At 68.1% G+C, this 42,333-nt stretch carries 35 protein-coding genes, 1 other RNA gene and 1 pseudogene; 22 read left to right on the forward strand and 15 right to left on the reverse strand.

Annotation, left to right across the window (positions count from 1 at the left end; translation table 11 throughout):
- The 4 genes from VD972_RS31190 to pgeF form a co-directional block, all read right to left on the reverse strand.
- Positions 1-399: DNA-processing protein DprA (locus tag VD972_RS31190; RefSeq protein WP_324992426.1), on the reverse strand; the 399-nt coding region annotated here is incomplete at its 3' end.
- A gap of 138 nt (positions 400-537) precedes the next feature.
- A complete protein-coding gene (locus tag VD972_RS31195) occupies positions 538-1,755 on the reverse strand; it encodes a LysM domain-containing protein (RefSeq protein ID WP_324992427.1) in 1,218 nt (405 codons plus the stop codon).
- A gap of 22 nt (positions 1,756-1,777) precedes the next feature.
- Positions 1,778-2,614 (reverse strand): tetratricopeptide repeat protein, encoded by an 837-nt coding sequence (locus VD972_RS31200; protein WP_324992428.1) that lies wholly within the window; start codon positions 2,612-2,614, stop codon positions 1,778-1,780.
- Between the two features lie 60 nt (positions 2,615-2,674).
- Positions 2,675-3,436, reverse strand: a complete 762-nt coding sequence (pgeF, locus tag VD972_RS31205) for a peptidoglycan editing factor PgeF (RefSeq protein ID WP_324992458.1) — start codon at positions 3,434-3,436, stop codon at positions 2,675-2,677.
- A gap of 170 nt (positions 3,437-3,606) precedes the next feature.
- Between pgeF and VD972_RS31210 the strand changes: the two genes are divergently transcribed.
- Positions 3,607-5,535, forward strand: a complete 1,929-nt coding sequence (locus VD972_RS31210) for a diguanylate cyclase (RefSeq protein WP_324992429.1) — start codon at positions 3,607-3,609, stop codon at positions 5,533-5,535.
- Positions 5,536-5,548: 13 nt separating this feature from the next.
- Here VD972_RS31210 and VD972_RS31215 read toward each other — a convergent pair whose 3' ends face one another.
- From VD972_RS31215 to VD972_RS31230, 4 genes are all read right to left on the reverse strand, one after another.
- The gene (locus VD972_RS31215) at positions 5,549-6,145 is read right to left on the reverse strand and encodes an SGNH/GDSL hydrolase family protein (protein ID WP_324992430.1); all 597 of its coding nucleotides are present in this window, start codon (positions 6,143-6,145) and stop codon (positions 5,549-5,551) included.
- 22 nt (positions 6,146-6,167) lie between these two features.
- Positions 6,168-7,610 carry a Do family serine endopeptidase gene (locus VD972_RS31220; protein WP_324992431.1) on the reverse strand — a complete coding sequence of 481 codons (1,443 nt, stop codon included), beginning with the start codon at positions 7,608-7,610 and terminating at the stop codon, positions 6,168-6,170.
- Between the two features lie 157 nt (positions 7,611-7,767).
- Positions 7,768-9,357, reverse strand: coding sequence for a glycoside hydrolase family 57 protein (locus VD972_RS31225; protein WP_324992432.1), 1,590 nt, complete (start codon positions 9,355-9,357; stop codon positions 7,768-7,770).
- A 12-nt stretch (positions 9,358-9,369) separates the two neighbouring features.
- The gene (locus VD972_RS31230) at positions 9,370-10,860 is read right to left on the reverse strand and encodes a DUF4912 domain-containing protein (RefSeq protein WP_324992433.1); all 1,491 of its coding nucleotides are present in this window, start codon (positions 10,858-10,860) and stop codon (positions 9,370-9,372) included.
- Between the two features lie 223 nt (positions 10,861-11,083).
- Here VD972_RS31230 and VD972_RS31235 point away from each other — a divergent pair, with 223 nt between their 5' ends.
- Both VD972_RS31235 and VD972_RS31240 read left to right on the forward strand, forming a co-directional pair.
- The gene (locus VD972_RS31235) at positions 11,084-13,744 is read left to right on the forward strand and encodes a glycosyltransferase family 4 protein (RefSeq protein WP_414654160.1); all 2,661 of its coding nucleotides are present in this window, start codon (positions 11,084-11,086) and stop codon (positions 13,742-13,744) included.
- Positions 13,745-13,852: 108 nt separating this feature from the next.
- Complete coding sequence (locus VD972_RS31240; protein WP_324992435.1) at positions 13,853-17,938, forward strand: response regulator; 4,086 nt, start codon at positions 13,853-13,855, stop codon at positions 17,936-17,938.
- 40 nt (positions 17,939-17,978) lie between these two features.
- Here VD972_RS31240 and VD972_RS31245 read toward each other — a convergent pair whose 3' ends face one another.
- Positions 17,979-18,197, reverse strand: a complete 219-nt coding sequence (locus tag VD972_RS31245; RefSeq protein WP_324992436.1) for a hypothetical protein — start codon at positions 18,195-18,197, stop codon at positions 17,979-17,981.
- A 191-nt stretch (positions 18,198-18,388) separates the two neighbouring features.
- On the opposite strand from VD972_RS31245, the gene VD972_RS31250 reads away from it, so the two are divergent.
- From VD972_RS31250 to VD972_RS31280, 7 genes are all read left to right on the forward strand, one after another.
- On the forward strand, positions 18,389-19,330 hold the full coding sequence (locus tag VD972_RS31250) for a MoxR family ATPase (RefSeq protein WP_324992437.1): 942 nt from the start codon (positions 18,389-18,391) through the stop codon (positions 19,328-19,330).
- Positions 19,331-19,416: 86 nt separating this feature from the next.
- Positions 19,417-20,364: a branched-chain amino acid transaminase gene (locus VD972_RS31255; protein WP_324992438.1), complete on the forward strand. Its 948-nt coding sequence runs from the start codon at positions 19,417-19,419 to the stop codon at positions 20,362-20,364.
- Between the two features lie 42 nt (positions 20,365-20,406).
- Complete coding sequence (locus VD972_RS31260; RefSeq protein ID WP_324992439.1) at positions 20,407-21,741, forward strand: ATP-binding protein; 1,335 nt, start codon at positions 20,407-20,409, stop codon at positions 21,739-21,741.
- A 123-nt stretch (positions 21,742-21,864) separates the two neighbouring features.
- The gene (locus VD972_RS31265) at positions 21,865-22,698 is read left to right on the forward strand and encodes a Fic family protein (protein WP_324992440.1); all 834 of its coding nucleotides are present in this window, start codon (positions 21,865-21,867) and stop codon (positions 22,696-22,698) included.
- Positions 22,699-22,705: 7 nt separating this feature from the next.
- Positions 22,706-23,539, forward strand: a complete 834-nt coding sequence (locus VD972_RS31270; protein WP_324992441.1) for a deoxyribonuclease IV — start codon at positions 22,706-22,708, stop codon at positions 23,537-23,539.
- A 13-nt stretch (positions 23,540-23,552) separates the two neighbouring features.
- The gene (locus VD972_RS31275) at positions 23,553-24,668 is read left to right on the forward strand and encodes a DHH family phosphoesterase (RefSeq protein WP_324992442.1); all 1,116 of its coding nucleotides are present in this window, start codon (positions 23,553-23,555) and stop codon (positions 24,666-24,668) included.
- Positions 24,665-25,822, forward strand: a complete 1,158-nt coding sequence (locus tag VD972_RS31280) for a cysteine desulfurase family protein (protein WP_324992443.1) — start codon at positions 24,665-24,667, stop codon at positions 25,820-25,822. Before VD972_RS31275 ends, VD972_RS31280 begins: the two co-directional genes overlap by 4 nt.
- A 48-nt stretch (positions 25,823-25,870) precedes the next feature.
- On the opposite strand, the gene VD972_RS31285 is transcribed toward VD972_RS31280, so the two are convergent.
- Together VD972_RS31285 and VD972_RS31290 are read right to left on the reverse strand one after the other, a co-directional pair.
- Complete coding sequence (locus tag VD972_RS31285) at positions 25,871-26,806, reverse strand: serine/threonine-protein kinase (protein WP_324992444.1); 936 nt, start codon at positions 26,804-26,806, stop codon at positions 25,871-25,873.
- Entirely contained in the window at positions 26,803-27,684 is an 882-nt protein-coding gene (locus VD972_RS31290; protein ID WP_324992445.1) for a tetratricopeptide repeat protein, read from the reverse strand. Before VD972_RS31290 ends, VD972_RS31285 begins: the two co-directional genes overlap by 4 nt.
- 197 nt (positions 27,685-27,881) lie before the next feature.
- Here VD972_RS31290 and ssrS point away from each other — a divergent pair.
- The 6 genes from ssrS to VD972_RS31320 all read left to right on the forward strand — a co-directional run bounded on the left by ssrS (position 27,882) and on the right by VD972_RS31320 (position 34,318).
- Positions 27,882-28,075: non-coding RNA, 6S RNA (gene ssrS, locus VD972_RS31295), on the forward strand.
- 20 nt (positions 28,076-28,095) lie between these two features.
- The gene (locus tag VD972_RS31300) at positions 28,096-28,719 is read left to right on the forward strand and encodes a 5-formyltetrahydrofolate cyclo-ligase (RefSeq protein WP_324992446.1); all 624 of its coding nucleotides are present in this window, start codon (positions 28,096-28,098) and stop codon (positions 28,717-28,719) included.
- A complete protein-coding gene (locus VD972_RS31305) occupies positions 28,716-29,507 on the forward strand; it encodes a TIGR00282 family metallophosphoesterase (protein ID WP_324992447.1) in 792 nt (263 codons plus the stop codon). Before VD972_RS31300 ends, VD972_RS31305 begins: the two co-directional genes overlap by 4 nt.
- 51 nt (positions 29,508-29,558) lie before the next feature.
- On the forward strand, positions 29,559-30,821 hold the full coding sequence (gene tyrS, locus VD972_RS31310) for a tyrosine--tRNA ligase (RefSeq protein ID WP_324992448.1): 1,263 nt from the start codon (positions 29,559-29,561) through the stop codon (positions 30,819-30,821).
- A 47-nt stretch (positions 30,822-30,868) separates the two neighbouring features.
- Positions 30,869-33,169 (forward strand): M28 family peptidase, encoded by a 2,301-nt coding sequence (locus VD972_RS31315; protein ID WP_324992449.1) that lies wholly within the window; start codon positions 30,869-30,871, stop codon positions 33,167-33,169.
- A 111-nt stretch (positions 33,170-33,280) separates the two neighbouring features.
- Positions 33,281-34,318, forward strand: coding sequence for a hypothetical protein (locus VD972_RS31320; protein ID WP_324992450.1), 1,038 nt, complete (start codon positions 33,281-33,283; stop codon positions 34,316-34,318).
- Positions 34,319-34,357: 39 nt separating this feature from the next.
- Here the strand turns inward: VD972_RS31320 and VD972_RS31325 are convergent, their stop codons facing one another.
- On the reverse strand, positions 34,358-34,987 hold the full coding sequence (locus tag VD972_RS31325; protein WP_324992451.1) for an RlmE family RNA methyltransferase: 630 nt from the start codon (positions 34,985-34,987) through the stop codon (positions 34,358-34,360).
- A 75-nt stretch (positions 34,988-35,062) separates the two neighbouring features.
- On the opposite strand from VD972_RS31325, the gene VD972_RS31330 reads away from it, so the two are divergent.
- The 3 genes from VD972_RS31330 to VD972_RS31340 all read left to right on the forward strand — a co-directional run bounded on the left by VD972_RS31330 (position 35,063) and on the right by VD972_RS31340 (position 36,745).
- Positions 35,063-35,485: a hypothetical protein gene (locus tag VD972_RS31330; protein ID WP_324992452.1), complete on the forward strand. Its 423-nt coding sequence runs from the start codon at positions 35,063-35,065 to the stop codon at positions 35,483-35,485.
- A 56-nt stretch (positions 35,486-35,541) separates the two neighbouring features.
- On the forward strand, positions 35,542-35,829 hold the full coding sequence (locus VD972_RS31335; protein ID WP_324992453.1) for a hypothetical protein: 288 nt from the start codon (positions 35,542-35,544) through the stop codon (positions 35,827-35,829).
- Positions 35,830-35,920: 91 nt separating this feature from the next.
- A complete protein-coding gene (locus VD972_RS31340) occupies positions 35,921-36,745 on the forward strand; it encodes a phytanoyl-CoA dioxygenase family protein (protein ID WP_324992459.1) in 825 nt (274 codons plus the stop codon).
- Here the strand turns inward: VD972_RS31340 and VD972_RS31345 are convergent.
- From VD972_RS31345 to VD972_RS31355, 3 genes are all read right to left on the reverse strand, one after another.
- Positions 36,732-37,673, reverse strand: a complete 942-nt coding sequence (locus tag VD972_RS31345; RefSeq protein ID WP_324992454.1) for a methyltransferase domain-containing protein — start codon at positions 37,671-37,673, stop codon at positions 36,732-36,734. The genes VD972_RS31340 and VD972_RS31345 overlap by 14 nt on opposite strands.
- 38 nt (positions 37,674-37,711) lie before the next feature.
- Entirely contained in the window at positions 37,712-38,260 is a 549-nt protein-coding gene (locus tag VD972_RS31350; protein ID WP_324992455.1) for a Uma2 family endonuclease, read from the reverse strand.
- 543 nt (positions 38,261-38,803) lie between these two features.
- On the reverse strand, positions 38,804-40,282 hold the full coding sequence (locus tag VD972_RS31355; protein ID WP_324992456.1) for a serine/threonine-protein kinase: 1,479 nt from the start codon (positions 40,280-40,282) through the stop codon (positions 38,804-38,806).
- A 160-nt stretch (positions 40,283-40,442) separates the two neighbouring features.
- On the opposite strand from VD972_RS31355, the gene VD972_RS31360 reads away from it, so the two are divergent.
- The 3 genes and pseudogenes from VD972_RS31360 to VD972_RS31365 form a co-directional block, all read left to right on the forward strand.
- Positions 40,443-41,321, forward strand: a complete 879-nt coding sequence (locus VD972_RS31360; RefSeq protein WP_324992457.1) for a hypothetical protein — start codon at positions 40,443-40,445, stop codon at positions 41,319-41,321.
- Positions 41,322-41,442: 121 nt separating this feature from the next.
- Entirely contained in the window at positions 41,443-41,781 is a 339-nt protein-coding gene (locus VD972_RS45595) for a pentapeptide repeat-containing protein (RefSeq protein WP_414654161.1), read from the forward strand.
- Positions 41,782-41,965: 184 nt separating this feature from the next.
- Positions 41,966-42,333 (forward strand): annotated as a pseudogene (locus tag VD972_RS31365) (RCC1 domain-containing protein); the annotation flags it as partial.

Genomic DNA, 42,333 nt, shown 5'->3' on the forward strand with positions numbered 1-42,333 from the left:
CGGGTGGCGGCTGCCCACCATGGCCACGCGGCGCCGGGGCGGCCCCACGTGCCCCTTGTAGAAGAGGAGGGGCGGCGCGTCGGGGGTGGCCGCCAGGCGCTCGGGGAACGCGCGCTCACCCGCGAAAGCCACCTCCATGCCCACCGCGTTGCACTGCTTTAGGAGCCGCTCCACCAGGGGCGCCAGCGCCTCCACCTGTGCCAGGCGGCGGCGAACGGGCGCGGACACAGGCACGTCGGCCAGCCACTCCCTCACGGGGCTGCTCAGCAGGCGAGCCAGCGAGCCTCCAGCGAACACACGCAGGGCCTCCAGTGTCCGCGGCCCCAGGCCAGGAACTGCCCACAGGGCCAGCGTGGCGCTCTGCTCAGGTGTCAGTGAGTGTGTGAATATGTCCGCCATACCCATCCCCCCCGTCCGGTTCCCACCTATATAGATGATGGGCCCGACGGAAAGGGGCGCGACACATAAACACCGGACTGGCAGCGGTCAAGCAGCCAATCCCTCCGCACTCGGGCGAAGTGCGTGTTTCCTGCGAGATCAGCGGCTGGCGGTAGGAGCACCGCCTACACGCATCTCGACGCGATCGCCGGGGATGATCTCCCGCAGGGAGTTGGTGAGGAGGCAGTTGGAGGTGCGCTCCTTCACCTCGCTGACGAGGCACGTGCCGATGATCTCGTCCGGCAGGGCGGCCTGGGTCTTCTCATCCTGCTTCTCCAGCAGCTTCTTGTTCGGGTTGTCCCGGCGCATGACGGCGAAGGTGTTGCCCACCGCGACGCCGTCGCTGCTCCCCTTGTCGACCACCAGGAAGTGGTGCTCGGCGGTGACGGAGAGGAACGGCAGCATGGCCGTGATGATGTAGCCCTTGAGCGCCTTGGTGTTGGGCTTGACGGCGACACGATCCGTCAGCCGCTCCCCGTAGGGGCCCACCAGATCCCCGCGCGTGATGCCATCCCAGGACTCGGAGACCTGCGCAGTGACGAACTTGTCCCCCACGCTCAGCACTCGCACGGTGCCGAGCAGGTTCGTGAGGTAGCCCACCTTCTGGTTCGTGATGGGGTGCTTGATCTCCTGATCCGTGCGGAAGACCAGGTAGCGATCGCCCACCTTCGCGTCGATCTTGCGCTTGAAGCGCAGGTAGACCGTCTCCGGGTAGCTGAGCATCTCCGCATCGGAGAAGGAGCTGTCGATCCGGCCCGCCTCGTCCACCTCCTTGGCGGTGACGAAGCCCCGCGTGGCCACCAGCGTGGCGCCGTTGGCTTGGTAGCCGATCTTTCCGCTCGTCGACACCAGGTTCTCGCCGTTGACGGGGCCCAGCTCCGTGGCGGCCTCGAGCTCACCCGCCTCCGCCACCATCTCCGTGGGCCCGGTGCCCGTCTCCACGCGAGACGGAACCTCTTCGCCCGCGGGGAAGAAGCGCACCTGGTTGCCCGGGTAGATCCAGTGCGGGTTGGCGATCTGCGGGTTGTAGGACCAGACCTTGGGCCAGTACCACGGGGTGCCCAGGTACTGCTGCGACAGATCCCACAGCGTGTCGCCTCGGACGACGGTGTGCACCTCGCCGGGCGCCGCCTCGCGGGCGTTCTCGGACCCGGGCACCTTCACACCGCCGGGCGCGCCCTCGTCGGCGACGTCCGCGCCCTCGGTCTCACTGCCCTCGGCTTCCTCCTCCTGCTCCTGCGCCTCCTGGGCGCGCGCCGACCAGGCCGGCGCGAGGGAGACGGCCACGAGGAATGCTGTCAGGATCCTGGAGCGCATCGGGCAACTTCCTTTCAGACTTCTAGTGCGGCAGGGACGCCAACCGCTGCTCCGCTTGTGTCGCGGCAGCCGTCCCTGGGAACTGGGTAATGACGCGGGTATAGAGCGCGCGAGCGTCCTCCCGCTGGTTGAGCTTCAGCCGGCACTCGGCAAGCCGGAGCATGCCGTCCAGCACGGCATCCCCGGCGGGGTAGGTCTCGATGAGGCGCTCGAACACGAGCGCGGCGCCCGCATGATCGTTCAGGCCGACCATGCCCAGCCCCGCGAAGTACAGCGCGTTGTCCGCGCGGGGGTGGCGAGGGTTCTGCTCCGCGAAGGACTGCAGCTTCACCACGCCGGGCTCCACGTTTCCGGTGCGCAGCGCGGCCACCGCCTGCTCGAACTCCGCGTCGAGCACGGCCGTGTTCACAGGCGAGGGCGCGCTGACGGGCTCGGAGGGCTCGGGCGAGGAGCTGACGAACAGCTCCACCTGCTCGGCTTCCGGCTCCACCACGGCCACCTTCGTCGGCAGCGACGGCGCGGGCTCGGCCTTGGGCTTGAGCTTCACCACCGTCAGATCGGGCACCTCGACGTGCGAGGCGGAGGAGGAGGGGGCGGCCTGGGAGGCCGGAGTCTTCGCGGGCGCCTGGGGAGAGGAAGCGGCCGGAGCCTGAGAGGGCCGGGCCCGGATCACGGCGGAGCTGCGCTCGATGCGCTCGAGCCGCTCTCCCAGGCGCGCCTGCTGCTCGCGCATGGCACGAAGCTCCGCCCTCAGCGCGGCCATGTCCGCCTGGGAGGCAGAGTCATGAGCGCACGCAGCAAGCGCGCACAGCGGCACGACGGCGAGCAACCGCCGGAAGATGGGAAGACGCTCCAGCACGGGTATCCACCACTGAGGATAGAGAGCGGCTTCCAAGACGGTCAAGAAAACGGCCTGCTCTCAGAAGCGATGGAGCACGAAATTGATGTGACGCCCAGTGCGACCCGAGTCACGCCTGTGCGAGAAGAAACGCCCGGAGTCACAGGAGGTACAGTCCTGTAGGACGTCCATGTGGGCGACCTTCACGCCCACACGCCGCAGCGTCAGCACCACCGCGCGGGACAGATCCAGGCGGAACTCGTCTCCCCGGGCCACCACCACGTCGGACCCGAAGCGCGTGGCGAAGTGCTTCGCCATCTCCTCGGAGACGACGTAGCAGCACTGCTGAATGGCCGGGCCCACGGCTGCCAGCAGCCTCTCCGGACGAGAGCCCCGCGCGACCAGCGCCTCCACCGCGCGCGCGGCGATGTCCGCATCCGTGCCGCGCCAGCCCGAGTGCACCGCCGCCACCCGCTTGCCCTCCGGATCCACCAGCAGCACCGGCACACAGTCCGCCGTCGAGACGCCCACCCACTCTCCCGGCTGCTCGGTGAAGAGGGCATCCGCATCGCCCAGCTGCGGCCGCAGCGTGGGCGTGTTCTGCCCGCCCGCGGCCTGCAGCACCCGATCCCCGTGCACCTGCTTCACCGTGTGCAGCGCCCCGAGCGGCGCTCCCACGGCTGTGGCCAGCCGCCGGTAGTTCTCTTCGACGCGCTCGCGCACGTCTCCGACAGTGAAGCCCAGGTTGAGCGAGGCCAGGCGCCCCTCGGAGACGCCTCCCGAGCGAGTGGCAAAGCCATGAGGGACAGGAAGCAATGCGGAGGTGATGAACAACGAGCCCATGACCCGCACAGGGTACCCCACCCTTCCCATGAGGACACTGTCCTCCAAGCTGACCCCACCAGCGCGGGAAAATTCTTCCTGGAACGTTTGACAGTCCTCAGTCGTCCGCCGGACAATTCCAACCCTGTAGGTCCGCTGGAGTTGCAGCCAGCGCCCCACCTCCTGAGATCATGGCCCTGGGTCCTCACACCGTCGGCAGGAAGCTCCTCTGGAGCATTGCCTTGCCAGGCCTCGTCGTCGCACTGCTCGGCGCCGGCTACTTCTGGAAAGAGACGCGGCGCGCCGTGCAGGACGCCGCCCACCGCGAAGCGTTGGCCCTGGCGGAGTTCGTCGACTCCACCTTCTCGCTCCCCCAGGCGGATCGCACACATCCGCACAGCGCAGTGGCCGAGGTGCTCGCGTCGGATACACGCCTGTTGCGGTCTGTAGCAGAGCTACGGGTGCTGACGCCCGATGGGCGCATCCGCTGGTCGCGGCAGCGCAGTGAGGAGGGCACGCTGCACCCGGACAGCTCGCGGCTGACGGCGCTCACCCCGGAGACGGCGCGCTCAGCGCGAGAGGGCACGGAGGTGGTGCGCCCGCTGGGCGGCGCGGACTGTGCCGACTGCCACACCGGCGACAACGCCCAGCACCTGGGGGTGCTCCAGGTCCGCCTGTCCGAGCCGCTGCTGAGCCGCCAGCTCTCGGGAGTCTTCCAGGGGGCGACCGTGGCGACGCTGGTGTTCGGCGTCATGCTGGCGCTGGCCACGGCGCTCGCCCTCCACTTCTTCTTCAGCCGGCCGCTGCGGCGGTTGACGGGCATCATGCGGCGCGCGGAGGAGGGAGATCTGTTGGTGCGCGCGGAGACGCGGGGCACGGATGAGATCTCCCGGCTGGGCTCGGCCTTCAACCAGATGCTGGCGCGGCTCACGTCGATGAAGGCGGAGGAGATCGACACCCACCGGGATCTGGCGCTCGCCAACGAGAAGCTGGCCCTCAAGGAGAAGCTGGAGGAGCGCATCACGGAGCTGTCGCTCCTCTTCGACGTCGCCCACTCGCTCAACTCCACGCTGGAGCTCAGCGAGCTGCTCGAGCGCATCACCCGGCTGGTGGTGGAGCGGCTGAGGATCCCCAACTTCTCCATCATGCTGCGCACCGCGGAGGGGCTGCTGGAGATCCGGAGCGCCTGGCCACAGCACCGGGGCAGCGAGGGGCTCACCTTCGGCATCGGCGAGGGCGCCTGTGGCCGCGCCGCGGAGACGCTGCGGGCGGTGTACCTGCCGGACGTGTCGGATCGCTCCAGCATCTTCGCCAAGCGCAACCTGGTGGGTGGCACGGATCATGGCTCGCTGCTGGCGGTGCCCATGGTGCACATGGACACGCTGCTGGGGGTGATGAACTTCCAGCGCCCGGAGGTGGCCGGCTTCTCTCCGGAGGAGTTGGAGCTGCTCATGGCGGTGGCGGATCAGGCGGCCACGGCGGTGAAGAACGCCCGGCTGCACGCGGAGACGGTGCTGCTCACCATGACGGATCCGCTCACCGGCGTGCCCAACCGCCGGCACCTCTTCAGCCGGCTGGACTCCGAGCTGGCGCGCGCCGAGCGCTACGGCACCCCGCTGTCCATCCTCATGATCGACGTGGACCACTTCAAGCGGCTCAACGATGCGGAGGGCCACCGCGCCGGAGACGAGTCCCTGCGCAAGGTGTGTGACGTGCTGCGCACCCGCGTGCGCAAGGTGGACACCCTGGCACGCTACGGCGGCGAGGAGTTCATGGTGCTGCTGCCTCAGACGGCCAAGGAGGGGGCGGTCGAGGTCGGCGAGAAGCTGCGGCGCGCGGTGCTGGAGACGGCGGGCTTGGCCTCCTCCAGCCAGCCCACCGGGCACATCACCATCTCCATTGGCGTGGCCAGCTTCCCGCTGGACGCGACCGAGCAGGAGACGCTGGTGGACTGCGTGGACGCGGCGCTCTACGCCAGCAAGCGCGGGGGCCGCAACAAGGTGTCGGCGTACGAGCCCGGGATGGAGATCCACCCAGGCCGGGAGCGAGGGCCACACGCCAGCCGCCCCGCCGCGGACGGCTCGCGCCCCCTGCCCCCCGCGGGCGTGGCTAAGGCCTGAGGGCCGCTCGGGCTCAGCGGCGCTCCACCAGCGGCCTCACCGTGGGCAGCATGAGATCCGCCCACTGCTCGTAGCCGGCATCCGAGGGGTGGAAGCCGTCGAAGGAGAAGAAGTCAGGCCGCTGAGGGATGAACTCGCGGCTGGCCGAGTAGAGATCCACCACGTGCATGCCGTGCGTGCGTGCCACGGCGGAGATGGCCTCGTTGAAGGGCTCGATGCGGCCCTCGTAGAGGTGGCTGGGGACCATGCGCGCCACGGGCGCGAGCGCCATGTCTGGCACGTTGACGGCCACCAGAGAGGCCCCCGTGGGCTTCAGCCGCCGGACAATCCGGTCGAGCTCATCGCGGAAGTCCTCCAGCGAGGTGCCGCGCCACAAGTCGTTGGTGCCGATGCCGAGCGTCACCAGCGTGGGCTGCGTGGCCACGGCCCGCTTGAGCTGGGAGGTGAAGACGTCGCGGATGACCGCGCCGCTCATGCCCAGGTTGGTGAGCCCCAGGGAGAGGCCCAGCTGACGGAGGCGGGAGGCCAGCCGCTCGGGATAGCCCCCGCCCCGGCTCGCCCCCACCCCTACCGCCGAGCTATCCCCGAGCGCGACATAGGTGATGCTCAAGTCCGCCTCCTGCCACCGCCCATCAAGGCATCTTGAGGGCGCGGAGGAACCGGCTGTTGCCGCCGGGCGTCATCACACGCAGCAGCAGCGTGCCTCCCGAGGGCGTGGCGCGGATGGCCGTTGCCAGCTCCTCGGCGCTGCGAATCGGCTTGCGGTTGGCCTCCACCACCAGCATGCCCGGCGCCAGGTCCGCGCGCTCGGCGGGCGAGCCCGGCACCACGTCGGTGATCAGCGCGCCGCCCTCGTTCCGGGTGAAGCCCGCCTGCTGCGCCGTGCGCGCATCCAGGTCGCTGAGCGACACGCCCACGCGCGCCTTGGAGCTGTCCTCGCTCTCGCGCGGCGAGCGCTTGCTGATGCCCTCGAGATCCGGCCGCGTGCCCAGCGTCACCTTCACGTCCTGCCTGTTGCCGTTGCGGAAGAGCGTGATCGTCGTGGAAGTCCCCGGCCGCTTGAGCGCCACCGAGCGGGTGAGCGCGCTGGCCGAGCCAACCTTCTGCCCGTCGATGGCGACGACCACGTCATCCACCTTCATCCCCGCCTTGGCGGACGGGCCACCCGGGCTGACCTCGTTGACGATGGCCCCCTCGGTGACGGGCAGGTTGAGCGCCTTGCCAAGGTCCGCCGTCAGATCCTGGATGCCGATGCCCAGGTAGCCGCGGGTGACGGCGCCCTCCTTCTCGAGCATGGGCACCAGCGCCCGAACGAGGTTGCTGGGCACCGCGAACCCAATGCCCGACCCCCCACCGACGATGGCGGTGTTAATGCCAATCACCTCGCCCTTCATGTTGAAGAGCGGACCGCCGGAGTTGCCCGGGTTGATGGCGGCGTCCGTCTGGAGGAAGTCGTCATAGGGGCCGGCCTCGATGTTGCGCGCCTTGGCCGAGAGGATGCCCAGGCTGACGCTGGAGGCCAGGCCGAACGGGTTGCCGATGGCCAGCACCCAGTCGCCCACCTTCACCGCGTCCGAGTCGCCCAGCGCCACCACGGGCAGCTTTTCCGGCTTGCCCTTGAGCCTGAGGACCGCCACGTCCGTCAGCGGGTCACGCCCGGCGATCTCGGCGAGGAAGGAGCGCCCGTCATCGAGCTTGACGGTGATGGAAACCGCGTCTTCGACAACGTGGTTGTTGGTGAGCACCAGGCCCTTGGGATCGATGATGAAGCCCGAGCCCGCGCCCTGGCGCATGTTCTCCCGGCCGTTGGGCCGTCCGAAGAAGCGCTCCATGGGGCTCTCCACGCCGCGAGGCCCGGACACCTTCGCCGCCACCTCCACGTTGACGACGGCGGACTTCACGGACTCCACCAGAGGTGCGAGCGAGGGCAGCGCCTGGGCCGCCCGGGTTTCCGGCTGCAGGACGTTCCCGCCGGAAGGAGGTTGGGCAGGAACCGACTGAGCCAGTGCTACCGATGAAAACACCACCAGCACTGCCGCGAGAGTGTTCCGAACAAGGAAGTTTGGCTGTCTCATAGTCACCCCAAGCTAAAGCGCCATCCGAGCCCGGCAAGCAAAAGCGCATCTCGGATACCTGAGGAGAACACTGGGCCGCCCCTCCTCTTCCCGAGGAAACAATGGCTGCCTTGCCCGCACCTGTCTCCACATGGGCGCAAGAGCAGCCCCGGGCCGCTCAGGCTGGCTGAAACACCCGGTAGTCGATCTCCGGGAAGATGTTGTTCCGCGACTCGACCTGGGACAGCCAGGCCTGGTCGATATTCCCGTTCCGCACCTGATCGTGCAGGCGAAGGAAGCGCAGGACGTGCTCCTTCGTCCGGCGCACGGCGTAGTCCACCATGGTCCCGGTCTTCATGATGAAGGCCCAGTCCGAGGACTGAGCGAGCAGGAGCTCACGCGCCGCCTGGTTGAGCGCTCGGCGCTGCAGCGAGGAGGACTCGGGGTAGTCCCGGGCCAGCCCCACCATCTGCCGGGCGCAGTGGTGCAGGTGCCGGTAGATCCAGTCGTTGGAGCCATCCAGCCACATGTTGGCGTAGCCGCCCGCGCCCCATGAGGACACTGGCGGCGTGGCCACCTGGTTGCGAGGGTGCTCGCGCAGATCATCGGACGGCGTCGCCAGCTGGAACGTGCGCTGATCGTACGCCACCTTGCGGATGAGGAAGTCGAGGAACTGGGGGCCCTCGAACCACCAGTGCCCGAAGAGCTCCGCGTCGTACGGGGCCACCACCATCGGCTTGCGATCGCCCATCCGCGAGGACAGGTACTCAAGCTGCTGCTCGCGGTTGAACATGAAGTTGCCGGCGTGCGTGGCCGCCCTCGCGCGCGCCGCCATGGGATCGTAGGGGAGCTTGTCCTGCGTCTTGCCGGTGATGCGGAAGTACTTGTAGCCGGTGTTCTTCCGGTCCCCCGTGGGCTGGATGAAGGGCCGGATGTAGTCCAGCTCCAGATCCCACCCGATGTCCCGGTAGAACTCGCGGTAGATGGGGTCACCAGGGTAGCCGGTCTCCGAGCTCCACACCTGCTGGGAGCTCTCGGGATCGCGCGCGTACGCGGCCACCCCCGTCTCCGTGTAGATGGGCGCGAAGGGGCCGTACAGCGGGCGCGGCGTCGCGTCCGTCACCCCGTGGGTGTCCACGAAGAAGTAGCGGATGCGCTCGGCGGCCAGGAAGCGATCCACACCGGGGTAGTAGCCACACTCGGGCAGCCAGATGCCCGGCGCATCCCGGCCGAACGTCAGCCGGTAGTGGTTGGCGGCCACGGTGATCTGTGCACGCACCGCCTCCGGCGTCTCCTGCAGCAGCGGGAGAAAGCCGTGGGTGGCCCCACTGGTGATGATCTCCAGGTAGCCCGCATCCTGGAGGCGCCGGAACGCGCTCACCAGATCCCTCTGGTAGCGCCCCTCCCAGTTGATCAGCAGGGCCTCGAAGTGGTCGCGGTAGAAGCGCGCCAGCGGGCCGAACGTGGGATCATTCCGGGTGCGGTGTACCTCGCGCGCGCCCAGCTCGCAGAGCCGCTCCAGCTTGCGGGTGTAGCGCTCCGTCAGCAGGCTGTCGCGCAGCATGGTGACGAGCGTGGGAGTGAGCGACATCGTCACTCGGAACGGCACGCCCTCCTCCGCCAGCCGATCGAACACCCGCAGCAGCGGCAGATACGTCTCGGAGATGGCCTCGTAGAGCCAGTCCTCCTCGAGGAAGTCCTCGTGCTCCGGGTGGCGGACAAAAGGAAGGTGCGCGTGGAGCACCAGTGCCAGGGAACCCTGACTCATATGGGAGGAGCCCTATCGTCCCCGCCCCGACGGAGGCGGCGTCCAGTGGGTCTGCTCGGAGGATCCCCCTCTTCCGGCGGTCTGCTCGGAGGATCCGAGTGGCCTCGGGGGGATCTCCAGGTGCTCGGGCAGCCCGGCCCTTTCTTCGCTGCGGGCGATGCGCTCGCGCCGCGACTGCGGGATCTCCGTCAGCTCGGCGCTGCCAGGCAGTGGGACGCGCTGCCAGGTGATGTACTCGCGCTCCTCGACATGCACCTCACGTGAGACGCCCACGGACGCCACCACCGCAGGCGCCCCCTGGACGGGCACCCGAGGTGGGGGAGGCAGCTGCATGAAGCGCACGGACTTGTCCGGCGATGGACCCACCCGTGGCAAGGTGATCGGGTGGGACGAAGAGCCGAGCCGACGCGAGCGCCCCCCACGGCCCACGAAGAGCGCCTCCACGCGGTAGGGGCGCCCGGGCGGCAGCCCGTGGATGTAGAAGCTGCGTGACTCGAGAGTGATCTCCTGCTCGCGCACCAGCCTCTCCCCATCGTACACGCGCAGCATGGCCCGCGGCTCTGAGAGCCCCTCGAGAGCCCGTGCGCGCGTGGCGGGGCCAAAGTCCCAGGTGATGAAGAGCGTGTGGGGATCGCGGGCCAGCGCCAAGGCCAGATCGTCCTCGTAGTCCAGCGGCAGCTCGCCCAGTTCCTCTTCGTAGCCCGGCGCGCCGCCTCTCACCGCGGGCTGCGGGGCCTGATCCTCGGTGAGGTGGTGGCGCCGCAGCTCGCGCTCCCCCATCATCCGCGCCACGAAGAAGCCCTCGATCAGCGGCTCCGCGGCCTGCTGGAACACCGTCTCCAGCTCCGGGGAGTCCACGACCATCTCCGCAGTGTCCTCCTGCCACGACTCCTCGGCGGAGCGGGGGGAGCGCGGACGCGGCGGGAAGTTCACCACCTGTGCGGGTTTGAACGATGCGGAGGCCTCCTCATCCTTGGGAGTGGCCGAGCGAGCGGGCGAAGCCTTCTTGCCTTGCGGCGCGGCGGTATTCTTCTCCGGCTCGTTCTTGCGCTCGGTGGCCTTCTTCTCCGGCTCCTTCTTCTCCGGCTCCTTCTTCTTGTCCTTCTTGTCCACGGCGTGGGACTCCTTGCCCGCAGGCTCCCGGGACGGCTTGGCGGCGGGAGGAGCAACCTTGGAGGCCGGCGCGGCCTTGGCAGCCAGAGAAGAAGCCTTGGCAGCCGGAGAAGAACCCTTGGTAGCCGGAGAAGAACCCTTGGTAGCCGGAGAAGAAGCCTTGGCAGCCGGAGAAGAACCCTTGGCGGTCGTCGCTGAACTCTTGGCGGCGGGCTTCGAGGAGGCAGGCACCTCGATACCCGCGAGTTTGGCCAGCTTCTTCAAGGCCGGGACGAACCTGGCGAGGGCGACGACGAGCTCCTGCTTCTTGAGCTTGCTGTAGCCAGAGCCCAGGTGCTTTCGCGCCAAGTCTCGAAGATAGCTCATGGTGACGCTCTTGAGATCGTCCATAGACAGGTCGCCTTTAGGTCGATGCGCCCTAGGGGTCAACGAGGCTGTGGATCTTTCTGTTCTTCGCAAGACCGGCCCCCCAGTCACATCCGATGACACGTTGGAAACGGACCGAGTATCCTGCGCCCGCTTGAGCGACCTGCCCAGACTGCTGCTGTGCAGCTTCGACGTCATCCCCGGCCCGTCGGGTTCGTCGCGCCGCCTGACGGAGTACCTCAAGGCGTTGCCCGATCGCTTCTCGGTGGTGGTGCTGTCGGCGAAGACCCCGGACCACTCCCATATCGAGAAGTACCAGGGCGCGCGGCTGCTCCGAGTGCCCGTGGGCGCGGGGAACCTGGCCTCACGCATCCAGGCCTTCGAGCGCGCCGTGAAGCGTCAGCTCGACAGCGAAGACTACGCCCTCGCCCACTTCACCGATCCCTTCGGCGGCTATGTCCTGTGCGAGATGAAGGGGGACTACGGCTACCGCCTCATCTATGAGGCCCAGACGTTCCCCTCGCAGGAGCTGCGCTACACCCACCCCCAGACCGAGGGCGACAAGCGCTTCCTCGCCAAGGTCCGGCGCCAGGAGCTCTTCTGCCTGATGAACGCCGATCTGGTCATCACCGGCTCGGAGACCACCAGGACCTACATCCAGTCACTGGGGGCGAGCACGGACCAGACCCGAGTGATGCGGGCGCCCGTGGATGTGGGGCCCTACACGCCCGACGTGCTCGGAGCGCCGGATGGCCAGCCAATGCGGCTGATGTACCTGGGCAGCCAGGCGGGGTGGCAGGGGGTGCCCACGCTGCTGCGCGCGCTGGCGCTGGCAGTAGAGCAAGGCGCGGAGGTGAAGCTCACCCTGGTGGGCCCCCGCCACCCGGACTGGCAGCCGCACCTCGAGGATCTGGCCAAGGAGCTGGGCATCCAGGAGCAGGTGGAGTTCCAGCCACCGGTCCTTCATGACGATCTCGTCAAGGTGCTGGCCCTGGCGGACGTGGGCGTGCTCCCGTTGGATGACGTGGATCGCAACCGGCTCCAGGGTGGGCCGTTGGCCAAGACGTCCGAGTACCTCGCCGCGGGCCGGCCGGTGCTCGCCGCGGATCTGCCGGTGACGCGCGAGCTGCTCCCCTCCTCCGCCACGATCTTCCACCCTCCGGGGGACGCCAAGGCGCTGGCCGACTGCATCTCCGAGCTGGCGCGAGACGTGCCGCGCCGGGTGGAGCTGGGGCGCGAGGCCCGCGCGTTCGCCGAGCACGAGCTGGATGCGGGGCTCATCCGCGGCAAGCTCCTGGACATCTATGACGAGCTGCTGGGGAAGCAGCATGCCGGGGGGGCTCGGAGCGAGATGCCTGAGCTGACGACGACAGGCACTCCCACCAATCGGCTCCCCGAGGCCAGGCCCCCCGAGGGAGGGCGACGCACCTCGCGCGGTGGGAGGTCCGCGGCGGACAAGGCATCCGCGTCCTCCAAGAAAGGGCCTGCTCGCGACGATCTGCCGCTCGTGCTGGGGCAGGCCCTGTCCGACGATGGGATGGACACCCGCCTCGTCAAGACCGAGCCGGACGCGCACTCCATTGAGCCTCCCGTGGTGATGGGGCTGCCCTTGCGGGATCAGAAGTCCGCCGTGTCCGCTCGGAGGGAGGACTCCACCCCCATCGTCCGGCCGCCGCCCGGAGTCCGCCGCGAGGAGCCGGAGGAGCCTCCGACCTCCATCGTCCACGCCTCGCCGCCGACCTCGCGTGACGACACCTCTCGCACGCCCATCGTGCGCTCGCCGCTGGGAGCCGCGAGTGAGGCCCCTGTCGCCTCTTCCGCTCGCGCATCAGCACCCCTCCAGGCCGAGGAGCCCCCCGCCCCCACTCCCATCGTCCCGATGAAACCCCCAGGCGGCCGCGCTGCAGGGGCTTCACGCTCGGAGCCAGGGCCCAGCCGCCCTGCCGCTGCCGCCGCCAGTCCCTCGACGGGCACCCGCGGAGCCCTCCAAGAGCCCCCTCCTGCGAGTCCCTCGACGAGCAGCCGCGCGGCTCTCCAGGAATCCCCGCCCGCAAGCCCCTCGACGAGCAGCCGCGCGGCGCTTCAGGAACCCCCGGCTGCTGGCCCATCGACGAGCTCCCGCGCGGCCCTCCAGGAGCCCAAGCCTGTGAGCCCGTCGACCAGCTCCCGCGCGGCCCTCCAGGAACCTCCACCCACCACCCCCTCGACGAGCTCTCGCAGCGCCCTCCAGGAGCCCGCCCGTGTCCAGGAGTCCTCCGAGAAGGGGCGACCCGCTGCTCTGCCCCCGCTCACCCGTCCTGGACCTCCTTCTTCAGAGAACAAAGGGCCGCCGCCACGCCTGTCGCCTGTGGAAGCTCCGGTCGCTCGATCCCCCGTCCCAACGCCGCCAGCCGCGCAAGCCCCCGAGGAGGAGCCCGAAGAGATCTCCGAAGAGGAGGCCCAGGAGATCTCAGACGACGCGGCGCTCGATGCCGCTCCTACCCCTCCCCACCCGCGTCCCCGGATGGAAGAGCCAGAAGAGCTCAGCAGTGACGAGCTCGAAGAGGCCGACGCCGCCGAGGCCCTCGAAGCTGCGGATGATCAGGTGGAGGAGGCAGACGACGCGGCCGAGCCTCTAGAGGACGAGGTCCAGAACGCCGACGACGCGGTGGAGGAGGTCGACGACATGGTCGAGCCCGTGGATGCGGTTCTCCCGGCCGCGGCCACCCCCCTGCCCAAGGCCCCCGTGTCGGCGCTGGATCCCTGGTTTGCCCAGGTGGCGCACGGCTACTGCCCTCCCGAGGGAGCCCAGTTTGCCCGGCACACACCTCCCACCAACTTCCCAGGAAGGGATGAAGAGCCGACAGATCCCTCCCGGGCAGTGCTTCCGCCCCCGGCCCAGGGGGCCTCCCGCGCCAACCGCTCGTAAACCAGCCAACCGAGCCCCCCGCGGAAACTTCCCTGCCCCTGGGTCGCTGGGTAGGATGCTGCGGATTTCACTGCACTTTTCGCGAGACCTCGCGAATCGAAGGACTTCATGGAGCGTCGGGTCCTCATCGTCGAAAGCCAGAACGAATTCGCCCTCAGCATGGCCACCGTGCTTCGCAGCGCGGGTTATCAGACGGCCATGGCCAACACTGCCGCGGAGGCCCAGCGCGAGATGGAGAAGCGCCGCCCCGACTTGGTGGTGCTACGCGCCGAGCTGCCGGACCAGTCCGGCTTCACCCTTTGCGGCCAGATCAAGAAGGGGAAGTGGGGCCAGAACCTCAAGGTGCTGCTGCTCTCGTCGGACACCGGCGAAGAGGCGCTGAAGAAGCACCGCGAGACGCCCGCTGCCGCGGACGGCTACCTCGTCATCCCCTTCGAGATGGGAGAGCTGGCCTCGATCAGCTCCAACATCATCCCGCCGGGCAATCCGCAGGACGCGGAGGACGAGGCCTCGCTGGACTCGGCGCTCACCGGCAGCGGACCGCGCGAGGCCCCGCCGCCCATGCCGCCGCCCCTGCGGGCGCCTCCTCCGGGGGGACCGCCCAAGCTGCCCAAGCGCGAGCGGCGCAGCGCCATCACGGACGAGGACCGCACGTTCCTGGACCGCGCCTTCCAGTCCATCGCGGACCGCAAGGCGGAGCTGCTGGCCGAGTCCCGCAACGTCAAGCGCACCCCGCCCAAGCGCGAGCTGATGGGCACGCCCGAGGGCAAGATCCAGGTCCTGCGGGACGAACTGAAGGTGCGCGAGGCCCAGCTGGCCCGCCTCTCCGAGATCTGGAGCGTGCGCGAGCGCGAGCTGGTCTCCGTCGAGGACCGCCTCCACGAGAAGGACGTGGAGCTACAGGGCCTGAAGATGCAGGTGGACGACCTGCTGCGCCGCTTCAACGAGGCGCAGACGGCCATGCTCCAGAAGGAGCGTGAGCACGGCGCCACGGTGGACGATCTCCTCCTCCAGAAGTTCTCGTCCGAGAAGGACCTCATCGAGGTCGTCGCGGCAAAAGAGAAGGACATCAATGTCCTGAAGAAGGAGGTCAGCAACCGCGACGACGATCTGTCCCGGCGCGCCGCGGAGCTGGAGCAGTCCCGCACCGAGTACGACAAGCTGGAGCGGCAGTACAACACCGCCACGCTGGAGGGCGAGGTTCGCGAGCAGAAGCTCAACGACACCCTCCGCGACCGCGAGACGGAGATCCTCCAGCTGCGCCGGCGCGGCGAGGAGCTGGACAACACCCTGGCCCAGACGATCGGCGAGCGCGACCTGCGCTACGCGGCGCTGGAAGGGGACATCCACGGGCTCACGGAGCGGCTGCGGCAGACCGAGCAGGAGCGCGACGCCACGGTACGCGCCCTGGAGCAGCGCGCCACCGCCGCCGAGGAGCACGGCGCCGAGTCCGACGCGGAGATCGAGCGGCTCAAGGCCGCCGGCGCGGCGCTCGAGGCCCGCCTCAACGAGCAGATCGCCGATCTGGAAGCCGATCTGGCCCGCACGATCGGCGAGCGCGATCAGCTCAAGCTGGACAAGGATGCGCAGGAGGAAGAGCTCACCCAGCGCATCGAGGATCGCGACACGAAGATCTCCGGCCTCGAGCGCGAGCTGGCCGACACGATCTCCCGCAACGAGCAGACCGAGGCGGAGCTCAACTCCACCATCCAGCAGCACCTGGAGCGCATCGGCGAGCTGGAGGGCGAGGTCGAAGCCGTCAAGACGCACCTGGCCGACCGCGAGACCGAGCTCAGCGGCGAGCTGGAAGCGCTGAACCAGGCCAAGGACTCCCTGGAGGCCGAGCTCAACGGCAAGCTCCAGGCGCTCCAGACCGCCAAGGACGCCCAGCAGGCCGAGCTCACGGGCCAGCTCCAGGCGCTCACCCAGGCCAAGAACGCCCTGGAGGCCAACCTCAACGGGCACATCCAGTCGCTCCAGGCCCACATCTCCTCGCTGGAACAGACGATCACCCAGCGTGACGACTCCATCGAAGGCCTGCGCACGGATGTCTCCGATCGCGACGGCCGGATCTCCAGCCTGACCGGCGAGCTGGAGGCCACCACCCAGACGCTCACCGAGACGCAGGCCACCCTGGCCCGTACGGAGGAGGCCCTCTCCAGCACCCGCGGCGAGCTCGAGGCCACCAGCCACACGCTCACCCAGACCCAGGGCACCCTGGAGAAGACGAAGCAGCAGCTGGCGTCCACGGAGGCCATCCGCGACGAGCTGGACAGCGAGCTGACCGAGACGAAGGCCACCCTCGAGAGCACCCAGGCCACGCTGTCGCAGACGCAGCAGACGCTCGCCACACGCGACGGAGAGCTCGAGGCCTCTCGCGAGGAGATCGAGCGGCTCACCGGCGTCCTCCAGGACACCGAGCAGGCCAAGGCGGCGCAGGAGGCGGATCTCACCGGCCAGATCGGCCAGCTGCGCGCGGATCTGTCCGAGACGCAGGGCAACTACGAGGCCGAGCGCGCCGCGCACCAGAGGCTCGCCCAAGAGACCACCGCGCAGATCACCTCGCTCATCGAGGAGCGTGACGGGCTGCGGACCGAGCTGGATGCCACCGTCCAGGAGTTGACGTCCACGCAGAGCCACCTCGCCCAGACGCGCGACGCCCTGGCCAAGGAACAAGCGGCCCACGCGGACGCGCGGCAGCTGGCGGCTCAGACCCAGGCGGAGCTGGAGGCCCAGCTCACCGACGCACGGGACCACGGCCAGGAGCTGGCCGATCAGCTCGCCCACACCAAGCAGGAGCTGGGCGAGCGTGTGGCTGAGGTGACGCAGCTCACCTCGCAGCTGGCCCACACCGAGGACGCCCGGCACCGCTTCGAGGAGCAGCTCAACACCCTCACCGAGGAGTCCCAGCGCCGCGAGGAGCTGCTCCAGAACGATCTGGCGGCCAAGAGCAAGGAGCTGTCCGACACGCTCCGCAAGCTCACCACCGTCACCCAGGAGAAGCAGCGCCAGGGCGAGGCCCTCTCCCGCGACGTCAACGCGAAGACGGAGCAGCTCAAGGCGCTCGAGGCGAAGCTGGCGCAGCAGACCGACACGGCCCGCCGCCAGGCGGAGACGCTGCAGCAGCAGCTGGCCAACGTCGGCGGCGAGCTGGACGGAGCGCGCAAGGAGATTGCCGCGCGCGACGAGCAGCTGCGCCTTGCGGGCAACGCCCAGGCGAAGCTCTCCTCCGATCGTGACGGGCTGGCCGGTCAGCTCCAGCAAGCTGAGAACCGGCTGCAGCAGCAGGCCCAGGCCCAGGCCGCCGAGCGCTCCGAGGCCAAGCGCGCCTCGGACGATCTCGCCAAGAAGCTGGCGGCCGCGGAGGCCCGTGTCGCCCAGCTCTCCCAGGAGGCCCAGCAGCGCGCCGCGGACACCGACACGAAGCTCAAGGAGGTCCAGGGTCAGCTCACCACCCGCGCCCGGAAGATCCAGGAGCTGGAGCTGGCGGTGGAGAACGCCGTCAGCGCCAGGAACCGCGCGGAGAAGGATCTCAACGCCAAGGTCGCCGCCACCGAGGCCAAGGTCTCCGAGGCCAACGCCAAGCTCGCCGCCACCCAGAAGGATCGCAAGGATCTCGACGCGAAGCACCTCAAGGAGATCGAGGACCTCAACACCAAGCAGAAGGCGGAGCTGGAGCGCCGCGACACCATCAAGGCCCAGGAGGTCGCTCGCCTGCAGCAGTCCGTCCAGGAGAAGAGCAAGGCGCTCAAGGTCGCCGAGCTGGAGCTGGCCCGCTACAAGAGCAAGTCCCCAGGGGCCGGCGCTTCCGCGGCCGCCGGAAAGGCGGCACCTGCCGCGAAACCGGTAGCGGTTGCCGACGATGACGAGCTGGCCGTGAAGACCCAGGTCAACACCACGGCAGCCCCAGCGGCGGCTCCGGCGCAGGCCGCTCCGGCGGCGGCGGCCACGACTCCCGCTCGCCCGGCTGCGGGGAGGACCTCATCGACCGGCACCCGCCCGGTGCTGGGAAGCCAGCCCGCGGCCAAGAAGGCCGCGCCGGCTCCGGTGCAGCCGGCCCCGGCTCCCGCGCCAGTCCTCCCTCAGGAATTCGAGGATCCCTCGGACCGCACCGTCATGGTTCCGATCAGCACCATGAAGAAGGAGGAGGACGACTGGACCTCCCTCGTGGACGATCTGGACAAGCTGCCCTAACGAGCGCCCCTGGGAGCGCGGTCCTTCACGGGGCCGCGCTTCAGAAGGCCGCGCGGGCCTCGCGCACCAGATCCCGGAAGTGCAGCTGAGCCACCACGTCCTTCAGGGACACCCCGCGGCCGTTCAGCTGGGACTGCGCCTGCGCTGCCCGCCACCGCGCCAGAAGGGTTCGGGTGGACACATACGCCAGCACCAGCGGGAAGCCCCCAGGCAGCAGCACCACCGCCATCGCTAGCACCATCCGCAACCACACCCACATCACAGCGCACCTCGACGAGAACCGGAATGCGCCGTTTTGATGCACACCACGTGCCCAGGGTGCGCAAAAAATTTCCTTCCGTGTTTCCTGGAGGTTGCACGGAGGGCGGCCTGCCCCCAAGCGCGCAGGACGTGCGGAAGTCTGGCATTTTTGCCGCAGTGGCGCTGGATCGCATCGGTTAAGTTCAGGGTGTGAGCGCTCCATCGACGACGTCCAAGGCCCGTTCCTTCACCAGCGTGGAGGATGCGGGCACCCAGCTGGAGCAGGTGGGCTACCTGCCCTCGCCGGAGATCGCCACCGCGTGCTTCCTGGCGGACAGGATGGACAAGCCCATCCTGGTGGAAGGGCCGGCCGGCGTGGGCAAGACGGAGCTGTCCAAGGCGCTGGCGTTGGCGCTCGACCGCGAGTTCATCCGCCTGCAGTGCTACGAGGGGCTGGACGAGGCCAAGGCGCTCTACGAGTGGGAGTACGCCAAGCAGCTGCTCTACACCCAGCTCCTCAAGGACAAGATCGGCGAGATGGTGGCGGGCACGGGCTCGCTGGCGGAAGCGGCCGACCGGCTGGCCGCGGGGGATGCCGTGTTCTTCTCCGAGCGCTTCCTGCTGCCGCGCCCCATCCTCCAGGCCCTGCTCACCAAGCGGCCCGCGGTGCTGCTGGTGGATGAGATCGACAAGGCGGATCCGGAGTTCGAGGCCTTCCTGCTGGAGGTGCTGGCGGACAACGCGGTAACGATCCCGGAGCTGGGCACCTTCCAGGCAAAGCACATCCCGAGGGTGATCCTCACCTCCAACAACGCGCGCGAGCTGTCAGATGCGCTCAAGCGCCGCTGCCTGCACCTGCACATCGACTTCCCAGATCGGGAGCGCGAGCTGCGCATCGTCCGCTCGCGGCTGCCCCTGGTCTCCCAGACGCTGGCCGAGCAGGTGATTGAAGCGGTGGCGGCCCTCCGGAAGCTGGATCTCAAGAAGGCCCCGTCCATCAGTGAGACGCTGGATTGGGCCCAGAGCCTGGCGCTGCTGAACGCAGAGGCGCTAACGGCGGACATGGTGGCCTCCACCCTGAACCTCGTCCTCAAATACGAGGGCGATATCGAGAAGGCGAAGGCAAACCTGGCCCAGATCGCGCAAGCCTGATCGTATTCCCGCTTTGACGGGGCCAACGGCATGTGAAACAAGGCGCCCGCGAGCATCCCCCTGCCCTGCCCATTAAGGATTCCTCCATGAGCTCCACCTCGTCCTCCGTACTGCGCGCAGATCAGATCTGGATCGACGGCAGGTTCGTGAAGTGGGACGAGGGCCAGATGCACGTGATGACCCACGCCCTGCACTACGGCCTGGGCGTCTTCGAGGGCATCCGCGCCTACCGCACGCATGACGGCCGCCTGGCCGTGTTCCGGCTGAAGGAGCACATCCAGCGGCTCATGGACTCGGCCCACATCTGCCTCATGAAGATGCCGTACACGGCCGAGCAGCTCGAGGAGGCGTGCCTTGAGCTGCTGCGCCACCAGCGGGATCTGTTCGCCAACGGCGCCTACCTGCGGCCCATTGCCTTCATGGGTGACGGCGCCATGGGCCTGGGCGCGGTGAACCCCACCCGCGCCGTCATCACCGCCTGGGACTGGGGCGCCTACCTGGGCGAGAAGGGCATCCGCGAGGGCATCCGCGCCAAGGTCAGCTCCTTCACCCGCCTGCATGTGAACGTGAACATGGTGCGCGGGAAGATCTCCGGCCAGTACGTCAACTCCATCCTCGCCAAGCGCGAGGCGGTGCTGGGCGGCTACGACGAGGCCATCCTCCTGGACATCAGCGGCTTCGTGGCCGAGGCCTCCGGCGAGAACATCTTCATGGTGAACAAGAAGGGTGTGATCAAGACGCCGCCCCTCTCCTCCCCCATCCTCGACGGCATCACCCGGGACACGGTCCTGAGGCTCCTGCGGGACAGCGGGCGCTACGTGGAGGAGGTGACGTTCACCCGCGACGCGCTCTACATCTGCAACGAGGTCTTCTTCACCGGCACCGCCGCGGAGATCACCCCCGTGCGCGAGGTGGACAACCGGCAGATCGGCGAAGGCAAGCCCGGCCCGGTGACGAAGTTCGTGCAGGACACCTACTTCCGCGTCGTCCGTGGCCAGGAGCCCCGCTACGCCGAGTGGCTCACCTACGTGTGAGGTATGAGCGCGAACAGGGACGGATGAGGTAAAACACACGCGATGCCTCAGCCCGGCCACCTGGAAGACAACCCATTCAACCTCGAGAATCCGGCAATCCTCGACATCGCTCCGCCGGAGCCGAAGTCGCTGGAGGAGACCGGGCTCAAGATGGGTCTGCTCTCCGACATCGCCCTGAAGTACCTCTACTACTCGGGCACGGGCACGGGCATGGAGATCGCCGACCAGCTGTGCCTGCCCTGGTCCGGCGTCATCGAGCAGGTGGTGGACTTCGTCGCCAACGAGAAGCTCGTGGACCTGCGCGGCGGCAAGGGCTTTGGCCGCGCCTCGGTGGAGTTCATCCTCACCGAGAAGGGCCGTGAGTACGCGCGCGACGCCCTGACGCGCACCACCTATGTGGGCCCCGCGCCCGTGCCCATCGATCAGTACAACGCCCTGGTCGCCCAGCAGGTGGAGGAGAACCCCGTCGTCAGCCGGGACGATCTGCTGATGGGGCTGTCCCACCTCACCGTCACCGAGGATCTGCTCGACAAGCTGGGCCCTGCCGTCAACTCGGGCCGCTCGCTCTTCCTCTACGGCCCTCCGGGCAACGGCAAGACGAGCCTTGCAGAGGCCATCTCCCGCATGTTCGGCGGCGAGGCCTACATCCCCTACTGCATCGAGATCGACAACCAGATCATCAAGGTCTTCGACAACCTCAACCACACCGCCATCCCGCTGGAGGGAGGCGGGGACTCCTCGGGGCGCCGGCAGACCTTCGAGATGGACAAGCGCTGGCAGCTCTGCCGCCGGCCCGCGGTGGTGGTGGGCGGCGAGCTGACGCTCGAGACGCTGGATCTCATCTACTCGGAGAGCGCCCGCTTCTACGAGGCCCCGTTTCAGGTGAAGGCCAACGGCGGCATGCTCCTGATTGACGACTTTGGCCGCCAGAAGGTCCACCCCACGGACCTGCTCAACCGGTGGATCGTCCCCCTGGAGAAGCGCATCGACTTCCTCACCCTCCACACGGGCAAGAAGTTCGAGATCCCCTTTGAGCAGCTCCTGGTGTTCTCCACCAACCTGGATCCGAAAGAACTCGTGGATGAAGCGTTCTTGCGCCGGATCAAGTACAAGATCGAAGTGAAGAACCCTGGCGAGGGGACCTTCCGGGAGATCTTCGAGCGTGTATGTGAGGCAGCGGGCATCCCCTATGTGGACCAGGCGGTCACCTACCTCATCGAGGCCTACTACAAGCCTCGGAACATGCAGCTGCGCGCGTGCCACCCGCGCGACCTCGTCGCGCTCATCAAGGATGCTGCGCGCTACCGCCAACAGCCACCAGCCCTCTCCAAGGAGCTGCTCGACCAGGCGTGCGAGGTCTTCCTCGTCGACCTGTAGAGCAGGGTTTTGTTTGTCCCAACCACGCGGAATTTCTAGAATCCCCGGTCGGTTTCAAGAGACGGCCGACCGCCCGGTCCAGCCTGGCGTGACGGGAAGCGGGCACGAAGGAGCCGCAGGTCCGTGAAGGAACGCTACCAAGAGATCGACGAGAAGAACGAGGCGCTGCGCGACTACCTCGACATCTTCAAGGACAAGTCGCGTGACTTCATCGATCGCTTCGAGATGTCGTGGATCTACCACGACGCAGCGCTCGAGGGCGTCGTGTACACGCAGCAGGAGCTGACTGCGGCGCTGTACCCGGGCCGTCTGGCCACCGAGGCCTCGATGATGCCGGTGGTCCTGGAGGTCCGGAACCACAAGGCCGTCTGCGACTACATCCGCGAGGAAGCGGCCGGCAGCAAGAAGAACGCGCAGATCACGCTGACGCAGATCAAGCGCATGCACGATCTCTTCATCGGCAACACGCCCGAGGCGCAGGCGGCCCGCGCGGCCACCGAGCGGCGCGAGCGCACCGAGAAGGAGATGGCCAAGGAGCGCGATCGGGCAGGCTTCCGCAAGGACATGCCGCTGCACCGCACGTACTTCCACGACATCGCCCAGCCGGCGAAGATCCAGCCCGCGCTGGAGAAGCTGGTGGACTACACCGCGAGCGCCGAGTTCCGCGAGTTCCACCCGATCAAGCAGGCTGCCACCGTGCAGCACATGTTCCTGCAGATCTTCCCCTTCAGCGAGCACAGCGGGAAGGTGGGCCGGATGTGCACCAACCTGATCCTGCTGCGCAACAACTACATGCCGGCCGTCATCCACTCGATCGATCGGCAGAAGTACTACGAGTCCTTCCGGGGCCCGGTGGCGGGCTTCCGCACGCTGCTGATGGATGCCATCGAGAACTCGCTCGACAACGGCGTGAAGTACTTCAAGGACCTGAACCGCCGGTACAAGGCCATCAACTAGCGCGGCCGTGCTGATTGGAGCTCACGAGTCCGTCGCAGGAGGCGTGAGCCAGGCGTTCACGCGGGCCGAGGAGCACGGGGCCCGCAGCCTGCAGATCTTCACCAAGAACGCGCGCGGCTGGAGCGCGCCGGCGCTCAGCGATCCGGAGCGCCGCGCCTTCCGCGCCGAGGCCCGCCGCACGGGCCTGCCCGCCATCGCCCACGGCAGCTACCTGGTGAACCTGGCCACCGAGGACCCAGTGCTGCGTGAGCGCTCGCTCTCGTGCATGACGGAGGAGCTCACGCGCTGCGAGCGCCTGGGGATCCGCTCTCTCGTCATCCACCCCGGCGCGCACCCGGACGAGCGGCGCGGCCTGAGGCTCGTCGCCCAGGCGCTCGACGAGGTGCACCGCCGCACGCCGCGCTTCCGCGCACGCGTGTGCCTGGAGATCACCGCGGGCCAGGGCAACAGCCTGGGCTGGCGCTTCTGGCACCTGGCGGAGCTCCTCTCCCAGGTGGCGAGGGAGGATCGGCTCGGTGTGTGTCTGGACACCTGCCACCTGTTCGCCGCCGGGTACGACATTTCCACCGAGCACGGTTATGAAAAAGTGATGGCCGAATGCGAGGCCACCATAGGCCTGGAGCGGGTACGCTGCTTTCACCTCAATGACTGCAAGAAGCCACTCGGCTGCCGGGTGGACAGGCATGAGGAGGTGGGTAAGGGGTCAATCGGGCGAGAGGCCTTCCGCTGCCTCGTGAACGATCCGCGGTTCGTCAACACCATTGGAGTACTGGAGACACCGTTTCCGGAGCGTTATGGGCAGGCCATTCGCCTGCTCGAATCCCTCCGCCGCAGGCGGTAGAAGAAGAGAGCCCATGCCAGCCACACCGTCCGCTAACACCCGCCGTTCCCCACCTTCAGGGGAGAGTGCGGAGCCCCCGTCACCCCGGCTTGCTGAGTTGCCAGCCCGGGACAAGCTGGAGCGGCTGCTGCGGGTAGCACGGGGGAAGAAGCGAGCCCTCATCCTCACCCATGACAACCCGGATCCTGACTCCCTGGCCGCCGCGGTGACGCTGGCTCACATTCTGGAGCGCCGTGCGGGTCTGGAGGCCCAGGTGGGCTACGGCGGAATCATCGGGAGGGCGGAGAACATCGCGTTCGTGCGGGTGCTCCACCTGCCCGTGTCGCATGTCTCGCAGATCGACTTCGACTCGTACGATCTCTTCGGGCTGGTGGACACGCAGCCCCCGGTGGGAAACCACTCGCTGCCGGCGCGGCTGCGGGCGGACATCGTGATCGATCACCACCCGGTCCGGGAGGAGAGCCTGCAGGCCCCGGTCGCGGACGTGGGCGGCGACTACGGCGCCACCTCGACGATGGTGGTGGAGTACCTGCGTGCGGCGCGGATCGAGCCCTCAGTGGACGTGGCCACCGCGCTCTTCTACGGCATCAAGGCGGACACGCGGGATCTGGGCCGCGAGACGACCCAGACGGATGTGGACAGCTACCTGTGGCTCTTCCCGCGCTGCGACAAGCAGCTGCTGGGACAGATCGAGCACCCAGAGCTGCCCGCGCGTTACTTCCAGCTGTACCACACGGCGATCGAGCGGGCGAAGGTGTACGGCACCGCCATCATCACCGATCTCGAGGAGGTCTACTCCCCGGACATGGTGGCCGAGGTGGCTGAGCGGATGATGTTCCTCGACGGGATGAAGTGGTCGCTGGCCTATGCGACGTACCGCAACCAGCTCTACGTGTCCCTGCGAGTGAAGGATCGGCGGATGAACGCGGGCCGGCTGATCCGGGAGATCTGCGCGGACTACGGCGGCTCCTCGGGCGGCCACGGGAGCATGGCGGGTGCGCGGCTGCCGCTCTCGGGGCGCGCCAACCAACGCAAGGCGCTCAAGCGGGAGCTGGTGGGCCGCTTCCTGGAGGCGTTCGGCGTGGAGGAAGAGCGGCCGGTGTCGCTGCTCGCCGCGCAGGACGCGTGATCTACTGGGACTACAACGCAGCCGCGCCGCTGCGGCCGGAGGTGGCGCGGGCGCTCGCTCGAGCCCTCACGGAGGGCGGCTTCGGTAATCCCTCGAGCGTGCACCAGGCTGGCCGCGAGGCCCGGGGGAGGCTGGACTCGGCGCGGGCTCGGGTGGCTCGGGCGCTGGGCTGTGAGCCAAAGGAGATCTGCTTCACTGGCTCCGGCTCCGAGGCGGACGCGCTCGCACTCAAGGGCGCCTTCCTCGCGCGGCCGGATCCGAACCGGCGCCGCATCGTCACCTCCTCCATCGAGCACCCCGCGGTAATCGCCGCGCTGGCGCAGTTGGAGAAGCAGGGCGCGGAGGTGGTGCGACTGAAGCCAGGCACGGACGGCCGCGTGCGGGTGGAGGCGGTGCTGGACGCGCTCACGCCCGCGACGGCGCTCTGCTCGCTGATGTGGGCCAACAACGAGACGGGCGTGGTGCAGCCAGCGGCTGAGGTGGCTCGCGCGTGCCGCCAGCGCGGCATCCTCTTCCACACGGACGCGGTGCAGGTGGCAGGCAAGCTGCCGCTGAGCCTGCGCGAGGTGGATGCGGACCTGCTCGCGCTGTCCGCGTACAAGTTCGGTGGCCCGGTGGGCGCGGGCGTGCTGGTGGTGCGCAAGGGCGTGGATCTGCAGGCGCTCATCCCTGGGCACCAGGAGGCAGGACGTCGCGGTGGGACGCAGAACGTGGCCTACGCGGAGGCGCTGGCGTTGGCGCTGGATTTGGCCCAGGCGGAACAGGAGGCCACCGCCGCGCGGGTGGGCGCGCTCCGGGACGCCTTCGAGCGCGAGGTGCTCGCTGGCATTCCGGACGTGACAGTCAACGGAGCCGGAGCGCCGCGTGTGCCCAACACCAGCAACCTCCACATCCATGGCGCGGACGGTGAGGCACTCCTCATCGCGCTGGATCTGGAGGGCATCTGTGCCTCCTCGGGGGCGGCGTGCGCCTCCGGCACCCTCACGCCCTCGCACGTCCTGACAGCCATGGGGCTCACCCCCGGCCAGGCGCACGGCTCCATGCGATTCTCGCTCGGCCCCAGCACCACCGAGGCCGAGGTAGAGCGTGTCGTGGAGGCGCTCCGCACCCACGTGCCTCGCGCGCGAGCCCTCGCGGCACAGGATCTCGCGTAACCGATGCCGGCCGGCTCGCCGTGAAACTCGATGGGCCGCCGGACAGGCTCAGTCGCTGGTGCCGAAGAGCCCTCGGACGACCGCGGCGATGGCCAGCGGCGTGCCCACGAGCTCGTCATAGTGCGGCGTGAGGGCCTGGGCATAGCTCTCCGCCGTGGGGAACCGATCCTCGATGCGCGCCGCGAAGCCCCGGGAGACGAGCTCCTCCAGCAGCTCGGGGACCTCCGGGCGGAGCACATGGATGGGCCGGTACCGGCGATGCCGGATGTTGAAGAACACCTCTTCCGGCGTGTTGCCGGTGAAGGGGCGCTCGAGCGTGAGCAACTCGTAGAGCACCACGGTGGCGGCCCAGAGATCCGCCTCCGGAGTGACGATCCCACGCAGCGACTCGGGAGACAGGTAGTAGGGCTTGCCCAGCACCTCTCCGCCTTCGCGCGAGCCATCCACGAACACGCGCGCCACGCCGAAGTCCCCCAGCTTGATCTCCCCCAGGCGGGAGATGAACAGGTTGGACGGGGACACGTCACAGTGGACAATCCCCAGCGGCGTGTTCTGCGCGTCCACGGCAGTGTGGGCGTACGCAAGCGCCTCCAGCAGCACCTTCCCCAGGTACACGGCGAAGTCCAGCGGCAGGGGGATCCCCCGCTGCTTGCAGCGGCGGAGGATCTGCGCCAGGTCCTTGCCGTCCACCAGCTCCATGACGATGTAGTAGGTGCCCTCGGCGATCCCCACGTCCAACACCTTCACGATGTTGGGGTGATCGAGCTGGGTGGACAGGTCCGCCTCGCGGATGAAGCTCTCCACCGAGGACGGGTCCCCCGTGAGCGAGGGCAGCAGCCGCTTCACGGCCACATTCCAGCCCTCGTAGCGCCCCGCGAGCACGCGCGCCCGGAACACCTCGGCCATGCCTCCCTTGCCCAGCGGCGCCAGGAGCTCATAGTTGCCGAAGACCCGGGTGGGGCGCGGCGTCACTGGGGTGCTCACGGGCTCGAGTTTCCGCCAGCTGCCGTTCCGCGTGACTTCTTCTCGCTGGAGATCTTCACCCACTCCTTGAACTTCGGATCATTCCCCAGCACCTGGACCAGCTCTTTGTTGGCCAGGGCATTCTCGAGATCGTATCCCCCCGCCACCGCCCGGCCCAGGAAGTCCAGCGCCTTGACCTTGTCACGCTTGGCCGCATAGGCGCACGCCAGCCCGTAGAAGATCCTCGGCTCGTCCGTCCTGGCGCGCGCCTTCTCCAGATCCTTGATGGCCAGATCCGCCTTGCCCTGCCGGAGCTGGCTCATGCCCCGCCCGAAGTACGCGGACCAGTTCGTCCCCCCGCTATCAAGGTCGATGCTCTGCGTGAAGGACTTGACGGCCTCGGCGAACTGCCCAAGCTGGTAGAGCTCTTCGCCGCGCCGGGTCGCCAGCATGGCGGCACGCCGGGTGTTCGCGTCCAGCACTGCGGCAGTGGCGCTGCTGGTGGGTGTCTCCTCGGGGACCACCTTGTCCGCCAACCCCAGCACGAACCGCCCGGACTTCGGCAGGGCGCTGGACTGGCAGCCGTCGCGCAGCCGCACGTACGCCACCACCGTGTTGTCGTCCGAGTTGTAGAAGCCCAGTACGGTGTAGAACTGCTCCGCCGGGCACATGTCACCCGTCTGGCACACCCTCAGCCGCGCCACCAGCACCGAGCCCTCGAAGTCCCCCTTCAGCACTTGCGTCGGAGGGGGGAAATTGCAGGGGTTCTCGCTGACGAGCGTGCCCGTGACGTGGGCCCCCTCGGTCTTCAGCTCCAGCTTGCCGTAGGGCTCTGCCCGGTAGACTCCCGACAGAGAGGGACCTGCCGCGGCAAGGCTCGGCACCAGGAAGAGGGCCAACGCGAGGCCGGCTGTAAATGAGGCGGGCGCCATCGGGAGACTGGGCCGGCGCATCATAGGGGGCAGGAGCCCACGTTGTAAACGCATGCGGGACACCTTGACCTGGAGGCGGGCCGTCCTTATCATTTCATCCGGGTAATACGCAGTTTCTTCAATAACTTTGGGGACTTAGAGAGCGATTTCAGTTGTTCAAGGGCTGTCCCCTGCGGGGCGCGTGATGCCCAGCAGAAATTCGAACCGATACGTCCATCACGGGGTCCGTTTCGGGGTCCATGCGCAAGCCCTCCCCCTCGCGGGGCAGAGGGAAGCCTACGGAGCCATGACTTCGGTCCCCACCTGGCTTTTAAGGGTTCAATGGACGCTGGGCACACGGCCATTCGGCGGGGGACTTTTTCTGTGGAGCGGCGCGCGGTGAGCGAGACGGTGGCGGCAGACGAGGCGGCGCAAAAGCAAGGGCTGCGCGAGGAGTTGACAGCGCGGCGCAAGGCGATGACGCCTGACCTCATCGATGGGCGTGGGTTGAAGGTGCAGTCTCGGTTCCTGGCTTCGCCCTACTATCAGAAGGCGAGGACGGTGGCGCTGTACGCGCCTATCCGAGGAGAGGTGCCTACACGGGACATCCTGATAGCGGCACTGCAGGACGAGAAGATCGTCTGCTACCCGCTGTCGCACGTGCATGGGCGGATCCTCTCCTTCCGGGCCATCAAGTCGGAGGCCGAGCTGGAGCCAGGAAGGCTGGGGGTGCGCGAGCCCTCCAACTCCTCGGATCTGATCCCGGTGGACCAGATCGATCTCTTCGTGGTGCCGGGGCTGGGCTTCACGAGGGAGGGCAAGCGGCTGGGGCGAGGGGGTGGCTACTACGACGCCACCCTGCGTGCGGCCTCGGCGCGCAGCCGGCGGGTGGGTCTGGCCTTCAATGACCAGATCGTCCCGGGGATGCCGACCAATGGGGACGACGTGGACATGGATCTGGTCGTCACCGAGGCGGAGTCACTCCGCGGCCTGTACCGGGACTGGGACTTCCTGGACACGTGAAGGTCCTCTTCATGGGGGATGTGGTGGGCAAGCCAGGCCTCCTGGCGGTGCGCACCCTCCTCCCCCGGTTGATTGGCCGCCACTCGGTGGACCTGGTCATCGCCAACGCGGAGAACAGCGAGGGCGGAGCGGGCATCTCTCCGGAGTCAGCCGAGCAGCTGCTCGCCAGTGAGGTCAACCTCCTGACGAGCGGCAACCATTTCTGGACCAAGAAGCAGATCCTCCCGTGGGTGGAGGAGAACCCGCACCTGCTGCTGCGCCCGGCCAACTATCCCAAGGGCGCGCCGGGCCGGGGGCACACCGTCATCCAGACACCGGACGGGCGAAAGCTCGGGGTGATCAACCTGGAGGGGCGGGTGTTCATGAAGCCGCTCGACAACCCGTTTGCCCTGGCGCCGGAGCTGGTGGCGGAGCTGCGCAAGCAGACGAACTGCATCCTGGTGGACATGCACTGCGAGGCCACCAGCGAGAAGAACGCCATGGGCGCGCACCTGGACGGGAAGGTGTCCGCGGTGGTGGGGACGCACACGCACGTGCAGACGGCGGACGAGCGGATCCTCCCCGGGGGCACGGCCTTCATCACCGACGTGGGCATGTGTGGCCCGCTGGACTCGGTGATCGGGATCCGGAAGGAGCTGTCCGTCGAGCGCTTCCTCACCCTGCGCCACAACCAGTATGAGGTGGCGAAGAACCTGGTGTACCTGCAGGGGGTGGTGATCGACATCAACGAGCAGACGGGCAAGGCGCGAAGCATCGAGCGCGTGCGCGAGCAGCTGCCCGGCACCTGACGCGAGAAGGGCCTCGCGGCGCGGACGGATTCGGGTAAGGTCGCGCGCGTTATGACCCAGGATCTGCTGCGCAAGGCGACTCCCGAGGAGCAGTTCGAGGAAGTGACTCGAGGCACCGTGGACCTCCAGGTGGCCGAGGAGCTGAAGAAGAAGCTCGAGCGCTCGTACAAGGAAGGCAAGCCGCTCATCGTCAAGGCGGGCTTCGATCCGAACCGGCCGGACCTGCACCTGGGACACTCGCTGCTGCTGACGCGGATGCGGCGCTTCCAAGAGTTCGGGCACACGGTGGTGTTCCTGATCGGGGACTTCACGGCGCTGATCGGCGATCCGACGGGGAAGAACGTGACGCGGCCTCCTCTCTCTCGCGAGGAGGTGAAGGTGAACGCGGAGACGTACAAGCAGCAGGTGTTCAAGGTGCTGGATGCGGGGCGGACGCAGGTGCGGTTCAACTCCGAGTGGCTCGACGCGCTGGGCACGGAGGGAATGATCCGGCTGGCCGCGCGCTACTCGGTGCAGCGGATGCTGGAGCGCGACGACTTCAAGAAGCGGTTCCGGGACAACCGCTCCATCGCGATCCACGAGTTCCTCTACCCACTGCTGCAGGGGTACGACTCGGTGGCGCTGAAGGCGGACGTGGAGCTGGGGGCGACGGACCAGCTCTTCAATCTGCTCGTGGGGCGGCAGCTGATGAAGGAGCAAGGGCTGGAGCCGCAGGTGATCATGACGGGCCCCATCCTGGAGGGCCTGGACGCCAAGCTGGTGGACGGGAAGATCGCCGGCGAGAAGATGTCCAAGAGCCTGGACAACTACGTGGGCATCGACGAGCCGGCGGAGCAGATCTTCGGCAAGCTGATGAGCATCACGGACGATCTGATGTGGCGGTACTACGAGCTGCTGTCGTCCACGCCGCTGAAGGAAGTGCAGGCGCTCAGGGAGGCGGTGCAGTCCGGGCAGACGCACCCGAAGGCGGCCAAGGTGGCGTTCGCGCAGGAGATCGCGGCGCGCTTCCAAGGGGAGGCGGCGGGGAAGAAAGCGGCGGCGGACTTCGAGGCGCGCTTCGCGAACAAGCAGCTCGATACCGAGAGCCTGCAGCTCGTGGAGGTGCCCATGGCGGGCGCGCCGAAGCTGCTGGTGACCAAGGTGCTGCCGGAGACGAAGCTGGTGACCTCCGCGACGGAGGCGCGCAAGCTGATGGCACAGGGCGGAGTGCGGGTGAACGGGGAGAAGGTGACCGACCCGAAAGCAGAGCTGGGCCCTGGTGAGTACCTGGTGCAGGTGGGCAAGCTGAAGGCGGCGAAGCTCAAGCTCGCGTAAACCCCTCTCCGCTCCGGCACCGTAGGACGGTGGGCTCCAGGGATGAGATGACACCTGCCACCGCTCTCAATGGATGGAAGGCCTGGCTGGGGATCGCGGCGGTGACGGCCGTGGTCGTGGCAGCTTCCCTCGTCTCGGCGCGGCCACCCGCCCCCCGGTCCGGGGATGCACCTCTGGGCGAGTTCTCGGAGGAGCGCGCGTGGCCTGTGTTCCTCCACCTGACTCGGACCTTGGGCTCACGCCCCACGGGGACTCCGCACTCGCGGCAGGCTGCCACGTACCTCATGGAGAAGCTGCGCGAGCTCCCAGGCGTCGAGGTGGAGCTCCAGCAGGGCTCCGGCGTGGCCAGGCGCGGGTGGAGCGTGGAGCTGGTGGAGTACTCGGCGAGGAATGTGCTCGTGCGCATCCCTGGACGCAGCTCGGACGCCATCCTCCTGTCGGCGCACTACGACTCGGCGCTGGAGGGCGCAGGGGCGGGAGACAACGGCATGGCTGCGGCGGCCGTCGTGGAGGTTGCCCGCGCGCTCGCGAGTGGCCCTCGGCTCGAGCGCACGGTGATCCTGAACCTGAGCGGAGCCGAGGAGCTCTGGTGCGCGGGCGCGCACAGCTTCCTCGAGCACCCTTGGAGCCGGCAGGTGCGTGCCTTCATCAACCTCGACTCCATGGGGACAGGCGGGCGGCTCCTGCTCTTCCGGGTGACTCCAGACGATCTCTGGCTCGTGGAGGCATACGCGCGGGCCGCGCCCCAGCCGCACGGCTCGGCGCTCGCGCAGGATCTCTTCAAGACCGGCGTGATCCCGAGCGGAACCGAGTTCGCCGTCTATGCCGAGCAGGGAAAGCTGCCCGGGCTGGACCTGGCGCTGTACGAGGATGGCTACGCGTACCACACCGCGCTGGACACGGCGGATCGGGTGGAGCGCGGGACGATGCAGCACCTGGGCGAGACCGCGCTGGCGGTGACGCGCGAGCTGGCGGGCACTCTGCCCCACCCAGGCTCGGCAATTGGCAGCTACTACGACGTCTCCGGGCTGCACCTCTTCACCCATTCGCCGAGAGCCGTGGGAGGGCTCATGGTGCTGGCCCTGCTCGCCACGGCGGGCGCCATTGTCCTGGTGCTGCGCCGCGAGCACCTGAGGGTGCGGCTCATCCTCGAAGGCCTGCTCTCCTCCGGGCTGGGGCTGTTGGCGAGCTTGCTCACCGCGGCACTGGGGGCGGCGATGCTGTCCCTGGTGGGCCGGACGTTCGGGTGGTTCCCCCGTCCCTGGCTCGCGGCGGTGGGATTTGGCGGTCTCGCGCTCGCAGGCTTCCTGGCGATGCAGCACTTGTGGGTCGGAAGAGCGCTGAGGCGAAGCGCTGGCCGCCGTGAGCTCATGCTGGGGACGTGGGCTGGGGCGCTCGGAGTGTGGGGGCTGCTCGGGATCTTGTTGGTAGTGACGAGGGCGGGAGCCGTGTACCTGCCGCTCTGGTGGTTGGCCACAGGGGCGCTCGGGCTCGTCGTGGCGACGCTGGTGCCCCGCTACACCTGGGTGGGCTGGCTCATCGCGTTCGTCCCAGGAGCGCTGATCACGGTGCGGCTGGGCACCATGCTGGTGATCGTGTTCGTCCCCTTGGCGGGGCGGTTGTCGGCAGGTGTCCCGATGGATCTCGTGATCGCACTGCTGGTGGCCCTGCCCGTGGCACTCTGCGCGCTGGTGGCCGTGCCGCGGACGCTCGAGACAAGCGCTCCAGGTCACATCGGGGCCATTATCGGGGGCGTGGGCTTGCTGGCACTCGGGGTCATGACGCTCGTCCCACCCTTCACCGCCGAACGGCCTCAACGGCTCCGGGTGGAGGAGCGGAACGAGGCAGGACGAAGCACGCTCCTGTTCAGGAAGGAGGGAGGCTACGAACTCCACGAGGCGCTGAAGGCGCTACCAGGAGCGAACCCCACCGAGGGTGGACGGTGGCGAGTCGATCTCGGCGATGCACGTCCTCTGGAGCAGGATGCGGAGATCACCGTGCAGGACCCACCGGCGAGCGCAGACCTGAGGAAGGTCAAGGTCCGGCTCCACGCCCGAGGGGCCCAAGAGCTCAAGCTGAAGATTCCCCGCGAGGCACTGGTGGAGTGGTCCCTGGGACCGTTGCCGGAGCTGCGCACGGCGGACACGTTCTACCGTGCAGCCCATGTCGAGCCACCGGCGGAGGGCTGGGAAGTTACCTTGACGCTGCGAGGCGACAAGCCCGTACCGGTGGAGTTCTCCCAGTTGCTGGCGGCGCCCTCGGCCGAGGCGCAGTCCCTGCTTGAACGACTGCCAGAGTGGGTGACCGTGCACGCCCTGCGGCACCGCATCCGGACCCTCTCTCTCTAGCCCGCACGCCGGGGCTTCCTGGTTGAATAAGCCGGCCCGGAGGAGGTCCAAGCCAGCGAGCCCCCGCTCCGTGAGGGGCACCCGACCTCTCAAGGTATGCTCCCGAGCGCCATGTCGCGTCTCCTCGCTCTCCTGTCGACCCTGTTCCTTCCATTGGCCGTGCTGGCGGGCTCCGGGGCCTTCGTCTCCTCCACTCGGGTGGATGCGGTGGAGCAGCCGGAGTCGAAGAAGGTCGTCTTCACCGTGGAGCCGGACACCTCCTACCCGCTCATCAAGAAGGGCGGCCCTGGTCGCAAGTGGTGCAAGCTCCAAGGGCCCAAAGCAGAGGGGTGGGTGCTCTGCGATGGCGCGGACGAGACGGTGGTCCAGGCGGCTCCCAGCGCGGTGGAGCTCGTGAAGGCGGACAAACCGCAGAAGGCAGAAGCCATGCCCGCGGTGGCAAAGCTCGCCTCGGGGTGCGCGACTACGTGCAGCAACCCTCCCCTCTTCTCCAAGGCGCCGCAGCTGTCCGCGGTGGACCGGGAGATCCTCGCGCTCTGCCCCGCTCGGCCGGACGTGTCGGTGAGCGCCGGGGACGTGCAGCGCTTCTTCTCCAACCACTATGACGATCCCCCCATCCAGCGTGCGCTGGCGGCGGCGGGGCGCTCGCGGACGGGCTCGATCGCGAAGCAGGCCAACATCGAGTGGCTCAGCAGCCTCTGGGTGAGCACCGGCCCGCGCAACGCCTTCACCCACGTCTTCTGCGGTGACGACTGGCTGCAGGGCCCCGTAGGGGGGCTGCACTACCAGGCCCGCTATGCGCAGCTCGAGGCCGAGGGAAAGCTCTGCTACGACGGCCCGGCGCGTGGCGGCAAGGCGGTACAGGGAGACCAGTACCTCATCTCGTTCCACGGTGTGGCCCCGTGGTCCTGCGGGGTGAAGAAGATCGGCGGCTTCTCGCGCTCGCAGGATGCGGTGAGCGTCGCGGCCATCGGGACGCGGGCCTTCGTGCGCTGCTGCGCCCGGGATGGAGCGAAGAAGGAAGGCGGCGTCTACTCGGCGCCAGATCTGGGCGGCACCTCGTGGCAGATCTACTGCGGCACCCGGAACGGCACCTACGGCATTGCCACGCTCTACCCCTCGGACGCTCGCCCCACCTGCTCCGAGTAGCTCCCAAGCAGCAGCAGGCCCATGAGCTCTGACAACCGCTCAGGGCGCAGCGGCCTTCAGGCGCAGCCCCACCAGGTACACCTCCATGCTCGCACCCCGCGTGGCCTCCGGACGCACCACCTTCACGTCCTCGTAGTGCGCCCTCACCTGCCCGCGGAACTCCTCGCAGTCGCCGCCCATGAAGAGCTTCGCCACGAAGCTCGAGCCCGGCCTCCCCCGCCCCACCGCGACTTCCAAGGCCTTGCCCGCCAGCCGCAGGCTCCGCGCCTCGTCCGTGGCCTTGATGCCGCTCGTCTTCGGCGCCATGTCCGAGATCACCGCGTCCCACGGCCCGTCGTACAGCTCGCGCAGCTTCGCGTCGAAGTCCTCTGCCAGCACGTCCAGCACCGCCGTCGTCACGTGCTTCTGCGAGAACGGCCGGATCGCCACGATGTCCACCCCCACCACGCGCCCCGACGTCCCCACACTGTCGGCCAGGATCTGCAGAAAGCCCCCCGGCGCCGCCCCAAGATCCAACACCGCCCCACCTTTCCTCACAATGGGGAAGCGCTTGAGAATTTCATCCACCTTGAAGGCCGAGCGAGCCCTGAGCCCCTCTTGCTTCGCTTTCTGGAAGTAGTGGTCTTTCGGCCGGTAGGGCTTGCCCATGACGATCGGGGTCCCTACCATTCCGTGCTGTGCTCGGGGAAGTGTTGGCTGGTCGCGGGTGTCAGGTACCCGCACATGTGGTGAGTCGGAGGCTCCATGGGTTCCCGTAGCGTGGTGACGGCCATCTGCGTGTCCCTGCTCTCCATGGGCGGCGCGGGCTTCTGCTACACGCGCGCAGCGGCCCTGCACTCCGAGGCCCGCTGGTTGATGGAGCGTGGCACCGCCCAAGCAGTCGAGTACGCCGAGCGCCTGGACAACACAGTGGCGGACGCGCAGCTCAAGACGTTCGCCGCGCGGCGCGAGGTGATGGAGCGCGCGCACGGGTGGCAGCGTGGGCAGATGCTCGGGTTGATGGCGGGGGCACTCGCAGCCCTGGTCGCTTACATGCTGCAGCTGCTGCGGCGGCTGGACTCGCAGCTGGAGGATGCGGCCCTCGAGGCACCTCCCGTGACGGTCTCCATGTCCGGGCCTGCCTCCTCGGAGGCCTCGTCGCCGCTGGTGGCCACGCCCCACCGCTGAACGCTCGCCGCTCCCCGCCTGGCGCTGGCAAGATGCCGCCCTCACGGGGAGGTGCCATGACCGGCTGCGCTCACTGCGGGAAGCCGCTCGACATCGTTGGAAACCAGGTGGGGCGGCGCGACACCTGTCCGCACTGTAGCGAGGAGCTGCGCTCGTGCCGCAACTGCCGCCACTTCGATCCCTCCGTGGCCAAGGAGTGCAAGGAGCCCTTCGCGGATGTGCCCTCCGACAAGGACTCGGCCAACTTCTGCGAGCTGTTCCAGATCGGCGAGGGCGGCCTCCACGCCAAGGAGAGCAAGGACCAGCTGGTCTCCGCCGCGGAGTCCCTGTTCCGCAAGAAGTGAGCCCGTCCGGCCTGCCGCAGCGCTGCAGGCCCCCGGCGGGGCTTTGGCGGACCGCGACGTGACGTGACAGCTTCAGGGGTTGTCACGCAAGATGCCGAGCGTGGCGATCCTGGATCGGGACACCGTGGAGGCATACCGGCGCGACGGGGCCGTCTGTGTGCGGGGGCTGTTCAGCCCGGAGCTGCTCGACATTGCCCGGCGGGCCATCGACGCGGTGCTGGCCGCGCCGAGTGAGCTCGCCATCGTCGCGAGCCGTCCCGATGATCCCGGCCGCTTTGTCGAGGACTTCTGCAACTGGCGGCGCATCCCCGAGCTGGAGGAGCTGGCCCGCAGATCACCCGCGGCGGCCGCGGCGGGCGAGCTGATGGGCGCCTCCGTGGTGCGCTTCTTCCACGATCACGTGCTGGTGAAGGAACCGGGGACTCGTCAGCGCACGCCCTGGCACCAGGACCAGCCGTACTACGACGTGGACGGGTTCCAAGGCTGCAGCATGTGGCTGCCCGTCGACCCGGTGTCCCGCGCGTCGACGCTCGAGCTCATTGCCGGGTCTCACCTCGGGCCGTGGTTCCTGCCTCGCACGTTCCTCGACGGGCAGGCGAAGTGGTTCCCCGAGAACAGCCTGGCCGAGCTGCCCGATATCGACGCCGCTCGCGAGCGCTTCCCGATCCTCGGCTGGGAGCTCGAGCCGGGTGACGCGGTCTTCTTCCACTTCCTCACCCTCCACGCCTCCGCAGGTGTGGAGGGCCCGCACCGCCGCCGGGTGCTGTCGCTGCGCTTCCTCGGGGATGACATCGTCCACGCCCCACGCCCGTGGCGCACCTCACCTCCGTTCCCCGGACTGGAGTCGGAGCTGCCCGCCGGTGCCGAGATGGACCACCCTCTCTTCCCAGTGCTCTGGCGACTCAACCGCGCCTGAGGACGCAGCCGCGCCCTCCTGTCCGAAGGTTGATGGCTGGCATGCGCTGCCGCAGCACTTCGAAGCCGGCCCGCTCGGCGTCCTCTCGCAAGAAGGGAATGGGGAACATGACGTTCTCCAGCACGACGATAGATCCTGGAGCCGTGAGCGCATGCAGGCGCCTGAGGACCTCGGGGGACTTGTTCCGCTTGTCTGCCTCCGGTTCCCCCCGAGCGCATGAGCCCATCTCGAAGACGGCGGTCGCGACGATGAGATCAAAGGGGCCTGGCAGCTCGGTGTGGAGGAAGTCGCCTTGGATGATGTGGGGGCTCTCGATCTGCGGTCCCAGGTCCACGCCGAGGACCTCCGCCCCCAGGCGCAGCAGCTCCAGCAGCAGGCCCCCCTCTTGAGGCCCCACCTCCAGGACCTTGCGCCCTCGCAGGTCTCCGAGCGCCAGCTCCGCCCTCATCAGCGCCTGGACCTGCAAGATGTGAAGGGGAGGCTTGACGCGGGCGCGCACGGCCTCGAGTTGCGTGAGCAGCTCGGCGGCCTCCTGTGTCACCGTCTCCAGCTCGCCGATCAGGGTGCGTGCCACGCGGGCTCCCGGCTCCGCGGTTCCTTGGAGCGCCTGGAGGTGGGCCTGGGGCCATCCGCTCTCGGAGTAGGCGGTCCGGATGTCCTGATGGAAACGCGTGTCCGCCGGAAAGACGGGGGAGTACTCCTGGAGCTCCAAGGGGAGCCGCTTCGACCAGCTCTCGTCCGCGAAGTGCGCCTCACACCGGGCGCGCTCTGCTTCGCTGCCCGCATGATGAAAGGCGACCTCCATGAGCGCGCTGGAAGGGTTTGGCAGGGCCTCTAGCTTCTGGAGGAGCGAGGCCCGCGCGGAGCCCTGGCCCTCGGCCGTGCCGTGAAGCAGCTCCCAGAACTCCTGACTGACAGGTCCACTCATTCCTCCCCTCGTACTACAGGCCCGTCCTGCCGGGAACATCACCCCCAGAGAAGTGCCAGCTCCAGAGTGAGCACCTCGAAGGGCTCGGCGCGCACGAGCCCTGCGCCCTTGTGGAGTTCCAGCTGCGTGTAGCGTCCTTCTTCGAGCCGGAGCACCTCCAGCGAGCATTGCTCGGGGTCCACGATCCACAGATGGCCCACACCCTCTCTGGCGTACACCGGCAGCTTGAACTTCCGATCCAGCGTCTGCGTGGACGGTGAGAGCACCTCGCAGACCCAGTCAGGGGGCAGGGTGAGAGCGGCGGCCCGTGGGAACACCGGCATCCAGCGACGCCTCCACCCAGCCACATCCGGCACGAGCACGTCCTCGTCCAGGCGCAGCTCCGGCTCATCCAAGATGAACCAGCCTCCGGGAGCTGGCTCCCCCAGATCGAAGCGGCTCAAGAGCAGCGCACCCAACCGGGAGGCGGCCATGGCATGGGGCGTCGCCGGTCGAGGGCTGACGTACAACGCTCCCGCGATGATCTCCCCTACAACGTTCTCGGGGAGTGCCTCGAGCTCCGCGAGTCTGGCGGGGTTGCGTCCCATGCCTGCACCATTCTGACTTGGACCCTACCTCCCAGGTAGCCTCAACGCAAGTTGCCGAGGGTGGACCTCTTCAGAGCGCCTAACAAAAATAAGGGTTAGGCCTTTCTCACAAGGGGGGAAATCAATCAGTACTTGATGCAGGGCTGCAATGCCACATTCCGCGGTCGAATCTCAGAGTCGTCCCATTGGATTCCGATCATCCCGGCCGGCCCATTCCAAAAACCGCCAAACACGTTGCCGTTCATTCCCGTCTTCGGAAAGTAGTACGGCCCGTGCACGTAGTTCCCTGGCCCGATATTCCTCATGCTGAATGACTTGAAGTCCTGCGCCTGCCACGAGCCCATTGCACGAGCAGTGTCGATGCCTCGTCCCCTTGGTCGCTCTCAGACTGCCGGCACTTCCCATCCTTCCCAGGGCGCTGCTGGGCGGGATGCGGCTTGGGGAACCCGTCCGCGAGCACCTCCTGTTCCGGTGCCATGGAGGGCTGCAGGGTGCCGCACCCGAGGGCGAGCGCTGCGAAGATGACGATGAGCTGGCGCATGCTCATGGCGTCCCCGAGGTGGGCGGGCGCAGAGGACGCCCACTCGCAAAATAGCATTTGCCCTCATGGTCATACATCTCGTCACCACACGGAGCTGCCTCCCCTTCAATCGGCCCCCTCCAGCACCCGCCGTTGATCTCCCGTTCGCCGCGCTTGCAGGGGGGCGTCCTCTGACCTGGGAGCGGCTCCTCAGGCATGGACCTCCCTAGGGAGAGCAACGTGGGCAGCACGGACCCCGGCACGTCCTGGACGCTGGACAGCGCCTCCTCCGCAACGCCCCCGTCCGTGGCGAACGGGGCCAGCTCCTCAGGCGTGGCCAGGAAGGACGCCCGCTCGGGAGGCTCGGGGCGGGAGGGTTGCACCACCCGCACCGCCAGGGCCACGACCATGCCGCTCACCAGGCCCGCGCTGACCAGGGAGCGCCAGGAGGGGAACGCGGGGCGGCGCCGCTCCTCCCGCGAGGAGTCGGTGCTCGGTGGGCGCGCTGGAGCCGTGTCGGAGAGCCGCTCGTCATCCTGCCCGTCCGAGAAAGCGTCCGAGCGGATCTGCCCCCCCTCCTCCGTGGGCACGGCGCTGGGAGTGAGGAGAATGGGCTTGTCTGCCGCGGGCCCCGCCGTCTCCACTAACCCTTGGACATCCTGCTCGAGCTGCTCCGCGGTGCCCCGCGCCTGCCTGTCCTCGCAGAGCAGCCGCAGGGTGAGCGCTTCCAGCTCCAGGCTCACCGTGGCCATGGCGCTCGGGGGCAGCACCTCCCGCTCCACGGGCTCTCCCCCGTCCGTGCACGGGGGCAGGTACACCCCCGTCACCATGCGGTAGAGCACCACTCCCAGGGCGTACAGGTCATCGGCGGGCGTGGAGTGCCAGCGCGCTTCGCTGTCCTTCCTGAAGAGCCACATGAATGCCTTCTGCTCCGGGGGCCGGTAGGCGGTGGTGCCTGGGGGCGCGGTGGTGTCCGTGAGGGGCTTTGCGCCAGCGAACCAGCCTGAGCCCCAGTCCACCAGCACGGCCCTGCCTGCGGCGGTGACGCGGATGTTGTCTCCCTTCACATCCCGGTGCACGGCACCGCGGGCGTGGGCCGTGGCCAGGGCGCCCGCGAGCTGGGCCAGCACCTGCAGCACCTCCCGCGAGGAGCGCGGCTGCTCCCGAAACCAGTCGTACAGCGTGAGGCCCTCCACCCACTCCATGACGAGGTAGGGGTAGCGCTGGCCCTTCGGGGAAGTCCACACGCCCATGTCCTCGTACCCGGGAATGCAGGGGTGCAGACAGCGCTGGAGCAGCTCCGCCTCGCGCGGGAAGCGCGGATCCTGGGGGTTGCGAGCCATCTTGAGAGCCACCGGGAGCGCCTCGGGGTGGCCGGCTCGCTGGGCCCGGAACACCACACCGAAGGTGCCCGAGTCCAGGCGCTCGAGGATGAGCCAAGGGCCCACGGTGAAGCCGTGCACCGGGGCGTGGGGATCGACGGCTGTCACTTCATCGCTCATGAGGGTTCTCCGGAAGAGGCTGGGAGCTGGGGAGAACCCTACCGCAGAGGTAGTCCGGAGAACACCCGCCCCCTTGGGTAGCGTGCTCGACTGCCAGGGTCCGTACGCCCTCGGTGGTACAGACCGGTCAAGAAACCCTGCCCTACCGTGATCACCCTCCATGTCACGGTCCACTGGGCGGCTTCCGCTCCGGCAGAGTTGCCATATCCCTCGGTCCTACGGTCTCGTCCTCAGCCTCGCGCTCGGCCTGCTGCTGCCCTCGGGCACTCATGCCGCCACGGATGGCGATGCTCAGACCTATCTGCGCTCGGCCAAGCAACTCTTGGAGAGCCTCGATTATGAGGAGGCGCTCGAACAGCTCCGTCTGGCCAGACAGGTGTTTCGGACCCGGGAGCAAGAGGTCACGCTGCTCCTCTACGAAGGCATCCTGTTGGCGGAGCTGACCCGGTGGGCCGAGAGCACCGCCGCCTTCAGAAACGCATTGGCGTTGAACTCGGAGGTGCAGTTTCCCGTGCAGGTCTCTCCCAAGGTGAAGGAACGCTTCGAGTCCTTGCGTGAGCAGGCGAAACGCGAACAGGCAGCCATCCTGCCCCCCGCGTCAGAACACGACGCTCCCCTAAAGAAGCCCGAACCGCCGATCGCGTCGGCGATCGAGACGTCCTCGCTCCCGCCGCAGTCGCCTCTCTCAGTTGCCGCCGCCAGTTCCTCACCGAGGGAGCGCTCGCAAAGCTATTCCCTTGTCCCAGCGATTGCTGGAGGCGGCCTGGTAGTGGCGGGCGGAGTCTCCTGGGCCCTCTCTCGCGGTGAACTCAACCGCCTGCGCACGGCTTCGCCCAGCCTCATGAGGGAGAAAGATGTGCGGCGCAGTGTCTCGCGGGGGCGCACTTTGCAGACGCTCGGTATCACCCTCTTGGGGGCGGGGGCGGCTGGACTGCTCACGGCGGCAGGTTTCTACGTGCTCGGAGGACCTGCCGAGCCCATGACACTCGGCGTGGGAACAACTGGGAGCGCCGCCATCATTCACTGGAGGTGGCCATGAGCCCAGGAGTTCTAATGAAGTGCGTCCTCCGTGGAATTCTTGCGCCCCTGCTGTTCGCGCTCTCTGGCTGCATCGACTTCGGTCAGGCGAGTGAGAGGTTCTGCCAACACCACCCCACTCGCTGCGGCGTTCCAGACTCAGGAGTTCCAGACTCAGGAGTTCCAGACTCAGGCGTTCCAGACTCAGGAGTTCCAGACTCAGGCGTTCCAGACTCAGGCGTTCCAGACTCAGGCGTTCCAGACTCAGGCGTTCCAGACTCAGGAGTTCCAGACTCAGGACTTCCAGACTCAGGAGTTCCAGACTCAGGCGTTCCAGACGGAGGTCTGCCCCACAACACTCCTCCCTCCTTCACGGAAAGCACACAGTCTGCTTCGCACGTGGAGGCGCATGGCACCGCCACCTTCCATGTGGCAGCACGGGATGCCGAGAGCAGTTCACTGAACTTCTCCTGGGCGGCTAGCGCAGGTTCCCTTGGAAGTGTTCAGAGTACCGGCACCACCAGCGACGTGGTCTGGTCCGCCGGTACCTGTCTAGCCGGTGGCGCGGTGACCATCACCGTCACGGTCCTGGACGAGCAAGACCTTTTCTCGACCAAAGCCTTCACCGTCTCGACAACTCGCTGCCCCCCCACCTTCATCACGAGCGGGAGTAGTCATTCTTTGAGCCTGATCTCGGACGGAACCGTCCGGGCCTGGGGCCGCAACTCCTCTGGCCAACTCGGCGATGGAACTACCACCCAGCGCCTCACCCCCGTCCAGGTGGCGGGCCTCTCCGGCATCACTGCTCTGGCTGCTGGCTCCTCCCACTCTCTGGCCTTGCGCAACGATGGCACCGTCTGGGCCTGGGGCTCCAATTCCTCTGGCCAGCTCGGCGATGGAACCACTACCCACCGCCTCGCCGCCGTCCAGGTGGCGGGCCTCTCCGGCATCACTGCTCTGGCTGCTGGCTCCTCCCACTCTCTGGCCTTGCGCAACGATGGCACCGTCTGGGCCTGGGGCCGCAACATCTATGG

The organism is Hyalangium sp., from assembly GCF_035629615.1.
Classification (GTDB): Bacteria; Myxococcota; Myxococcia; order Myxococcales; family Myxococcaceae; genus Hyalangium.

What these genes read in the sequence shown, in the direction of transcription:
- VD972_RS31360 (WP_324992457.1), top strand. Translation starts at nt 40,443, where the DNA reads ATGTCACGGTCCACTGGGCGGCTTCCGCTCCGGCAGAGTTGCCATATC.
- VD972_RS31220 (WP_324992431.1), bottom strand. Translation starts at nt 7,610, where the DNA reads ATGAGACAGCCAAACTTCCTTGTTCGGAACACTCTCGCGGCAGTGCTG.
- VD972_RS31255 (WP_324992438.1), top strand. Translation starts at nt 19,417, where the DNA reads ATGAGCTCCACCTCGTCCTCCGTACTGCGCGCAGATCAGATCTGGATC.
- tyrS (WP_324992448.1), top strand. Translation starts at nt 29,559, where the DNA reads ATGACCCAGGATCTGCTGCGCAAGGCGACTCCCGAGGAGCAGTTCGAG.
- VD972_RS31350 (WP_324992455.1), bottom strand. Translation starts at nt 38,260, where the DNA reads ATGGGACGCAACCCCGCCAGACTCGCGGAGCTCGAGGCACTCCCCGAG.
- VD972_RS31335 (WP_324992453.1), top strand. Translation starts at nt 35,542, where the DNA reads ATGACCGGCTGCGCTCACTGCGGGAAGCCGCTCGACATCGTTGGAAAC.
- VD972_RS31345 (WP_324992454.1), bottom strand. Translation starts at nt 37,673, where the DNA reads ATGAGTGGACCTGTCAGTCAGGAGTTCTGGGAGCTGCTTCACGGCACG.
- VD972_RS31210 (WP_324992429.1), top strand. Translation starts at nt 3,607, where the DNA reads ATGGCCCTGGGTCCTCACACCGTCGGCAGGAAGCTCCTCTGGAGCATT.
- VD972_RS31275 (WP_324992442.1), top strand. Translation starts at nt 23,553, where the DNA reads ATGCCAGCCACACCGTCCGCTAACACCCGCCGTTCCCCACCTTCAGGG.
- VD972_RS31340 (WP_324992459.1), top strand. Translation starts at nt 35,921, where the DNA reads ATGCCGAGCGTGGCGATCCTGGATCGGGACACCGTGGAGGCATACCGG.
- VD972_RS31330 (WP_324992452.1), top strand. Translation starts at nt 35,063, where the DNA reads ATGGGTTCCCGTAGCGTGGTGACGGCCATCTGCGTGTCCCTGCTCTCC.
- VD972_RS31315 (WP_324992449.1), top strand. Translation starts at nt 30,869, where the DNA reads ATGACACCTGCCACCGCTCTCAATGGATGGAAGGCCTGGCTGGGGATC.
- VD972_RS31225 (WP_324992432.1), bottom strand. Translation starts at nt 9,357, where the DNA reads ATGAGTCAGGGTTCCCTGGCACTGGTGCTCCACGCGCACCTTCCTTTT.
- VD972_RS31355 (WP_324992456.1), bottom strand. Translation starts at nt 40,282, where the DNA reads ATGAGCGATGAAGTGACAGCCGTCGATCCCCACGCCCCGGTGCACGGC.
- pgeF (WP_324992458.1), bottom strand. Translation starts at nt 3,436, where the DNA reads ATGGGCTCGTTGTTCATCACCTCCGCATTGCTTCCTGTCCCTCATGGC.
- VD972_RS31325 (WP_324992451.1), bottom strand. Translation starts at nt 34,987, where the DNA reads ATGGTAGGGACCCCGATCGTCATGGGCAAGCCCTACCGGCCGAAAGAC.
- VD972_RS31240 (WP_324992435.1), top strand. Translation starts at nt 13,853, where the DNA reads ATGGAGCGTCGGGTCCTCATCGTCGAAAGCCAGAACGAATTCGCCCTC.
- VD972_RS31245 (WP_324992436.1), bottom strand. Translation starts at nt 18,197, where the DNA reads ATGTGGGTGTGGTTGCGGATGGTGCTAGCGATGGCGGTGGTGCTGCTG.
- VD972_RS31260 (WP_324992439.1), top strand. Translation starts at nt 20,407, where the DNA reads ATGCCTCAGCCCGGCCACCTGGAAGACAACCCATTCAACCTCGAGAAT.
- VD972_RS31320 (WP_324992450.1), top strand. Translation starts at nt 33,281, where the DNA reads ATGTCGCGTCTCCTCGCTCTCCTGTCGACCCTGTTCCTTCCATTGGCC.
- VD972_RS31195 (WP_324992427.1), bottom strand. Translation starts at nt 1,755, where the DNA reads ATGCGCTCCAGGATCCTGACAGCATTCCTCGTGGCCGTCTCCCTCGCG.
- VD972_RS31230 (WP_324992433.1), bottom strand. Translation starts at nt 10,860, where the DNA reads ATGGACGATCTCAAGAGCGTCACCATGAGCTATCTTCGAGACTTGGCG.